At 60.3% G+C, this 57,671-nt stretch carries 51 protein-coding genes (1 of these 51 running past the window's edge); 29 read left to right on the forward strand and 22 right to left on the reverse strand.

Annotated features, from left to right (window positions below; all coding sequences use genetic code 11):
• Positions 1–315 precede the first annotated feature (315 nt).
• The 3 genes from QRN50_RS16530 to QRN50_RS16540 all read right to left on the reverse strand — a co-directional run bounded on the left by QRN50_RS16530 (position 316) and on the right by QRN50_RS16540 (position 2,902).
• Positions 316–660 (reverse strand): DUF7693 family protein, encoded by a 345-nt coding sequence (locus tag QRN50_RS16530; RefSeq protein WP_024641751.1) that lies wholly within the window; start codon positions 658–660, stop codon positions 316–318.
• Positions 661–743: 83 nt separating this feature from the next.
• Positions 744–1,676 carry a hypothetical protein gene (locus tag QRN50_RS16535; protein WP_096126608.1) on the reverse strand — a complete coding sequence of 311 codons (933 nt, stop codon included), beginning with the start codon at positions 1,674–1,676 and terminating at the stop codon, positions 744–746.
• 65 nt (positions 1,677–1,741) lie between these two features.
• Positions 1,742–2,902: a TDT family transporter gene (locus tag QRN50_RS16540; protein WP_054091471.1), complete on the reverse strand. Its 1,161-nt coding sequence runs from the start codon at positions 2,900–2,902 to the stop codon at positions 1,742–1,744.
• Positions 2,903–3,031: 129 nt separating this feature from the next.
• Between QRN50_RS16540 and QRN50_RS16545 the strand changes: the two genes are divergently transcribed.
• Complete coding sequence (locus QRN50_RS16545; RefSeq protein ID WP_024641748.1) at positions 3,032–3,985, forward strand: LysR family transcriptional regulator; 954 nt, start codon at positions 3,032–3,034, stop codon at positions 3,983–3,985.
• Here QRN50_RS16545 and QRN50_RS16550 read toward each other — a convergent pair.
• From QRN50_RS16550 to QRN50_RS16600, 11 genes are all read right to left on the reverse strand, one after another.
• A complete protein-coding gene (locus QRN50_RS16550) occupies positions 3,919–5,334 on the reverse strand; it encodes a lipid II flippase MurJ (protein WP_024641747.1) in 1,416 nt (471 codons plus the stop codon). The genes QRN50_RS16545 and QRN50_RS16550 overlap by 67 nt on opposite strands.
• 15 nt (positions 5,335–5,349) lie before the next feature.
• Positions 5,350–6,171: an acyltransferase gene (locus QRN50_RS16555; RefSeq protein WP_011268350.1), complete on the reverse strand. Its 822-nt coding sequence runs from the start codon at positions 6,169–6,171 to the stop codon at positions 5,350–5,352.
• Positions 6,168–7,583: an O-antigen ligase family protein gene (locus QRN50_RS16560; protein WP_024641746.1), complete on the reverse strand. Its 1,416-nt coding sequence runs from the start codon at positions 7,581–7,583 to the stop codon at positions 6,168–6,170. Before QRN50_RS16560 ends, QRN50_RS16555 begins: the two co-directional genes overlap by 4 nt.
• Complete coding sequence (locus tag QRN50_RS16565; RefSeq protein ID WP_003403737.1) at positions 7,583–8,683, reverse strand: glycosyltransferase family 4 protein; 1,101 nt, start codon at positions 8,681–8,683, stop codon at positions 7,583–7,585. Before QRN50_RS16565 ends, QRN50_RS16560 begins: the two co-directional genes overlap by 1 nt.
• Positions 8,674–9,891: a glycosyltransferase family 4 protein gene (locus tag QRN50_RS16570; protein WP_057457449.1), complete on the reverse strand. Its 1,218-nt coding sequence runs from the start codon at positions 9,889–9,891 to the stop codon at positions 8,674–8,676. Before QRN50_RS16570 ends, QRN50_RS16565 begins: the two co-directional genes overlap by 10 nt.
• Before the next feature lie 3 nt (positions 9,892–9,894).
• Complete coding sequence (locus tag QRN50_RS16575) at positions 9,895–11,208, reverse strand: cellulase family glycosylhydrolase (RefSeq protein WP_011268347.1); 1,314 nt, start codon at positions 11,206–11,208, stop codon at positions 9,895–9,897.
• A gap of 1 nt (position 11,209) precedes the next feature.
• Complete coding sequence (locus QRN50_RS16580) at positions 11,210–12,388, reverse strand: glycosyltransferase (protein ID WP_011268346.1); 1,179 nt, start codon at positions 12,386–12,388, stop codon at positions 11,210–11,212.
• Positions 12,388–14,379: a GumC family protein gene (locus QRN50_RS16585; protein WP_058822202.1), complete on the reverse strand. Its 1,992-nt coding sequence runs from the start codon at positions 14,377–14,379 to the stop codon at positions 12,388–12,390. The genes QRN50_RS16580 and QRN50_RS16585 overlap by 1 nt, the downstream gene beginning before the upstream one ends.
• A 17-nt stretch (positions 14,380–14,396) precedes the next feature.
• A complete protein-coding gene (locus QRN50_RS16590; protein WP_003403729.1) occupies positions 14,397–15,176 on the reverse strand; it encodes a polysaccharide biosynthesis/export family protein in 780 nt (259 codons plus the stop codon).
• Positions 15,177–15,308: 132 nt separating this feature from the next.
• Complete coding sequence (locus tag QRN50_RS16595) at positions 15,309–16,766, reverse strand: mannose-1-phosphate guanylyltransferase/mannose-6-phosphate isomerase (RefSeq protein WP_024641795.1); 1,458 nt, start codon at positions 16,764–16,766, stop codon at positions 15,309–15,311.
• On the reverse strand, positions 16,766–18,202 hold the full coding sequence (locus tag QRN50_RS16600; RefSeq protein WP_024641794.1) for an undecaprenyl-phosphate glucose phosphotransferase: 1,437 nt from the start codon (positions 18,200–18,202) through the stop codon (positions 16,766–16,768). The genes QRN50_RS16595 and QRN50_RS16600 overlap by 1 nt, the downstream gene beginning before the upstream one ends.
• A gap of 522 nt (positions 18,203–18,724) precedes the next feature.
• Between QRN50_RS16600 and yegS the strand changes: the two genes are divergently transcribed.
• Positions 18,725–19,642, forward strand: coding sequence for a lipid kinase YegS (gene yegS / locus QRN50_RS16605; RefSeq protein WP_011268343.1), 918 nt, complete (start codon positions 18,725–18,727; stop codon positions 19,640–19,642).
• Here the strand turns inward: yegS and QRN50_RS16610 are convergent.
• A complete protein-coding gene (locus QRN50_RS16610; protein ID WP_003403720.1) occupies positions 19,626–20,288 on the reverse strand; it encodes a response regulator in 663 nt (220 codons plus the stop codon). The genes yegS and QRN50_RS16610 overlap by 17 nt on opposite strands.
• Before the next feature lie 166 nt (positions 20,289–20,454).
• Positions 20,455–20,886, reverse strand: a complete 432-nt coding sequence (locus QRN50_RS16615; RefSeq protein ID WP_003403718.1) for a hypothetical protein — start codon at positions 20,884–20,886, stop codon at positions 20,455–20,457.
• Positions 20,887–21,335: 449 nt separating this feature from the next.
• Here QRN50_RS16615 and QRN50_RS16620 point away from each other — a divergent pair, with 449 nt between their 5' ends.
• Both QRN50_RS16620 and QRN50_RS16625 read left to right on the forward strand, forming a co-directional pair.
• Positions 21,336–22,262: a chemotaxis protein CheV gene (locus QRN50_RS16620; RefSeq protein WP_058822200.1), complete on the forward strand. Its 927-nt coding sequence runs from the start codon at positions 21,336–21,338 to the stop codon at positions 22,260–22,262.
• 102 nt (positions 22,263–22,364) lie between these two features.
• Complete coding sequence (locus QRN50_RS16625) at positions 22,365–23,174, forward strand: MOSC domain-containing protein (RefSeq protein ID WP_024641793.1); 810 nt, start codon at positions 22,365–22,367, stop codon at positions 23,172–23,174.
• Between the two features lie 57 nt (positions 23,175–23,231).
• Here the strand turns inward: QRN50_RS16625 and QRN50_RS16630 are convergent, their stop codons facing one another.
• Positions 23,232–25,160 carry a transglycosylase SLT domain-containing protein gene (locus QRN50_RS16630; protein WP_024638383.1) on the reverse strand — a complete coding sequence of 643 codons (1,929 nt, stop codon included), beginning with the start codon at positions 25,158–25,160 and terminating at the stop codon, positions 23,232–23,234.
• A 204-nt stretch (positions 25,161–25,364) separates the two neighbouring features.
• On the opposite strand from QRN50_RS16630, the gene QRN50_RS16635 reads away from it, so the two are divergent.
• On the forward strand, positions 25,365–27,275 hold the full coding sequence (locus QRN50_RS16635) for an ATP-binding cassette domain-containing protein (protein ID WP_024638384.1): 1,911 nt from the start codon (positions 25,365–25,367) through the stop codon (positions 27,273–27,275).
• Between the two features lie 69 nt (positions 27,276–27,344).
• Here the strand turns inward: QRN50_RS16635 and QRN50_RS16640 are convergent, their stop codons facing one another.
• Entirely contained in the window at positions 27,345–27,785 is a 441-nt protein-coding gene (locus tag QRN50_RS16640) for a universal stress protein (RefSeq protein WP_011268338.1), read from the reverse strand.
• Between the two features lie 130 nt (positions 27,786–27,915).
• Between QRN50_RS16640 and QRN50_RS16645 the strand changes: the two genes are divergently transcribed.
• The 7 genes from QRN50_RS16645 (at position 27,916) to QRN50_RS16675 (ending at position 36,398) form a co-directional block, all read left to right on the forward strand.
• Positions 27,916–28,353 (forward strand): hypothetical protein, encoded by a 438-nt coding sequence (locus tag QRN50_RS16645; protein ID WP_003403705.1) that lies wholly within the window; start codon positions 27,916–27,918, stop codon positions 28,351–28,353.
• Positions 28,354–29,044: 691 nt separating this feature from the next.
• Positions 29,045–31,210, forward strand: coding sequence for a fatty acid oxidation complex subunit alpha FadB (gene fadB, locus QRN50_RS16650; RefSeq protein WP_096126609.1), 2,166 nt, complete (start codon positions 29,045–29,047; stop codon positions 31,208–31,210).
• A gap of 4 nt (positions 31,211–31,214) precedes the next feature.
• Positions 31,215–32,390 carry an acetyl-CoA C-acyltransferase FadA gene (gene fadA / locus QRN50_RS16655; RefSeq protein ID WP_003370497.1) on the forward strand — a complete coding sequence of 392 codons (1,176 nt, stop codon included), beginning with the start codon at positions 31,215–31,217 and terminating at the stop codon, positions 32,388–32,390.
• A 102-nt stretch (positions 32,391–32,492) separates the two neighbouring features.
• The gene (locus QRN50_RS16660) at positions 32,493–32,729 is read left to right on the forward strand and encodes a DUF1653 domain-containing protein (RefSeq protein WP_011268333.1); all 237 of its coding nucleotides are present in this window, start codon (positions 32,493–32,495) and stop codon (positions 32,727–32,729) included.
• 113 nt (positions 32,730–32,842) lie between these two features.
• A complete protein-coding gene (gene topA / locus QRN50_RS16665; RefSeq protein WP_011268332.1) occupies positions 32,843–35,455 on the forward strand; it encodes a type I DNA topoisomerase in 2,613 nt (870 codons plus the stop codon).
• 123 nt (positions 35,456–35,578) lie between these two features.
• Complete coding sequence (locus QRN50_RS16670) at positions 35,579–36,100, forward strand: DUF6586 family protein (protein WP_003403699.1); 522 nt, start codon at positions 35,579–35,581, stop codon at positions 36,098–36,100.
• A 64-nt stretch (positions 36,101–36,164) separates the two neighbouring features.
• Positions 36,165–36,398: a hypothetical protein gene (locus QRN50_RS16675; RefSeq protein ID WP_003315798.1), complete on the forward strand. Its 234-nt coding sequence runs from the start codon at positions 36,165–36,167 to the stop codon at positions 36,396–36,398.
• A gap of 14 nt (positions 36,399–36,412) precedes the next feature.
• On the opposite strand, the gene sulA is transcribed toward QRN50_RS16675, so the two are convergent.
• Both sulA and lexA read right to left on the reverse strand, forming a co-directional pair.
• Positions 36,413–36,883 (reverse strand): SOS-induced cell division inhibitor SulA, encoded by a 471-nt coding sequence (gene sulA, locus QRN50_RS16680; RefSeq protein ID WP_003403697.1) that lies wholly within the window; start codon positions 36,881–36,883, stop codon positions 36,413–36,415.
• A gap of 9 nt (positions 36,884–36,892) precedes the next feature.
• A complete protein-coding gene (gene lexA, locus QRN50_RS16685) occupies positions 36,893–37,501 on the reverse strand; it encodes a transcriptional repressor LexA (protein WP_003403693.1) in 609 nt (202 codons plus the stop codon).
• A 256-nt stretch (positions 37,502–37,757) separates the two neighbouring features.
• Between lexA and psrA the strand changes: the two genes are divergently transcribed.
• The 3 genes from psrA to QRN50_RS16700 all read left to right on the forward strand — a co-directional run bounded on the left by psrA (position 37,758) and on the right by QRN50_RS16700 (position 40,360).
• Positions 37,758–38,474, forward strand: a complete 717-nt coding sequence (gene psrA, locus QRN50_RS16690) for a transcriptional regulator PsrA (RefSeq protein WP_096126610.1) — start codon at positions 37,758–37,760, stop codon at positions 38,472–38,474.
• A gap of 125 nt (positions 38,475–38,599) precedes the next feature.
• Positions 38,600–39,610, forward strand: a complete 1,011-nt coding sequence (nagZ, locus tag QRN50_RS16695) for a beta-N-acetylhexosaminidase (protein ID WP_096126611.1) — start codon at positions 38,600–38,602, stop codon at positions 39,608–39,610.
• Between the two features lie 9 nt (positions 39,611–39,619).
• The gene (locus QRN50_RS16700) at positions 39,620–40,360 is read left to right on the forward strand and encodes an S-methyl-5'-thioinosine phosphorylase (RefSeq protein WP_096126612.1); all 741 of its coding nucleotides are present in this window, start codon (positions 39,620–39,622) and stop codon (positions 40,358–40,360) included.
• 1 nt (position 40,361) lies between these two features.
• On the opposite strand, the gene QRN50_RS16705 is transcribed toward QRN50_RS16700, so the two are convergent.
• Positions 40,362–40,901, reverse strand: a complete 540-nt coding sequence (locus tag QRN50_RS16705) for a cytochrome b (RefSeq protein WP_096126613.1) — start codon at positions 40,899–40,901, stop codon at positions 40,362–40,364.
• A 204-nt stretch (positions 40,902–41,105) separates the two neighbouring features.
• Here QRN50_RS16705 and QRN50_RS16710 point away from each other — a divergent pair, with 204 nt between their 5' ends.
• The 3 genes from QRN50_RS16710 to QRN50_RS16720 are packed head-to-tail and all read left to right on the forward strand — an operon-like array spanning position 41,106 to position 44,133.
• Positions 41,106–41,891 (forward strand): endonuclease/exonuclease/phosphatase family protein, encoded by a 786-nt coding sequence (locus tag QRN50_RS16710; protein ID WP_011268327.1) that lies wholly within the window; start codon positions 41,106–41,108, stop codon positions 41,889–41,891.
• A complete protein-coding gene (gene clsB / locus QRN50_RS16715; protein WP_003403681.1) occupies positions 41,888–43,138 on the forward strand; it encodes a cardiolipin synthase ClsB in 1,251 nt (416 codons plus the stop codon). Before QRN50_RS16710 ends, clsB begins: the two co-directional genes overlap by 4 nt.
• The gene (locus QRN50_RS16720) at positions 43,135–44,133 is read left to right on the forward strand and encodes a lysylphosphatidylglycerol synthase domain-containing protein (protein WP_024650939.1); all 999 of its coding nucleotides are present in this window, start codon (positions 43,135–43,137) and stop codon (positions 44,131–44,133) included. The genes clsB and QRN50_RS16720 overlap by 4 nt, the downstream gene beginning before the upstream one ends.
• Before the next feature lie 11 nt (positions 44,134–44,144).
• Here QRN50_RS16720 and QRN50_RS16725 read toward each other — a convergent pair whose 3' ends face one another.
• Complete coding sequence (locus tag QRN50_RS16725) at positions 44,145–45,053, reverse strand: MurR/RpiR family transcriptional regulator (RefSeq protein ID WP_003315787.1); 909 nt, start codon at positions 45,051–45,053, stop codon at positions 44,145–44,147.
• Positions 45,054–45,336: 283 nt separating this feature from the next.
• Between QRN50_RS16725 and QRN50_RS16730 the strand changes: the two genes are divergently transcribed.
• The 11 genes from QRN50_RS16730 to QRN50_RS16780 form a co-directional block, all read left to right on the forward strand.
• On the forward strand, positions 45,337–47,274 hold the full coding sequence (locus QRN50_RS16730; protein ID WP_058822195.1) for a bifunctional 5-dehydro-2-deoxygluconokinase/5-dehydro-2-deoxyphosphogluconate aldolase: 1,938 nt from the start codon (positions 45,337–45,339) through the stop codon (positions 47,272–47,274).
• A gap of 58 nt (positions 47,275–47,332) precedes the next feature.
• On the forward strand, positions 47,333–48,238 hold the full coding sequence (iolE, locus tag QRN50_RS16735; RefSeq protein ID WP_011268323.1) for a myo-inosose-2 dehydratase: 906 nt from the start codon (positions 47,333–47,335) through the stop codon (positions 48,236–48,238).
• A gap of 13 nt (positions 48,239–48,251) precedes the next feature.
• The gene (gene iolB / locus QRN50_RS16740; RefSeq protein ID WP_058822194.1) at positions 48,252–49,061 is read left to right on the forward strand and encodes a 5-deoxy-glucuronate isomerase; all 810 of its coding nucleotides are present in this window, start codon (positions 48,252–48,254) and stop codon (positions 49,059–49,061) included.
• Between the two features lie 28 nt (positions 49,062–49,089).
• A complete protein-coding gene (locus tag QRN50_RS16745) occupies positions 49,090–50,592 on the forward strand; it encodes a CoA-acylating methylmalonate-semialdehyde dehydrogenase (RefSeq protein ID WP_024641783.1) in 1,503 nt (500 codons plus the stop codon).
• Positions 50,593–50,627: 35 nt separating this feature from the next.
• On the forward strand, positions 50,628–51,458 hold the full coding sequence (locus tag QRN50_RS16750) for a TIM barrel protein (RefSeq protein ID WP_060406685.1): 831 nt from the start codon (positions 50,628–50,630) through the stop codon (positions 51,456–51,458).
• Between the two features lie 58 nt (positions 51,459–51,516).
• A complete protein-coding gene (gene iolD, locus QRN50_RS16755; protein WP_024641781.1) occupies positions 51,517–53,454 on the forward strand; it encodes a 3D-(3,5/4)-trihydroxycyclohexane-1,2-dione acylhydrolase (decyclizing) in 1,938 nt (645 codons plus the stop codon).
• Positions 53,455–53,522: 68 nt separating this feature from the next.
• Positions 53,523–54,533, forward strand: a complete 1,011-nt coding sequence (gene iolG, locus QRN50_RS16760) for a bifunctional inositol 2-dehydrogenase/D-chiro-inositol 1-dehydrogenase (RefSeq protein ID WP_024650943.1) — start codon at positions 53,523–53,525, stop codon at positions 54,531–54,533.
• Between the two features lie 52 nt (positions 54,534–54,585).
• On the forward strand, positions 54,586–55,446 hold the full coding sequence (locus QRN50_RS16765; protein ID WP_024641779.1) for a sugar phosphate isomerase/epimerase family protein: 861 nt from the start codon (positions 54,586–54,588) through the stop codon (positions 55,444–55,446).
• 66 nt (positions 55,447–55,512) lie between these two features.
• Entirely contained in the window at positions 55,513–56,532 is a 1,020-nt protein-coding gene (locus tag QRN50_RS16770; RefSeq protein WP_024641778.1) for a Gfo/Idh/MocA family protein, read from the forward strand.
• A 250-nt stretch (positions 56,533–56,782) separates the two neighbouring features.
• On the forward strand, positions 56,783–56,953 hold the full coding sequence (locus tag QRN50_RS16775; RefSeq protein WP_003403653.1) for a hypothetical protein: 171 nt from the start codon (positions 56,783–56,785) through the stop codon (positions 56,951–56,953).
• A gap of 44 nt (positions 56,954–56,997) precedes the next feature.
• Positions 56,998–57,671: the 5' portion of a sugar ABC transporter substrate-binding protein gene (locus QRN50_RS16780; protein ID WP_004417204.1), read on the forward strand. Its footprint extends 262 nt past the window's final position; 674 of the gene's 936 nt are visible here — the first part of the coding sequence; its start codon is at positions 56,998–57,000; the stop codon falls past the right edge of the window.

Consider the following 57,671-nt stretch of genomic DNA (forward strand, 5'->3'; position numbering starts at 1 on the left):
AAATCCTGGGGAATCATAGCAAAGGTTTACCTTGGGTTTTTACACAGTCTGGGCCATGGATGGCCCGTTGCGGCGACCCCCGGATCAGTGCCAGGGCGAAGGAACCCGACGAAGTCGGGCCGGAAACGGAGCTAAGGACTTTGCTCACTTTGGTCCCTCAAAGTGAGTCGCCGAGGGGCGAAAAGGTGACTTGAGTCGAACTCTAATCTACCTAATGTCACGGAACCGCCGTGTGACGCGGAGCATCACGAAAGGCATTACCATGCGGAACATGAGGTGCCCTGGCCAAACGCAATCTGGAACATTAAGCACCGCTCATTGAGATTCAGGTGACTGCCCCGGAACCTGATCGAGCCCAGGCTGCCCGGCTGCCGCCTCACCCAGCAACCGCTCGATCTGCGCGTGCTCCCAGCCACTGAGCAAACTCACCGGATCAGTGCGCAGCCAGCTTTCGAACGAGCCCTCCCGACCCAACGGACAGCGACATGCCCGACAGCGGGTCGGGCTGCCTTCAGTGATTTCCAGCGACATTAGCCAGCCATCGATCTCGACCTGTTGCAGCCCGGAACCGGAGGGTGTACCGATAAGTTTCAGCGACCGTGTACCCATCGCAGCATCCCGCAGTTGCTGATACACCTCACGAGTCGTCAGAGCTTTCACAGGCGTCACCCAAATCCATTTTGCTGAGTAAAGCACGATTCCGAATCGTGCCGGTTAAAGCAGACGTGCGGGTCACATGTGTTTCAAAAAGTCGATGGCGCACCAAACAGGCTTTCGATCTCGGACCGGGTCTGGTTGATCGCGCCCAACTGACGGATCAGCTCGGCCTGCCTGCTGCCACGCACGCCCGCGGTGGTCATCAGCGCATCGCGCACATAGGTGTAGACACCGCTGACACCGAACGGCGTGATGTAGCGGACATGCTCGCTGAGGCCTTGGGTGATCGCCTTGAAGTGTTCACTGGCGTAATAGGTCCTGCGCGTCCAGGCCGATTCGAACACCAACTCCATCATGACGATATTCAAGCGCGACTCTTCGACCTCATGATTAACATCCGGCGCAGGCGGTGCAGGCTTGGCGTTATCGTAAGGTTGCGCGAGGTGCAGGCGCAGTTTCAGCACCGCATCGGAAGCGGCCATGTCACGGGCGAGCTGCTCAATGGCCTTGCGGGCCGCAGGCAGGTTATCACTGGCCAGATGAAAGTGCAGATGCATCTTGTCCTGTGTGGCGGTTTCGTTGGGAATCGGGTCAGGCAGACGATCCACCAGTGTGCTGGAGCCATCCGGCACGTCATAGGCGATGGTTTCTTCGAACATGTTCTGCTCGTCGGAGAACAGCAGGGCGCTGGCATCCTTGAATTGTTTCTGCGCTTCGGCGGACAGAAAACCGATCTCCACGCCACCGTCCAGCACGTAGCCCGGCAATGCCGTAACGCCTTCGATGACCGGCCACAGGTGGCCGTCCTTTTCCCGCGTCAGGTGATGCTGAACATACCAGCCCAGGCCTTCAAGCCTGGCGCACAGCGGGCCATGAACGTCGCGCCAGTAGGTCGCGAACAGATCATGGGGAACGCCCGTCCTGCGCAGCACGGTGGTGTAGGAGTTGATGACGATGTTTTCGTCGCGAGCTGCGTGGTTGCCGGAAAAGTTACTGGCGGAAAATGCTGAGGTGGGCATGAAGGCTCTCTGTCATGAAGATATTCTTCTCAGGCGCCGTGTCGCAGAGGTAAGTTCAAGGGAACTTACCGGCGGACACATCCTTGTGCTGCGATGCAGGGCGAGACGAACAGGTAACCCCGATAGGCGCCGGCCAGCGTACGTACTGACACGACCGACCACATCAGTGCCAGCAGCGCGACGAGCCACGTGCCAAAGACATCGAAGAAGCCCAGATGCAGGGTAGCACCGAGTTTGAGCGTCGCCAGCGCATACACCCCGAGCGGGAAGGTGAATGCCCACCAGCCCAGATTGAAGCCGATACCCTGTTTCACGTAGCGCAGCGTAATCAGCACGGCCAGCGCCATCCACCACAGACCCAGCCCCCAGAACAGCATACCGACCACCACACCGATGCCGGCGGCCACCGTGCCGATGGATGCCAGGCCGTGGGCGGCAAAGATCGCCGGGGCGTCGCTGCCCATCACCAGCATGCCCAGCGCGCCCGTACCGATGGGACCGAGTGCCAGCCAGCTGGACGCCGCCATGCTTTCGTGGGGCAGTTTGTGCAGCGCCAGGCGCAACAGCAGAATCACCAGAATGCTCAGCGCCACAGGCACCGAATAGGCCCACAGTACGTAGCTGGTGATCAGCACCGTGAACTGCGAGTCAGCGGCTGCAAGATGCGTCGTCAGCGATCCCCCGCAGGCCGCTGCAACTTCTGCCGCCACCACCGGTAACAACCAGACAGCGGTCATCTTCTCGATGCTGTGCTCCTGACGGGTGAACATCATGAAAGGGATCAGCACCCCACACGCCATGGCCATCGCCACGTCCAGCCACCACAAGGCTTCGGCAACCGGGACAATGGTACTGCCCCAGCGTGCCGGCCCGAACACCAGCAAACCGTTGATGATGGTCGCCAGGCCCATGGGGATGGTGCCGAAGAACATCGAGACGGTGGAGTGCCCGAAGACCTGACGTGCCTCATCGAAAAACAGCAACCAGCGGCTGGCGTACATCACGCTGAACAGCGTGAACAGGGCGATATTCAGGAACCACAACGCTTCGCCCACCGCGCGCAACGGAGCAGGGCCACCCGGCAGTTGAGCCAGCGCCAGCGACAGAATCCCGGTGCCCATGGTCACGGCGAACCAGTTGGGGGTGAATTGTCGAATCGCCTCCAGCGGGCTGGTCAGTGCGGCGAGGGGGGCGTTGCCCTTGATGAGGATTGCGAGCCTGCTCATGACAGTCTCCTGCTGGTGATTTCGGGACGTGCCATCAGTCTACGGATCGACAGTCAATCTTCTAAACGGGTAATCTCTCTCATCGCTACCTGTTTATCAGGTAGATTTATTCGGCGAGAGAAGGCGCTCTTGAGAATCAACCTGCGGCAATTACAGATTTTTTGCGCGATCACCCGTTGTGGCAGCACTACCAGCGCAGGCAGCGCTCTGGCGCTGTCCCAGTCAGCCACCAGCGCGGCATTGAACGAGCTGGAAAGCGCGTTGGGTACGCGTTTGTTCGACCGTGTGGGCAAGCGGCTGGTGCTCAATGACAGTGGGCAGGCACTGCTGCCGCGTGCCATGAAGATGCTGGAAAACGCCCAGCAGATCGAGGACAGCTTTCTGTTGCCCGACGCGGCGTTGAATGCTCGCCTGCGTATCGGCAGTAGCAGCACCATCGGCAATTACGTTGTGCCACAGATCGTCGGGGCACTGCGCGGCTCGACGCCTCAATTGCGCATCGATGTGGACATCGGCAACAGCGCGCTGATTGCTCGCAAGGTCGCGCAGTTTGAAATCGACATGGGGCTGATCGAGGCACCCTGTCATCTGCCGGAATTGATCGCCGAGCCATGGCTGGTGGATGAAATGGTCATCGTTGCCGGTTGCGCCCATCCGCTGGCCGGGCAGGAACACGTGTCACTGGGCGAACTGCAGAGCGCGGAGTGGCTGCTGCGTGAGCAGGGTTCGGGAACGCGCGAAGAGGTCGAACACTTGCTGCTCAGGCATTTGCATGACCTGCAGGACATGCGTCAGGTAGGCAGCTCGGAAGCAATCATGCGCACCCTCGCGCAAGGCATCGGCATCAGTTGCCTGTCCCGTCGTGTGGTCGCCGACCTGCTGGCCAGCGGGCAGTTGCGCACGCTCGCCAGCCCGCTGCCGCCGCTCAATCGCCGGTTCTTCATGATCAGGCACCGCGACAAGTTCATCTCGCCGAGCCTGGAACGCTTCAGGGAAGCCTGCCGCCAGGCGGCCGATCAGGCCGATACGTTGCGCCACGGTTTGAGCCATAACGCCAGCCCGACCAGCAGCAGCGCGCCGTAAACGCAGCTCAAGCCCAGTTGCAGCCAGGTGTCGTGCAATGGATGCAGCGACAGGGCGGCGATAGCCATCAGCAGGCTGGCCAGCAACCAGTGGCTGCGCCACGGCAAGACATCCAGCAACGACTGGCGGCGCATCAGCAGCACGCCAGTGACCAGTGCGCCGCCCAGCGCGGCGAGGGCGATGCCGGTCAGGCCGAAGGCAAAAGGCAGCGCGCCGAGCAGCAGCGCATTGCACAGGCTGCCGATCAGCTCACAGTTGAGCGGCAGGCGTGTGTCACCGGCGGCGTAGGCATAGCGCGCCAGCAAGGCATTCCAGGCACCGAACATCAGCGGTGCGGCAAACCAGGCCAGCAGTTCCGGCAGCGGCCCGCCCTGGGTCTGATTGGGCAGCAACAGTGTCACCAGAGCGCCAGCCGCGCCGATCAGACCGGCCACCGCCGGCAAGGTCAGCAAGGTCGCGCTGCCCAGTCCGCGCTTGAGCAGCGACAGGCGCTGATCGCCGGCACTGCCGCTCATCAGCCCGAGCAGCACCTGATTCAGGCTCATCAAGGCAATCAGCGGCAGGTTGATCAGTTTGCGCGCCAGGTTGACCCAGGTCACCGCGCCTTCGCCGAGTAGCGAAGCCACCATGCGCTCCAGCAGGGCGAGACCCTGGCTGGCCAGGTTGCTGCTCAGCAGCGGGCCGATGCGCTGCAACAGCTCACGCATTGCGCCGGCTTCCGATTGCCACTGCCAGGGCCGCCAGCCAGAACGATACAGGGCTGGCAGCAATACACCCGGCATCAGCACGCTACCCAGTACGCACGCGCTGGCCAGCCCGATCGACGTCGAGGCATGGCCGAACGTGGCGAGGTAGATGACCGGCGGCAGGTTGAACAGCAGCGAGCCGAGCCCGGCCAGCACGAAGCGCGAGCGAGCCTGCAGCGGTACGCAAAACAGCGCATGCAGCATGAAGCCCGGTGCGCACCAGGCCAGCCAGCGCAGGCCGCTGGCGGCCTGCGCGTAGCCGTCGGCATCCAGCCCTGGACCGATCAGGCGCACCAGCCCACCGGCGCTCAACAGCAGAACGACGCTCACTGCCAGCCCGGTCAGTAACAGACGCGGTGCCATGCCTCCCAGCCAGCGCTGTTGCCGTTCAGCGGTACGCTGCTGATAAAGGGGCAGGGCGGCGGCGCTGAGCAAGCCCGCCGCCAGTGACATGCGCAGCGCCTCGGGCAGGAACATCGAAACCAGAAATGCGTCGCTCTGGCCTCCGGCACCCCAGGCCGCCACCAACAGCCATTCGCGGGCAAATCCGGCAGCCAGACCGGTGAGGGTGGCCAGTGTCAGCCAAAGTGTCGAACCCAGCATCGTCTGTGCTTCTGATCAGTGAAACAAGGTGAACAGGCCTTTGCCGCCCACCTTGTAGTTGAGGCCACGAGCACGCTCGCCCTTGATTTCCGCATTCGGGCCACTGACGATGGCATAGGGCGGAACCGGTTTGGAGACCACGCTGTTACCGCCCACCACTGCACCTTCGCCGATGTCTGCCCCGAACGAAAGCAGCGCGCGGCTGCAGATCCATGCATAGTCGCCGATGAACACCGGCCCGCCTACTGCCCAGAATTCGGGTTCGTTGAGATCGTGGCCGCCGGCGATGATCAGCACATGCGAAGCGATGGTGACGTGATCGCCGATCACCAGCCCGCCGCGCGCGTCAAGCTGGCAATGCCAGCCCACCGTGCTGTCATTGCCGATGCGCAGGCTGTCGACGCCGAGCACCTCGGTGTTGCGCCAGACCGTCGAGCCCTTGCCGATCTTCGCGCCGCCGATGCGCAACCACAGCAGGCGCAGGGTGTGGCTGGGGATCTTGCAGATCAGGATGTTGTAAGCCTGCTCCCAGGTCCGCAACATGCGGTCGCGCAGGGTCGGCCAGTTGATCCCGTACAGCGGGATAAGCGCGCCTTTGGTTTCGATGGCCAGCAGCTTGTAGAAGCGTCGCGCCAGCGGGTGTTCGATTCTGGGCTCGATATTGAGGTAGCAGATGAACGACAGGGTGCGATCCTTGATACGTGTTTCAAAGCACACTTCGTTGTCCAGCATCCACTGGTAGGCGGCTTCCAGCTCGTCGAGCGGCACCGCCATCTTGCGCGCGTAATCGGGCAGTGCCTCTCTGAGATTATGAGAATGCATCATGCGGTGTTTCATGAGGAGGCTCCCGGCTCGGGTGAGGCGTCAAGGTGTCTGGATGGGGTGTCGGTCCTGGCGCGCAGGCGTCTGGTTTCGTGCAGGCTGATGCCGACCAATAGCCAGAACAATGCGACCAGCACACTGGTGAAACTGAAGTAATGGTCGAACAGACCGCTGAACAGCGCAGCCAGCACACCGGTCGTACAGCCCAGCGCAATGGCGTTTTCGCGAGTCAGCACGACCCGCCCGCTTCCGGGGCGCACTTCCTTCCACCAACTGACGGTGATGGCGATGAACAGCAGCATGCCGGGTATGCCAATCTTGTAAATGTAGTTCAGCCACAGGTTGGAAATGCCGAACTCTGTATAGCCCAGTACCGGTGGGTCGGTCTTGAAACCGATGCCGAACGGGAACGTGGCAACTGCATCGGGGAAATGGCTGTATTCCAGAAAGCGAATCGCGGTGCTGGCGTCGTCATCGCTGAACAGCCCCATCAGGCGGTCTTGCAGAGGCGGGTAGAACATCAGCAGAAGAATCCCGGCCACCAATCCGCCCATCAGCAACCGCCCCAAGTGCGGAATGCGTCGCCGCGCCATCAGCAGCATCATCGCGATCAGGCTCAACAGTGCACCGCGTGAGCCGGTCAGCAACAGGCCGACCGCGCCCAGTGCGGCCACCGTCAGGCCCAGCTTGCGAGCCGCGCCGCTGCGCGTCATGCCGAAGCAGAAGGCCAGCGGCAGCAGCATCGCCAGCGCTCCCCCCGCCACGTTGGGGTGCATCCACGGTGAGCCCATGCGGCTGGCGAGCGAAAGCAGGCTCTGGCTCAGGATGTCGGCACCGCTGTAGCCCAGGCTGCCGAGGATTGGGATGATTGCCGTAGCCGAGCCTTTGGTGACGTAAACCCCAATCGACAGCACCAGCAGCAGCAGCGTCCCGCCGAGCAGCGCAATGATCGCGTCTTCCAGCGTCTTGAGGTCGGTCAGCAGGCGCGGCACCAGAAACAGGATCGACAGGTTGAACAGCCAGCGTATCCAGTTGATCGGGCCGTTGCCCTCGGCGACGACGGTTAACTGGCCGACCAGAAACGGGAACGCACTGAACAGCATCAATGCCACCAGCAGCCGTTCGGGGCGCAGCATGCTGGGCAAACGCTGGCGTTCCTGGAAGACTCCATGCAGCAGGTAGCTGGCCCAGGTCAGCATGATCAGTGCTTCGGACACCGTGGTACGAATGCCGATTTGAACCGTCGAGTAGGGCAGGAAGGTTCCGATCAGGCAGAACAGCAGCAGCCCGCGTACCGGCCGACGCATGATCGTGGCAACCGCCACGATACCGATCGCTGCCGCCACCACCAAAGGCGCGGGCAGCATCCAGATCATCACGCCGAATAGCAGGCTGAACAACAGCCCCAGAGGCAAGGCCAGTGGCATCAGCGCAATTCCTCCAGCGCCGCGTGCACACGCTCGCAAAAGGCTTTCAACTGATAGCGCTGCGTCCATTCTGTGGCAATCGCCGGATCTTCTTCGGGGGCCTGCGACAGGGTGCCCATCAACCTGATCAGATTGCCGCTATCGAGCGGTGAAAAGCGCGGGCTGTCGGGCGGGGCGACTTCATCCAGCGACGAGCCCGTGGCCACCGCAACCGGTGTGCCGCTGTTCAGCGCTTCAATCACCGGCAGCCCGAAGCCTTCGCTTGTGGAGGGTTGCCAGAGCCGTTCGGCATTTTTGTAGACGGCGTGCAGTTCGGCGTCGCTCAGGCCGCTGAGCACATGCAGACCCGGTAACTGGCGCTGGGCCTCGGTCAGCGGATCGTCGCCACCGACCAGTACCAGTTCCGGGGTATCGACGAATTGCATGCGCGCGGTCTGCCAGGCATCCACGAACCATTTGATGTTCTTGCGCGGTTCCCGCGTGCCCACGCACAGCCAGTAACGCAGCGGCAGGTGCAGTTGCGCGATGTCGGCCGGCTCACCCTTGAACGCCTCCACCAGCAGCGGTATGACGCGCAGCTTGGCCTTGATCCTGGGGAACATACGAGCAGCTTCGTTTGCCGTGAATTGCGAAGGCACCCAGATCTGGTCGGCAACCTTCAGCGACCAGGCAATCGACAGGTAGTCGGTCATCCGGTAGATCCTGGCTTTGAGTCGCGAACCGTGACTGTTGTGCTGCGTGAGCTGAAACAGATCGTGCAGTTGCAATACGTAGCGTATATCGGCCGGTTTGCGCCCCAGCGGCAGGCCCATGTTGATATTGGCCACGTAGATCTGGATACCGGCGTCGCGCAGTGCTGCAGGCAGGAACTGGCCTTCGAAGCGCAGGCGATCCGGTAGCCGATGCACCGAATTCAAGGGGGCGGCCCAGCGCGGGGCATGCATCACGCGGCGTACCGGATGATCGTAGGGGGCCACGCCGAACAGCTGCAATTGCACATCCGGATGTTCACGAAACGCCTGTTCCAGTGCCAGGTTCTGGCGTCCGATGCCGCTGATGGGGTAACCGGCTGCCGCGCGGTAGTCGAGTCCTATACGCATGAGCGCAATCCTTGCTTGGAGAACGAAAAACGGGTGTAGATCACTTCCAGCTGAGCGGCCGAAACGGACCAGTCGTGCCGGGCACGCACATAAACGCGGCCGGCTTCGCCAATCTGCTCGAGCTGCAGTGGTTTATCGGTGTATTCAGCGATCAGTGCCGCCAGCCCGGCGGCATCCTCGCTGCCCAGGTAATGTTCGCCATGCCGCACCGTCAGCCCGGAAACCCCCTGCGCGGTGGTCACCACCGGCAGGCCGGCAGCCATGGCTTCCAGCGTCTTGAGCTTGGAGCCGCCACCCTGGCGCAGGGGCGCGAAGAACATCGAGGCAGTGGCTTGCAAGGCACGCAGGTCAGGTACGAAACCCAGCCATTCAATGCGTGGGTCAGGCCAGCGCTCGCGCCAGGTCTGAGGCATACCGAAGCCGCCGATGGCAAACCGTACATGGGGTGCCTGAGCCCAGACCTGCGGCATGATCTCGTCCAGCGCCCATTCGATGGCGTCGACATTGGGGCCATATTCATAGTTGCCGATGAACAGCAGGCGATGGCTGTGACGGTCCGCATGGACGCTGGCGTAGTAATCGCAGTCGACACTGTTGACGACATAGGACGTGGCCCTGCCGCTTAGGCGCGAAAGTACCTTGGCATCGTCCTCGGTGACCGCGATCAACTCGCCGGTCTGGCGAAACACGCGGGTTTCCCAGCGCCGGTAGCGCCAGCGGTCATAGACCGCGAAGGCATTGGCCCAGCGCGGCAGACGGTCGTAGCTGGCGGCACCCAGGTCCGATTCGACATTGTGCTCGGTCAGCACAAAGGGCTTGCCAGAGCGCTTGAGCGCGCGCTCGAAGGGCTGAAAGGCATAAGTGTGCTGCAACTGGATAATGTCCCAGTCCTCCTTCAGCAACTGCTCGAAGGCTTTTTCCAGTTGTGGCGCGTAGCCGTTCACGCTGGCCAGCATCGGTGGCGCTGCAAAGGCCACAGCCAGCAGCGTACGCAGGCTGAGCAGCGGGCGGCGTTCGATCACGATCAGGCGTTCCAGCCAAGGCTCCATTGCCGCGCGCGCGTCGTCGTCCAGCGGGTTCTTGGACTGCACCAGCAGCGTGATGCGATGACCGCGCCCAGCCAGGTTGCGCAACAAATGGTATTCCCGGGTCTTGCCACCACTGGTGGTGGGCCAGGGCAGGTAGGGGAGTGTCCACAGGATTCGCATGGCTCAGGGCTTCCATTCCAGAATTTGCAGAGTCGGCTTCAGCAGCAGGGTGACGCCCTGGCTGCCGGACAGCGGGGTACGGCTACCGGTCAAGGGGTCGTGAACCACCGCGTCGGTGATAGCCGGGAAATTCAATGACGTGCCCGCCGCACTCCAGAACATCAGCAAATGCGTGCCGTCTGCACGCGTCCACGGAACGGCATACAGGTCGTCCGGTACGCTGCTCACGGCTGGCGGTTCGGCAGGTTGCAGGCGCGGGCCGGTGATTTTCAGAAAGTTCTGCAGCGCGGTATAGACCGGTTTGGGACTGGCTTGCAGGTCAAGCAGTCCGTAGCCCTGATCGCGGGCCGAGGCGCGCTCGTCCAGATCGCTGAGGTTGAACAGGAAGATGCGCTGGAAATCCATGGCGCTCATCAGCGCCAGACGTCGCAGGGTGTAATCAGCCTGGCCGGAGGTGCCAATCAGGTGCTGCATCTCCACCGGGCCTGCATAGCTCGACCAGCCCCATTCAGTGGCCCACACCTGCTTGACGCCATTGCTGTGCAACAACTGGTTCATGGCATTGGCGCGCACCAGAAAATCGCGATCCGGTGTGGAATCGCCTTCCGGGTACTCGGAATAGGGGTGATAGGCCGCGACGATATTCTGCTGGCCCAGGCCGTTATCGAGCAGGGTCTGCAGCATGTAGCCGGAGGTGCTGTGCATCTGACTGTAATAAGCCATGCCAGCGGTAACGATCGTCTTGTCCGGCAGGGCGGCGCGAATCGCGTTGGCAGTGGTGGTCAACAAGCGGCCATAGGCAGCCGGATCCTCTTTGGGCAGCCAGACGATGTTCGGCTCGTTCCAGATCTGCCAGTTGTTCACTTGCGGATAGCGCTGGGCCAGGGCCGTCATGCGTGCGGCAAACACGTTGAAATCCGTCGGCGGATATTGATCGCGGCCCTTTGCGTCGGCCGGCGCGCTGCTGGCGAAAGGCGCCGACCCGACCAGGTACGCGACAGTGTTGTAATTGTGCGCCTTGATCGCAGTCATGGCGGCGTCCAGTTCGGTCAGGGCGTAGCGATCCTTTTGCGGCTCGATCACTGGCCAGTGAATGGTCAGTCTTACCCAGTTCAGGCCCAGTTCGTCCAGACGGCTCATCTGCTGCTGATAGATGTCCGGAGCAAAATACTGAAACTGTACGTTGACGCCCAGAAAGTCCGCCCAGACCACTTCACGCGGAGCCTTGAGGACCGTTGACGCCTGCGCGGCACAGCTCAGCGTTGCGCCGAGCAGTATGCGGGTGACGAGTTGCCCGAATCTGGATGGACGCTGCATGTCACTTCTCCTGGCAGGCCTGGCGAAATACATCCTGAAAATGTTCTGCGGTATGGCTCCAGACCCTGGCCTTGCCCATCTGCGCGGCGTTGTCGGCCCATAGCCTGACCAGATCCGGTGTTGCGCAGGCACGCGCCAGGGCTCGTGCCAGCCCCTCGACATCGCCTTGCGGGTAGATCGTGCCGTTGCCATGCGAGACCTCTTCGGCAAACGAGCGTGCATCCGAAGTGATTACGCCTCTGCCACAGGCCACCGCCCACGACAGCGCGCCACTGGTGCCGCGCAGCTTGCCGAGAATCTTCAGTTTGCTCGATTCGCGATAGGGCAGAACCATGACGTGGTGGGCCTGGATCACCTGCGGGATCTGCTCGGCAGGCAGGTCCAGTTGCCAGTCGATCAGGTCGACAAGGCCCAGTTGGCGGATGCGCAGTCGCAGTTGTTCCAGATAACTGCCGGATGGGCCGAAGGCCATTTCCGGCTCGCTGCCGCCGGCCAGGGTCAGGCGCACGCTCGAGCGCAGTGCAGGCTGAGCAATGAATACGCTGGACAGCGCATCGAGCAGGTCTTCGATACCCTTGCCGCGATAAATGAAGCCGAAATACAGCAGGCGCAGAGGGTTCAATGGCGGCAACGGCGCGGGGGCGATGTCGAGGTTGCCGTGATTGATGACGGCCATCTGCGCCGCTGTCAGACCCATGCGCTGGCGCAGGCTCTGGCTGCCCGCCTGGGTCAGGGTCACCAGACGGGTCATGTGCCGCGCCAGTTGCCGTTCTTCATGCAGGCACAGCGGATCGGCCAGTACCGTGGCGATCTCCGGCAGCGGCGAGCGCATGCCGCTGACCACCGACAACGGCCAGGGCAGTTTCTCGCGCCGCCAGACCAGCCGCTCGGGATCGTGCACGGTCGCGGTCAATGGCAGCCTCGGGAAGCGCCGACGCAGCGCGCGCAGCGCTTGAAACTCCGCCAGTCGCCCGCCGCCCAGTTCGGCGTGGACCAGATCGATGCCGCTCCAGTCCGTTTCAGCCACGCGCTGTTCTGCAGCGCGTGGATCGTTGCCGACGCCTTGCAGCGGTGTACTGATCTGCAGACCCAGGCCTTCAAGCGCATGCCGCAGATGTCCGGCGTAATCGGCGATGCCGTTCTGTTCGGGTGGCAGCGGCGCAAGCAACGCTATTCGCATCAGCCTCGGCTCCCGATCCGCTTGAGAAAACTCAGGACCTTTTCAGGCACTTCGAAGCGACGACGGTTGATGATGATGCCGTCGACTTTCTTGAACGCTGTGTTGAGGTTGTTCAGCGTGTCTTCCAGCATCGGCACCGTGGTGTCCTGGGCGCGAACCACCAGCACGATCAGGTCAGCCTTGCGCAACAGCACAAAGGCATCCTGATTCGCCGACAGCGCCGAAGCGTTGATCAGCACAATTTCGCCCGGAATGGCCGGACTGCGGCCTTCGGTGCGTACCCGATGGCCCTGTTCGATCAGCAGCGCGCTCAAGCGCGCGATCACGAACGACACGCCGGCCCCGTACTTGACCGAAGTAAAACCGATGGTCAGCCCGCGCTCTTCTACCTGGTCCAGCGGCAGAATGCCGTACACCCGATGCAGGTTCGAGGTGAGGGCTGCACTGCGTTCCTGGGCACGGTCGAGGTCGGGGAGGCTGGTCCAGACCGGAACACCGAAGCTGCTTTCGATCTTGTCGCCGTCATGAATGCGCTGGTCCAGCAGGTAGAAGAAGTACAGTGCCACGGCACCGACCACGACGCTCAGCGGGAACGCCAGAAACAGCATCATCAGGCTTTTCGGGAATACCCGGCTGGGGTTGAAGGTCGCCTCCTCGATGGTCGCGATATTACTGATCTGGCTGTTGTCCAGTTCACGGTCGATACGCGATTTTTCCAGGCTGTTTTTGTACAGCGCATAGCTTTTCTCTGCCGCATCCAGCTCGTTCTGCAGGCGTGACAGTTCCGGCTCCAGATTCAGTGCCTGCTGGCGGTCGCGCTCCAGTTGCGCGATTTGCTCGTTCTGCTGGATGAACTGGGTTTGCAGGCGCGCGTAGCTGGTCTGCTGGTCGGCGTACACGTTCTGCATGCGGTTGTAGATCGGGTTGGGCGTGATGCTTTCGGAACGCTGTACGGTGGCGTCCTGTTCCTTGAGCAGCTTTTTGAGGTTACTGACTTCCGCGTTGATCGCACGAATCGGCGGCGCCTCGTCCTTGAATGAGCGAAGCATTTCCTGACGCTCCACTTCCTTGCCGTTGATGCGGTTCTGCAAGTCCTGGCGGTTGGGGTTGAGGGCCAGTTCGCGGCCTGCCGAGACGGTCTTTGGCTGCTCTGCCAGTTGTTTCTTCAGCAGGTCCAGACCTGCCTTGGTCGAGGCAATCGAGCGGGTGGTGTTGTTGCGCTCGGTGCGCAGATCGTTGAGCGCCTGCGAGGTGTCGGCCAGACGCTGGGAAATACTTACCGCGCTCAACTGGTTCAGGTAGTTCTGGATCTGCTTCTTGTACTCGATGATGTTCGCACCGGTCGTCTTAACTTCCGCTTCGTAGAACGCGTACAGGCTGACCCGGCCCAGTGTCTTGGTGCGCTGCGTCTGGTACTCGGTGATCCAGGTCCTGAGCACGGTCTGCGCGACTTCCGGGTCGCTCCAGGTAAACCTCAGCTCCATCACTGATGAGCCAGGCTCATGGCTGACCTTGAAGTTTTTCTCCAGATCCTCGGCCAGACGTTCGGCCTGGGAGCGGTGTTCCACCAGCCCGATGAATTGCAGAACGCTGCGCACGCCGTTGACGAGCGCTCCGACGACGGTCTTGATGCCGTTCTTTACCGAGGCCAGAACGCCGGTTTCAGGCGGCACCATGGACAGCTCGGCGAGGTATTTCTCGGACACCGCACGCATGATCGGCCGCCCGCTGAGCATGCGCTCCTCGTCGAGCAGCGGATCGCGCAGGCCGCTCGGTATCACGATGGCCTGTCGGTCGGACAACTCGATTGGCACAGTGCTGCTGTCGCGGCCTGGCTTGACCAGCAACAGGGCGGTGGACTCATAGCGGTTAGGGAGCAGAAACGCGCCCAGAAGAATGATGACGAACGTCGCCAGCACGGTAATCCTGACTTCGCGCAGGAAGATGAACAGCAGGCGCAGCAAGTCGCGGAATGAGCGGATGTTGATCATGTCTGTTTCCCTGACAATTAATTGTTGTTGCGCAGCTCGTAGTTCAGGCCCAGGCCGATCGACTTCGCGAAGGGGATCAACTGGTTGAAATACAGGGATACGCCGTCAACCTTGTTGCCGACCGATGATTTGGGAACGAACACGATATCGCCGCGTTTCAACAGGACCGGGGCGGTAGGGCCACCGGCGCCGCCTGCCCAGAGGAATTTGCTGTAATCGAAGAAGTAGGTCTTGTAGAGCCCGTTTTCTTCCTGACGCAGCAGCGCGACCTGACCGGCATCGGCATCGAGCGCCACGCCGCCCGCGCCGACGATGGCCTGGTCGAGGTTGGTGGCGACGTTGACCGGCAAGGTGACCGAGTTGCGTACTGCGCCGCCGACAAACACCGTGTTACCCGGTGACTGGGAAATGTTGATGGTCAGCGCGGTCTCGCGGTAGACGCTCTGCAGTTTGCTTTCCAGCAGGTCGTTCAACTGTTGGAGGGTCAGGCCCGCAGCCTTGACGGTGCCGATATAAGGGTAGGAAAAGGTGCCGTCGTTGAGTACCTGAAACAGGGTCAGTTCATAGATGGAGTTGGCGGTAAACGCTGAAATCGACGGCGCCTCGCCACTGTTGCGCACGATGCGCAGCGTGTCACCGGGGCGGATTCGCTCCGGCGGCAGTGGCTTGCCAGCCAGTGCGCGGCCCGCAGCCTGGCCGGCCTCGATTTGCGCACGGTCATCGGGCAGGCCCACCCTGGAAGGGGTATTGCACGCACTCAACAGCAATAAGCTGGCGATCAGCATCATGCTTTTCATTGTTCCTGAACTCCTGTCATGCACAAATACGGCTCCCTCGCGGGTAATAAATTCATGTTGGCGGGTCATGCCTGTTCCGGGTGCTGTCGATTGCGTGCCGCTTGAATCAAGCGGCGCTTGTTGCTGCGCCGATCAGCTCTTCATGGCCTTATCGGGTACACGTCCATAAATGTCGGTAAAACGCACGATGTCGTCTTCGCCCAGGTACTCGCCGCTTTGCACCTCGATCATCACCAGATCGATGACGCCGGGGTTGACCAGACGGTGTGTGTGGCCCGGTTTGATGAAGGTCGATTCATTGGTATCCAGCATGAACTCGCGCTCGCCGTTGGTGACGCGGGCCATGCCGCTGACCACGATCCAGTGTTCGCTGCGGTGATGGTGCATCTGCAACGACAGTGACGCCTGCGGGCGAACCACGATGCGCTTGATCTTGAAACGCTTGCCTTCTTCGAGGACGGTGTAGGTGCCCCAGGGGCGTGTAACGGTGCGGTGCAGGCGATAGGCATCATGGCCCTGACGCTTGAGCTCCTGAGCGATGATCTTGACGTCCTGGCTGCGGCCGCCGTCGGCGATCAGCAAGGCGTCGGGGGTGTCGATGATGATCAGATTGTCCAGGCCGATCGCGCCCACCAGACGCTTGGGGGAATCGATGTAGCAATTGCTGACGTCGTGCAGCACCGTCTCGCCATTGCAGTAGTTGCCTTGCGCATCGACCGGAGACAGTTCACGCACCGCCTGCCATGAGCCGATATCACTCCAGCCAAGCCGGCAAGGCACCACGGCGACTTTGTCGGAGCGTTCCATCAGCGCGTAGTCGATGGAAATGTCCGGTGTCAGGGCAAACGACTCACTGTCCAGCTCGACCTGCAGCTCACGGTTGCCTTCCTTGCGCGGGCTCGATTCCAGGCACGCGCTGACGGCGCTCAGGACGTCCGGCGCATGCGTGCGCAACTCGCGAAGCACGGCGTCGGCGCGCATGCAGAACATGCCGGCATTCCAGAAATGCTGACCACTGTCCAGATAGCCCTGGGCAGTGATCGCGTCCGGTTTTTCGACAAAACGGGCGACCTGACAGGCGTCGGCATTGAGTGCCGGGCCTTTCTCGATGTAGCCAAAACCGGTTTCCGGCGCGGTCGGCAGGATGCCGAACGTCACCAGCCAGCCCTCTGCGGCCAGCTTCTGTGCAGCCGTCACTGCTCTGGAGAATTCCGCCACGTCGGTAATCAGGTGATCGGCAGGCAACACCAGCAGTTGCGCCTCATCGCCATACAGCTGGCTGACATGCAGTGCCGCAGCGGCAACCGCAGCTGCCGTATTACGGCCGAAAGGCTCAAGGATGAAATCCAGGCGTGCATTGCCCTTGTTCAACTGGCGGTAGTCGTCCACCGTGCGGAAATACACTTCCCGGTTGGTCACCGTCAGCAGACGCTCGACGCCGGGCAGGCCGACTGCACGCAGAAAGGTCTTCTGCAGCAGGCTCTGGCCATCTGGCAGGCGCATGAACGGCTTGGGCATGGCTTCACGCGAAACCGGCCACAGGCGTGTGCCGGAGCCGCCGGCAATGATGCAGGGAATGAGCGTGCTCATCAGTAAGCCTCACGGGTGAATAGCACTGCAGGCACAGTGCGCATAAGGATGTAGAGGTCGAACCAGACGGACCAGTTTTCTATGTACTCAAGGTCGAACTCGACGCGTTTTTCGATTTTTTCAACGGTGTCGGTTTCACCCCGATAGCCGTTGATCTGCGCAAGCCCGGTAATGCCTGGTTTGACGCGATGCCGCGAGGTGTATTCCTTCACTGCCTGCTCGAACAGAATCCCGGCAGCCTTGGTCGCCGTGGCATGCGGGCGCGGCCCGACCATCGACATGCTGCCCGCCACCACGTTGAACAGCTGTGGCAGTTCATCCAGGCTGGTCTTGCGAATGAAGCGTCCGACCCGGGTGATTCTGGCGTCGCCGCGGGTGGTTTGCCGCTCGGCCGTCGCATCGGCCTGGTGCTGATGCATGGAGCGGAACTTGAACACTTCGATCAGGCGATTGTTGTACCCATAGCGCTTCTGACGGAAAAACACCGGGCCTGGCGAATCGAGCTTGATCGCCAGTGCGACCAGCAGCATCAAGGGGGACAGCGCCAGCAATGCCAGCGATGACAGCACGATGTCTTCAGCGCGTTTGATGAACGGCGACCAGCCACTGAGCGGCAGGTCCGAGGCATTGAACATCGGCAGCCGGGCGACTTCGGTGATGCGGTTGTGAGTGTGTCGAAAAGCGATCATGTCCGGCACCAGCAACACATTGACCGGTAGCCTGCGCAATTCGCGGATGATGTAGTCCATGCGGTTTTCTGCCGTCCAGGGCAGGGCGACCAGCACCTGAGTCACTTTCTCTTCACGGATCAGCCGTTCCAGGTCGTTGGTATTGCCCAGCAGTGGCAGGTTGGCGACGGTCTTTGGCATGCGCCCGATACGGTCGTCGATAAAGCCGGTCACCCCCGAACGAATGTCCTGATGTTCAAGCAGGTATTCGGCCAGACGCTGGCCGTTTTCCGTCGCGCCGAGGATCACGGCATGCTGCAGGAAGACGCCCTTGCGCATCTGATGTTTGAACAGCATCAGCAACAGCAGGCGAATGATGCCGAACAGCGCAAGGCTGGTCAGGTACCAGATCAGCAGTTCTTCGGGGGGAAGGTAGCCGAACAGGCCCATCGCCTGCTGCATGAACAGCAACAGTCCGAAGGCGGCAGTCCAGGCCAGCGCCATTGCGCCCATGCGCAGGTCGTTGCTGAACAGTGCTTCGGAATAGACGCCCATGGCCTGAAACACCAGCAGCCCGACAAAGCCGAAAAACAGCAGCATGGCCATGTAGCTCTTCTGTGTTTCCGGGCTGCCATCCTTGATCAGCAGCATGATCAGGAGGCCCGGCAAAATGCAGGCGATACCGTGAGCCAGGCGGATGCCAAAAAGAAAGTATTCGACCAGGCTGGTGCGGGTCAGCGAAAGACTGTCAACGGGCTGCAACCTCATAGAAATCCCTTACTCCCTGTATGCATCTGAATTCTGCTGATCCTGGATGTCTTTCTATTGTCTGCCTGCAACACCCGAAAGGCGTTTCTACGTGGACAGTGTCCAAGCGTAGCCAGTTACGCGTCGTGCGTATGAGGAATTCGGATCGTCTTTTGTAGATATCACTTTATATATGTCGTCCCTTAGCGGATTTTATTTAAGCCTTTTCAATCATTTGTGAAGGAAATTTCCCTCAAGTGAGGGTAATGCTGTCAGTAAAGCTCATGAAACGAATAGCGACAGGGCAAAAGTGCTTCAGCCTTGATGCAGGCGTTGATCCTGACAGCCCGTTGCGTGGTTTTCCCCAGTGCCGGCAGGGGTAGACGAGCTGTTGCGGGGGTGAAAAATTTTTCCGAAATGGATGGGCTTTTTCCGACTGCCCGGGGTCACAGTCATGCGTCGTGCGAAATGTAGGCGGGCGCCGATTACACAAAGAGCATCGCTCGCAGGCTTCAATTCGTAGGGTTCGGCAGAGGAGGTGTCATGACACAACGCAGGGCAATGCTCATTCTTCACGGTAAACAGGCGCTCAATGAAGACGTGCGTGACGCGGTGGCAGACAAGCGCAAGCAGGGCTGGGAACTGGACGTGCGACTCACCTGGGAAGCTGGCGATGCCCAGCGCCTGGTCAGCGAAGCCCTGGCGGCCGGCCATCGGCACATCGTCGCAGGTGGTGGCGACGGCACCTTGCGCGATATCGCCGAAGCCCTGGCACTGGCCGAAACCAGTGCCAGCCTGACTATTCTGCCGCTGGGGACTGCCAACGATTTTGCCCGTGCGGCCGGCGTGCCGCTGGAGGTCTCCAAAGCCCTGCAACTGATGGACGTGGCCCCGCGTGCCGTCGATCTAGGTGAGGTCGGCGGCAAGCTGTTCCTCAACATGGCGACCGGCGGGTTTGGCAGCCAGGTCACGGCGAACACGTCCGAGGACCTGAAGAAGGTGCTGGGGGGGGCCGCCTATCTGTTTACCGGCCTGACCCGATTCAGCGAGCTGCATTCGGCGCATGGCGAGCTCACCGGGCCGGACTTCCACTGGCGCGGCGATCTGCTTGCCCTGGGTATCGGCAATGGTCGGCAGGCGGGCGGTGGACACGAGCTGTGCCCGACCGCACTGGCCGACGATGGTCTGCTCGACATCAGTATCCTGCCGGCGCCTCAGGAAGTGGTCGGCACGCTGAGGAGCCTTCTGGAGGGTGGGCTGGGTATCGACAATATGTTCATTCGTGCGCGTTTGCCGTGGGTAGAACTCAAGTCCACCCAGGGTCTGGATATCAATCTGGACGGTGAGCCGCTGTCGGGCGAGGACCTGCGTTTCGAGGCCCGGCCAGGCGCGCTTCACGTGCACCTGCCAGCGGACTCGCCGTTACTGGGCGGCGCACCGAAGCTCAATCGTCCAGACTGATAATCCGTTCGCGAACGCAGAACAGCACCAACCCGGCCACGTCAAATATCTGCAGGCGCTTCATGACCTGGGCGCGGTGAGTCTCGATGGTCTTGACGCTCAGTCCCAGGCCATCGGCGATCTCGCGTGTGGACTTGCCGCGCACGATCAGGCGCAGGATTTCAAGTTGCCGAGCGGTCAGGTGATACCGTTCCTTTGCCGACCGGGCCCTGTCAGATCGCTTGCCACGCAGGGCGCGCTCGATGACGGTGTGGGCAATGGCCGGGCTCAGGTAGCGCTCGTTGCCACGCAGCGCCCCCAGTGCCTGTTCGAGTTCCGCAGCCGTAGTGTCCTTGAGCAGGTAGCCCTGCGCGCCAATGTCGAGCGCACGCATGATCATGTCCGGATCGTTCTGCATCGACAGGATCAACACCTTGCAGTGCGGTTGCACCTTCAACAGCTGCTCGAGTGCATCCAGGCCGTCGACACTTTTCATGCAGATGTCGAACAGGATGATGTCGGGCTTGAGCTGCTGCGCAAGACCCGCCAGCTGCGCGCCGTCAGCCGTTTCGCCCAGGATGGTGTATCCAGGCATGTCTGCAACCAGCGCTCGCACGCCGGCTCTGATAAGGGAGTGGTCGTCGACCAGTAACAGATTGCAGGTCATTGTGATTTCTTGTGCAAATGGGGCCGCTCAAGCGCGTGTGCAGTCTCCGGTCATGCTTGAAGACGATGTTAGCGGCAGTGAAGACAATGAACGGAAAATGCTGACGTGACAACGCTGCCTCAATGACATCGCGATGCGATGCTCAACGGCCGGGCGTTATCGAGTGTTATTGGCGGGTCGCATCTTTCGGCGAGGCCGATTGCGCGGAGACGCTGGCCAGTTTTTCCAGCAGCTCGAGCTGTTCGTGGTCGTCCATCGTCAACTCGCCGGTGTGCGGATCGAGAAGTTCGACTTGCCAGTACATCAGTGTCAGGCAGTTCTTGACTGCCAGCACGGCTTCCTGGGAAAGCTCGCTGGCCTGGCTGCCGGTTTTCAACAGTTGACACAACTGGCGGGAAAAATCGGCAATGCACGGCACAGGAACGGCTTCTGCCTCCTGCGCCAGCTTGCGCAGGGTTGTCAGCAGGCAGCCGGTAGCGTCCTCATCGTTGGGGATCAGCTCCAGATGCGAAAGACATTCTTCCGACTTGTGCAAAAGTGCCTGAGACAGGTTCAGGAACTCGTCGTGCTTGTGCTGCCAATCGTTGTGGCTCAGCATCCTTTGTCTCCACTGATCATGGATAGCGAACTTCCGCCCGCGGCGAATGGCTGACAGTTAATGTCGATTTCAAACAAAAGTATGTAGGGCGTTTCTGAATGTTGCCAGCGTCGCTCGATTGCAAGGATTGGGACGCGGACACAAATCGGATGCCATTCATGTAGTGAGAATGCCGTCACAATAGTGGCAATTAGATGTCGATCATATCAGGTTATCCCTGATTGACTTTTTGCAGGTCTTTGATTCGGCTTTGGCCCAAAGGGCTACCGAGGCATTTCCGGTGCTGGTTTGTGGCTGGATTTACGTGTCTTGAAAGCGACACCAGTAAAGCATGATGCTAAAATGACATCAATGCTTGAGAGTGGCCGTTCATCGCCATTAAGGTCCGGCTGATTTCAGCCGATACAGGCTCAACAGAATCAACGCGACCATCGCTTCAGGAGCTAATAATGGCAGGCATTCTCGACACAGTAGATCAGCGCACACAACTGGTGGGCGAGAATCGCCTGGAAATCCTCATGTTTCGCCTTGCCGGTCGGCAGTTGTTTGCGATCAACGTGTTCAAGGTCCAGGAAGTATTGCAGCTACCCAAGCTGACCCTCATGCCGCAACGTCACTCGTTTGTGTGTGGCGTGGTCAACCTGCGCGGCCAGACCCTTCCGGTCATCGACCTCTCCCAGGCCATCGGCATGCGTCCGCTGGTGCCGGGTCCAGGCAGCACGATCATCGTCACCGAATACAACCGATCGGTTCAGGCGTTCCTGGTTGGCGGCGTCGACCGCATCGTCAACATGAACTGGGATGCCATCATGCCGCCGCCGGTCAGCGCCGGTCGTCAGCATTACCTGACCGCGATCAGCAAGGTCGATGATCAACTGGTAGAAATCATCGACGTTGAAAAAGTACTCGCCGAGATCGTGCCTTACAACGCCAAGGTGTCCCGCGAGAAGCTTGAAGACCCGGTGCTGGAAAATGCCCTTGGCCGCGAAGTGTTGCTGGTCGACGACTCCAAGGTCGCGCTGGCGCAGCTGCGCGACACGCTGTCTCAGTTGGGCCTCAAGCTGCACGTCGCCAGCGATGGCCTCAAGGCGCTGAACATGCTCAAGGCCTGGGCGGATGCAGGCGAGAACGTGCATGAGAAGCTGCTGATGGTGTTCACCGATGCGGAAATGCCGGAAATGGACGGCTATCGTCTGACCACCGAGATTCGTAACGATGCACGCCTGCGCGGTTTGTACATCGTCCTGCATACCTCGTTGTCCGGCAGCTTCAACGAATCGATGGTCAAGAAGGTCGGCTGTGACAACTTCCTTTCCAAATTCCAGCCCGACAAGCTGGTCGAGGTTGTGCGCGAACGTCTTCTGATGATTGTCTGACACCGCGCTCGATTCTACATCGCGAGTGCCGCCGGCTCCGGCATCGGATAAGCTTTGCTGTCTGCAGCAAAGCTTATCCAGCCCTCAAAGGAATCGGCGCCCATGTTACGTCTCAGCTCGCTCTATCGTTTCCCGCTCAAATCCTGCAAGGCCGAGTTGATGCAGCGCGCATCGTTCGATGCGTTGGGGTTGGCGGGTGATCGACGCTGGATGCTGGTCGACGCCGGCAATGGCAGGTTCTTCACTCAGCGCGCGCTGCCGCACATGTCCCAACTGTCGGTGTTGTGGAACGCCAGCGGCGGTGTAACGCTTTCGGCACCCGGCTTCGAGCCTCTGGATGTCGCGGTTCCGCCGGATATCGACTTGAACCTGCGGGGTGTGACCGTCTGGCGTGACTCGTTGCAGGTGCCGGACGCGGGCGATGAGGCAGCCGAATGGGTCAGCCGGTTTATCGGCAAGCCCACGCGTATGGTCTATCTGCCGGCAGAGCGTGCACGCTGGATCCCTGGCGGCTATCAGACGGTCAACGACCGGGTGAGCTTTGCCGATGGTTTTCCATTGCTGCTGATCGGCCAGGGCTCGCTCGATGACCTGTCAGCGCGCATGGGCAGGCCGATGGAAATGCTGCGCTTCAGACCCAATCTGGTGATCGAAGGGGCCGAGGCCTTTGCCGAGGATGGCTGGAAACGTATCCGCATCGGCGACATCGAGTTCCAGCTGCTCACGCCTTGTGCGCGCTGCATCCTCACCACCGTCGACCCGGCAACCGGCGAGCGCAGTGCAGATCGCGAACCGTTCGCTACGCTCAAGACTTATCGGGAAGTGGAAGGCAGCGTGCTGTTCGGTCAGAACGTGGTCAACGAGGGTTTGGGCGAGCTTGAAGTGGGGATGTCAGTCGAAGTGCTGGAGTAGGGGCAGGCGCCGCCGTTGTCTGGCAGGAGTGCTTAACGCAGCACTCCTGCCGACCGGTCACTGGTCGTCGAAAAACCGCTCGTGCCAGTCCACCAGAGGCTGCGGCGAGTTGAGTTTCTGGCCGTAGATCACCGAGTACGACAACACGTTCTGCACGTACTGACGGGTCTCATCGAATGGAATGCTCTCTACCCAGACATCGAAGGCCAGATGGTTGGCACCTTTGAGCCATTGGCGCACGCGCCCGGGACCTGCGTTGTAGGCCGCTGAAGCGAGCACCCGATTACCGTTGAACTGCGCATGCACCGAGCTCAGGTAGGCGGCGCCCAGCTGGATGTTGGTGTCCGGATCCAGCACCTGCTGAGGCGAGGCCAGCGGGATGCTGTACTTGCGCGCAGTCTCCTTGGCGGTGGCAGGCATTAGTTGCATCAGCCCGCTGGCGCCGACGCCCGAGCGGGCATCGTCCATGAAGGCGCTTTCCTGGCGCGTGATGGCGAACACCCAGCTCGAATGCAGGCCGCGCACCTTGGCTTCGCGTACCAGCGTGTCGCGGTGCGCCATCGGGAAGCGAATATCCAGATCGTCCCAGTATTGCGCCTGGCTGATGGTACGGATTGCCGGGAAATACCATTGCATGTCATAGGCCAGCTTGGCCTGGGCAACCATCTCGTCACGATTGAACAGGCGGCTCACGTGATACCACTCGCGTCGGCCGTTGACGATCTCGCCGCGATCGTGAAACTCCAGTGCGCGACGCACGCCTGGCGTGTTGCGTACCTTGTTGATCAGTGCCTGGCTCAGCACCAGCGGCTTGTTGTTGAGCTGGTAGGGGCTTTGAGTGCGGTCGGCAGCCAGAAACCCGTAGAAATCACGCTCCTTGGCGACATCCTTGTACAGCGCGGCAATCAGCGGGCTGTTGGGTTGTGCCAGTTCCAGAGAGCGGGCTTCCCAGTAACGCCAGCGATTGGTCGCTGCCAGATCCTTGGGCAGTCGGCGCGCCAGCTCGTAGGCGTCTTCCCAGCGACCCAGGCGCAGCAGCAGGCGCAGGCGCCATTCGGTCACGGTGTCGTCACGCAATTCAGGGTCGTATCTGGTCATGACCTCCAGTGCGCGGTCGTCATAACGACGTGCCAGGGTCAGGCCGATTTCCTTGGCGATCTCGACCTGCTCTTCGCGGGAGAAATGCATGGTCGCGGCATAGCCATCGAGCATCGACAGGGCTTTCTGCGGGTCCTGCTTGGCGAGCCGGCGCAGGCCGAGACCGACCACATCGGACATCGCCTCGTCTACCGGGGCAAATTGCGACGGGTTGCTGACCATCTCCGGTTTCTGCGCGACCGCCAGCAGCAGACGGCCTTGCGGTGCCAGCGAGTTGAGGCTGTCCACCAGCGTGCTGGCCAGACTGTAATTGCGCGTCTGTGCCGCCAGCTTGGCGCGCTGCCAGCGCTTCTGTTCGGTCAACTGGCCGGCGGCCGCCCACTGGGCAAAGAAACCGTCACAGGCCGCGGGTAATGTCTTGCCGGTCATCCACAGCTTTTCGGCACTGGCAAAGCCTTCGGCGCGCTTGTTGCTGTTCAGCTGATACTGCCCGTACAGGCAATCCAGCTCGACGAACTTCATCTTCGGGTCGTAATACTTGACGAAGGTTTGCCAGTCGCCACGCTCGGCCAGCCAGCGCAACCAGCGCAGCTTCATCCAGTTGGCTTGCGGCAGGTCGCCGTGCTCGGCAAGAAACTTCTCGATTTCGGGATTGCTTGCCGTTTTCAGGCGTGTCGTCAGTTCGTCGTATTCGAGGTAAGGCTCCAGCGGATAGTCGGCCAGGGCCGTGGCGTACATCTGGTAGGGGCCGGAATCGCCTTTGGCCAGTGCGCGCTTTGCTTCGTCGTAATACTTGCGTTGTTGGTTGAGGTCTACCGCATGAGCAGTCTGGACGGCGGTGGCGGAGAGGAGCAGGCACGATAAAAGGCTGAACAAACGACTGCGCATGAGACTTCCGAGCAGATGAGTCGGTGAAAAGTATTGCTAGCTTAGCCTTTTGCCAGCTCTTGGTGAAAGCATTGCCGACGAGCTTGTCTCATATGGAAATAATTGGCGCTCATAAAGTCTTGTCGAGGCGCGCGGCGGTGCCACGAATGCCGACATCTGCCTGCTATCTCAGGTAGAATGCGCGCCCGGTTTTTGGAGAAGCTCATGACCCTGCTCAAATTCAGCGATGTGTCCCTTGCTTTCGGCGCCATGCCGTTATTGGACAAGGTGTCCTGGCAGATCGCCCGTGGCGAGCGGGTGTGCATCATCGGCCGTAACGGCACAGGCAAATCCAGCATGTTGAAGCTGGTAAAAGGCGTTCAGAAGCCTGATGAAGGGGCTGTCTGGCGTGCGCCCGGCCTCAAGATCGGTGAATTGCCGCAGGAATTGCCGGTAGCCGACGGACGGACGGTGTTCGACGTGGTTGCCGAAGGTCTGGATGGCGTCGGTGCCTTGCTGGCCGAGTACCACCACCTGGCGCAGAACTGCGTCACCGAGGAAGACCTGAACAAGCTGATGCATGTTCAGCAGGACCTCGAAGCCCGTGATGGCTGGCGCCTGCAGCAACTGGTCGAGAGCACCCTCAGCCGCTTGCAGCTGCCTGCCGACAAAACCCTGGCCGAACTGTCCGGTGGCTGGCGTCGCCGTGTTCTGCTGGCTCAGGCTCTGGTGTCCGAGCCGGACCTGCTGTTGCTCGACGAGCCGACCAACCACCTGGATATCGGCGCCATCGCCTGGCTTGAAGAAGCCCTCAAGGATTTCCAGGGTGCAGTGCTGTTCATCACGCACGACCGGGCATTCCTGCAAAACCTTGCGACCCGCATCCTTGAGCTGGACCGCGGCGGCCTGATCGACTGGGACGGCGACTACGCCAGTTTCCTGGTCCACAAGGAAGCCGCGCTGGCCGCCGAAGAGACCGCCAACGCACTGTTCGACAAGCGTCTGGCCCAGGAAGAAGTCTGGATCCGTCAGGGCATCAAGGCGCGTCGTACCCGTAACGAAGGTCGCGTGCGTGCGCTCAAGGAGCTGCGTGTAGAACGCAGCGAGCGTCGGGAGCGTACCGGCAAGGCCAACATTCAGCTCGACACTGCCGAGAAATCCGGCAAGCAGGTCATGGTCCTCGATAACGTCAGCTTCGCCCACCCTGGCGGGCCGACCCTGATCAAGGATTTCTCCATGGTCCTGCAGCGCGAGGACCGTATCGGTCTGCTCGGCGCCAACGGTACCGGCAAGACCACGCTGCTCAAGCTGATGCTCGACAACCTGCAGCCGACCGGCGGCAAGGTTGAAGTCGGTACGCGTCTGGACGTCGCCTATTTTGACCAGTTGCGTCACCAGCTCGATCTGGAAAAGACCGTGATCGACAACGTTGCCGAGGGACGTGATTTCATCGATATCGACGGCCAGAGCCGTCATGTGCTGAGCTACCTCGGCGACTTCCTGTTCAGCCCGCAACGTGCCCGCACGCCGGTCAAGGCGCTGTCCGGTGGCGAGCGTGCCCGTCTGTTGCTGGCCAAGCTGTTCAGCAAGCCAGCCAACCTGCTGGTGCTCGACGAACCCACCAACGACCTGGACGTCGAAACCCTGGAGCTGCTCGAAGAGGTTCTGCTGACCTTCAAGGGCACCGTGCTGATGGTCAGTCACGACCGGGCATTCCTCGACAACGTCGTCACCAGTACCTTGGTGTTCGAAGGTGAGGGCAAGGTTCGCGAGTACGTGGGTGGTTATCAGGACTGGCTGCGTCAGGGCGGTTCGCCGCGTCTGCTGGGCGTCGCCGACACCAAGTCGGGCAAGGCCGAACTGGCCAGCGCTGTGGTGCAGGCCGCACCGGTCGCTGCGCAGGACATGCCGGTGGCGAAGAAGAAGCTCAGCTACAAGCTTCAGCGCGAACTGGAAGCGTTGCCTGCGCAGATCGATGAAGTCGAAGGCAAGATGGCCGCGCTGAACGCGGAAATGGCCGAGCCGGGCTTCTACCAGCGCTCGTCCGAGCAGACTGCAGCGGTGCTGGCGCAGCTGGAAAGCCTGCAGGCCGAGCTGGACAAGCTGCTGGAGCGTTGGGCCGAACTGGACGAGTGATCGTCCGGCGCGTTCCTGAGATGCAAAAAAAGCCCGGGTTAACCGGGCTTTTCGCTGTAGCGGGTCAGCTCACTCGGGCTTCTTGAGGCTCACTGCCAGTACATCACAGGGTGCGCCGTGCAGAACGTCGTTGGCAGTCGAGCCGAGCAGCAGAGCCAGGCCGTGGCGGCCATGGCTGCCGACAACGATCAGATCGCATGCTTCGCTCTTGGCCAGCTTGTGGATTTCCTGGCGTGGCTGACCGAACACCATGTGGCTTTCGCTGTGTTCCAGTTGCGGATACTTGAGCTTCAGCTTGCCGAGCTTCTCCCTGGCCTGATCGATCTGTTGCTGTTGCAGCTGTGAAAGGTCCATCGGCACGTCGCCGCCGAACGCCATCGCGATCGGTTCGACGATGTGCACGACCGACAATTTTGCCTCGCTGGCCTTGGCCAGCAGGCTGGCGCGACGGATGACCGGGTCACACTCATCGGTGAGGTCGATGGCAACCAGAATGTGTTTGTATGGCATGAGGGTGTCCTCCGGGAGAATTGCAGTGATGGGAGTATGGCTCTTTCGTTGGCATCTGGGCAGGCCCATGTGCAAGTCATTGTTTTCAAGAGTGTTGTAAAGAGCCTGAAATCGGCTGGGGGCAAGAAATATGACGGTCTGGATAGTCCTGTCAATCATTGGTGTAATGCTGAGTCCGCTGGTGTGGTTACGCCCCTCGCGCCAGCAGAGCGGCAGGATGGCGTTGCGCATGCAGGCGCGGCGTCTGGGTATGGGCATGCAACTGACACCGCAGGAGTGGCCGCACTGGTTGAGCAAGGAGCCGCCCAGCCCTTGTGCGCAGTACCATCGTCCGCGTCGGGGCTCGCATGCAGATGCCTGGGTGTACTGGCAAAGCGAGCCGGGCGAGTGGCGCAATCGCTGGCGCGAACCTTGCGAAGACGCGAAGCTGCTGCCTTACCTGCAAACATTGCCCGTGGATGCCTACAAGGTCGAGGCTGACGGGCAGCTGGTTGCGGTGTACTGGGCGGAGCGGGGCGAGGCAGAAGTGTTACAGCGTATTGATGCGCTGCTCAAGGCGCTGGCCTGACCCTGAATCGCAGGCATTAAAAAGCCCGATAACAACATCGGGCCGGGGTTGGCCAGGCAGGCCGATAATTCGTCGCGTGCCGACAGGCTTTCGCCGCCATGTCGGCTTTCGCTGTTGCGCACCCGCAAATCAGCTGCATTGCGAGCCTCTTGTGGCGCAGTGCTGCGACTCTAGACCTTTTGCTCCTTTTTGTCGCGATTCCTGCAAATATTTTTTGCGCGTGCCCTCGTGCGGTGCGTTCCTGGCTGATTTTTCCCTGTACCTATCGAATGTCACGCGGCGTGGCTATCGTCATGCATAGCCCGGCATCCCTGGCGTTGCGGCGTATCATTGCGTGCCAGATGCGGCAGCTGCAGGGCATTCGAATGGCCACTATCATTACTGCGAATGATGGAGGATCGCAGGTCTTCGTGGGCATTATGGCCTTGGGCATGCTCCTGTTAAAACGTGGATTTTCAGGCGTTTTGTCGAATTGACAATCCTGTGGTTATGCCTGATGGTGTGCGTACCCAAATCAAACGGGCGTATGAAATGAGCGTTTGGTCGTCAGAGGGCTCTGACAGAATCCCGACTACCACGTCGCGGCGGTAAGCGTGTGATTTGGCGTGTTCATCGACGGCGACGTCGTAGCCCCGTCGGACATTGAGGTTCGGCGGGTATTGTTCAGCTTCCATATTGTGGAGATCAGTTGATGATTTACGAAGGTAAAGCCATCACGGTTAAGGCTCTTGAAAGTGGCATCGTCGAATTGAATTTCGACCTCAAGGGTGAGTCCGTCAACAAGTTCAACCGTCTCACCCTCAATGAGTTCCGCCAGGCAGTCGATGCGGTCAAGGCCGACGCATCGGTCAAGGGCGTGATTGTCACCAGTGGCAAAGATTCATTCATTGTCGGCGCCGATATCACCGAATTCGTCGACAACTTCAAGTTGCCGGAAGCTGAGCTGGTCGCCGGCAATCTGGAAGCGAACAGGATTTTCAGTGATTTCGAAGACCTGAACGTGCCGACTGTCGTGGCAATCAACGGTATCGCGCTGGGCGGCGGTCTGGAAATGTGCCTGGCCGCAGACTATCGAGTCATCGCCAGCAGCGCTCGCGTCGGTCTGCCCGAGGTCAAGCTGGGCCTGTACCCGGGTTTCGGCGGCACCGTGCGTCTGCCACGCATCATCGGTGCCGACAACGCGATCGAGTGGATTGCCTCGGGCAAGGAAAACGCCGCGGAAGACGCTCTCAAGGTGGGTGCCGTGGACGCAGTGGTAGCGCCCGACAAGCTGCAGGCCGCCGCCCTTGATTTGATCCAGCGCGCCATTTCCGGCGAGTTCGATTACAAGGCCAAGCGTCAGCCGAAGCTGGACAAGCTCAAGCTCAATGCCATCGAACAGATGATGGCATTCGAAACCGCCAAGGGCTTCGTTGCAGGTCAGGCCGGCCCGAACTATCCGGCCCCGGTCGAAGCCATCAAGACCATCCAGAAAGCCGCCAACTTCGGTCGTGACAAGGCGCTGGAGATCGAAGCCGCCGGTTTCGTGAAAATGGCCAAGACCCCTGCTGCGCAGAGTCTGATCGGCCTGTTCCTGAACGATCAGGAGCTGAAAAAGAAAGCCAGGGGCTACGACAAGATTGCCAAGGACGTGAAGCAGGCGGCCGTACTGGGCGCCGGGATCATGGGCGGCGGCATTGCCTATCAGTCGGCAGTCAAAGGTACGCCGATCCTGATGAAGGATATTCGCGAAGAAGCCATTCAACTGGGTCTGAACGAAGCGTCCAAACTGCTGGGTGGTCGCCTGGAGAAAGGTCGTCTGACCGCGGCGAAGATGGCCGAAGCGCTTAACGCCATTCGTCCTACGCTGTCCTACGGCGATTTCGGCAATGTCGATCTGGTCGTCGAAGCTGTCGTCGAGAACCCCAAGGTCAAGCAGGCGGTACTGGCCGAAGTCGAAGCCAACGTGGGTGAAAACACCATTCTGGCGTCCAACACCTCGACCATCTCGATCAGCCTGCTGGCCCAGGCCCTCAAGCGCCCGGAAAACTTCGTCGGCATGCACTTCTTCAACCCGGTACACATGATGCCGCTGGTGGAAGTGATCCGTGGCGAGAAATCCAGTGAAGAAGCGGTCGCGACGACCGTTGCCTACGCCAAGAAAATGGGCAAGAACCCGATCGTGGTCAACGACTGCCCGGGCTTTCTGGTCAACCGTGTGCTGTTCCCGTATTTCGGTGGTTTCGCCAGACTGGTCAGTGCGGGCGTGGATTTCGTGCGCATCGACAAGGTCATGGAAAAATTCGGCTGGCCGATGGGCCCTGCCTACCTGATGGACGTGGTCGGTATCGACACCGGCCACCATGGTCGTGATGTCATGGCCGAAGGTTTCCCTGATCGCATGAAAGATGATCGCCGCTCTGCGATCGATGCCCTGTACGACGCCAAGCGCCTCGGGCAGAAGAACGGCAAGGGTTTCTACGCCTACGAAACGGACAAGAAGGGCAAGCCCAAAAAGGTCAATGACCCGGCCGTGCTGGACGTGCTCAAGCCGATTGTCTACGAGCAGCGCGAAGTCAGCGATGAAGACATCGTCAACTGGATGATGATCCCGCTGTGCCTGGAAACGGTCCGCTGCCTGGAAGACGGCATTGTCGAAACCGCTGCCGAGGCTGACATGGGCCTGATCTACGGTATCGGTTTCCCTCCGTTCCGTGGCGGCGCGCTGCGCTACATCGATTCCATCGGTGTTGCCGAATTCGTTGCCCTGGCTGACCAATACGCCGAGCTGGGTGCCCTGTATCAACCGACCGCGAAGCTGCGTGACATGGCCGCCAATGGCCAGAGCTTCTTCGGTCAAGCGTCTTCCGAGGAATGAACCAATGAGCCTTAATCCAAGAGACGTCGTGATTGTCGACTTCGGTCGCACCCCGATGGGCCGCTCCAAGGGCGGCATGCACCGCAACACCCGCGCCGAAGATATGTCCGCGCACCTGATCAGCAAATTGCTCGAGCGCAACAACAAGGTCGACCCGGCTGAAGTCGAGGACGTGATCTGGGGCTGCGTCAACCAGACCCTGGAACAGGGCTGGAACATCGCGCGCATGGCGTCATTGCTGACCCAGATCCCGCACACCTCGGCTGCCCAGACGGTCAGTCGTCTTTGTGGATCGTCCATGAGCGCACTGCACACGGCTGCTCAGGCAATCATGACCAATAACGGTGATGTGTTCGTCATCGGCGGTGTCGAGCACATGGGCCATGTCAGCATGATGCATGGCGTTGACCCGAACCCGCACATGTCCCTGCACGCCGCCAAGGCCTCCGGCATGATGGGCCTGACCGCCGAAATGCTCGGCAAAATGCACGGCATCACCCGCGAGCAGCAGGACGCTTTCGGTCTGCGCTCCCACCAGTTGGCGCACAAGGCAACGCTGGAAGGCAAGTTCAAGGACGAGATCATCCCGATGCAGGGCTATGACGAGAACGGTTTCCTCAAGGTCTTCGACTACGATGAAACCATCCGTCCGGACACCACCCTGGAAAGTCTGGCGGCACTCAAGCCTGCCTTCAATCCCAAAGGTGGTACCGTGACTGCCGGTACGTCCTCGCAGATCACTGACGGTGCGTCGTGCATGATCGTCATGTCGGCCCAGCGTGCCCAGGACCTCGGCATCCAGCCGATGGCGGTGATCCGTTCGATGGCGGTGGCCGGTGTCGACCCCGCAATCATGGGCTATGGTCCGGTTCCGGCGACCCAGAAAGCGCTCAAGCGCGCCGGCCTGAGTATTGCCGATATCGACTTCTTCGAGCTCAACGAAGCGTTCGCTGCACAGGCCTTGCCGGTGTTGAAAGATTTGAAAGTGCTCGACAAGATGAACGAGAAGGTTAACCTGCACGGCGGCGCCATCGCTCTGGGGCATCCTTTCGGGTGTTCCGGTGCACGCATCTCCGGCACTTTGCTCAACGTCATGAAGCAAAATGGCGGCACCTTCGGCGTGTCGACCATGTGTATTGGTCTGGGTCAGGGCATCGCGACCGTTTTCGAACGCGTCTGATTCCCGAGTGTGATGCGAGCCGGGGCTTGGTGCCCCGGCTTTTGTTTTTTGAAAAAATGGTTTCAGGCAAATTTTTTGGACGTGTTACAAGGGGACCGCAACATGCAACTGCAACCAGGGCTCTATCGCCATTACAAGGGCCCGCACTACCGGGTTTTCAGCGTTGCAAAACATTCCGAAACCGAAGAGGAAGTCGTGTTTTATCAGGCTTTGTACGGCGATTTCGGCATGTGGGTACGTCCCTTGGGCATGTTTCTGGAGTCGGTCGAGGTTGACGGCGAGCACGTCCCGCGCTTTGCTCTGATAGAGGCTGAACCCAGTCTGTTTTCCCGAACGTGAGAGGCGATTGCACAACAGGCTGTGCTTGACCTCACCTTGTAGCCACTATATATAGCGTGGCCTTTACAAGCTCCTCACTGTCTTTCATCTAGTATTCAGGAATTTTCTGATCCATGGGCAAATCGCTGGTCATCGTGGAATCCCCGGCTAAGGCCAAGACCATCAACAAGTATTTGGGCAACCAGTACGTGGTGAAGTCGAGTATCGGCCATATCCGAGACCTGCCCACCAGCGGTTCGGCGAGTGCCGCCAAAGATCCTGCCGCCAAGCGTGGCAAGGCTGCTGCGGGCGAAGGCCCGGTGCTGACGCCGAAAGAAAAGGCGCAACGCCAGCTGGTCTCGCGCATGGGAGTCGATCCGGAACACGGCTGGAAAGCCAAGTACGAGATCCTCCCCGGCAAGGAAAAGGTCATCGAAGAGCTGCGCAAGCTCGCCAAGGATGCCGACATCATCTATCTCGCGACGGACTTGGACCGCGAAGGGGAAGCCATTGCCTGGCACCTGCGCGAAGCCATCGGGGGGGATGACAGCCGCTACAAGCGCGTGGTGTTCAACGAGATCACCAAGAAAGCCATTCAGGAAGCGTTTTCCAAGCCAGGCGAACTGGATATTGCCCGGGTCAACGCCCAGCAGGCGCGTCGCTTCCTCGACCGCGTCGTCGGCTACATGGTCTCGCCGCTGCTCTGGCAGAAAGTCGCCCGTGGCTTGTCCGCCGGGCGTGTGCAGTCGGTCGCAGTAAAACTGGTGGTCGAGCGCGAACGTGAAATCCGTGCGTTCAACCCAGAAGAGTATTGGGAGATCCACGCCGATCTGGGCACCGCCAAGGGCGCCAATGTGCGTTTCGAAGTGGCGCGTGAAAACGGCGAAGCATTCAAGCCGCTGAATGAAACCCAGGCCATGGCCGCCCTTGAAAAGCTCAAGGCGTCCAGCTACAGCATCGTCAAGCGTGAAGACAAGCCGACCAGCAGCAAGCCATCGGCGCCGTTCATTACCTCGACCCTGCAGCAGGCAGCGAGCAACCGCCTGGGCTTCGGCGTGAAGAAGACCATGATGATGGCTCAGCGCTTGTACGAAGCGGGCTACATCACCTACATGCGTACCGACTCGACCAACCTGTCGGCTGACGCAGTGAGCATGGCGCGTGACTACATCGGAACCGAATTCGGCAAAAAGTACCTGCCGGAGTCGCCCAACGTCTACAGCAGCAAGGAAGGCGCGCAAGAGGCGCACGAAGCGATTCGTCCTTCCGACGTCAACACTCACCCGAGCAAACTGACCGGGATGGAGCGTGACGCCGAGCGTCTTTACGAGTTGATCTGGCGCCAGTTCGTGGCCTGCCAGATGCTGCCTGCGCAATACCTGTCGACCACCGTCACGGTCGCCGCGAGCGATTTCGAGCTGCGCGCCAAGGGCCGCATCCTCAAGTTCGACGGTTACACCCGTGCACTGCCGCAGATGGCCAAGCCGGGCGATGACGATGTTCTGCCGGACATGGCGCAGGGCGAAACGCTGAAACTGAACAAGCTCGACCCAAGCCAGCACTTCACCAAGCCGCCTGCGCGTTACTCGGAAGCGAGCCTGGTCAAGGAGATGGAAAAGCGTGGCATCGGCCGCCCGTCGACCTACGCTGCGATCATCTCGACCATTCAGGACCGTGGCTACGTGGCGTTGCATAACCGCCGCTTCTACTCGGAAAAGATGGGCGACATCGTCACTGGACGTCTGTCCGAAAGCTTTTCCAACCTGATGGACTATGGCTTTACCGCCGGGATGGAAGAGAACCTCGACGACGTGGCGCAGGGTGAGCGCGACTGGAAAAACGTGCTGGACGAGTTCTACGGCGATTTCCGTAAAAAACTCGAGGTGGCCGAGGCCGCTGATGGTGGCATGCGCGCCAACCAGCCGGTGATGACCGATATCCCGTGCAAGGTGTGCGGCCGTCCAATGCAGATCCGTACTGCCTCGACGGGCGTTTTCCTGGGTTGCTCCGGCTACAGCCTGCCACCCAAGGAACGCTGCAAGGCGACCGTCAATCTGACCCCCGGCGACGAAATTGCCGACGATGATGAGGGTGAGTCCGAGTCGCGGGTTCTGCGCGGCAAGCATCGCTGCCCGATCTGCAGCACGGCGATGGACGCCTACCTGCTGGACGAGAAGCACAAGCTGCATATCTGCGGCAACAACCCCGATTGCACCGGTTACGAGATCGAGGAAGGCACTTATCGCATCAAAGGTTATGAAGGTCCGAGCCTGGAATGTGACAAGTGCGGCAGCGAGATGCAGCTCAAGACCGGCCGTTTCGGCAAGTTTTTCGGCTGCACCAATCCGGACTGCAAGAACACCCGTAAACTGCTGAAAAGCGGCGACGCGGCGCCGCCGAAGATGGACCCGGTGAAAATGCCGGAGCTCAAGTGCGACAAGGTTGACGATACTTACATCCTGCGTGACGGGGCTTCGGGTCTGTTCCTGGCCGCCAGCCAGTTCCCGAAGAATCGCGAAACCCGCGCGCCGCTGGTCATCGAAATCGCCCCGCACAAGGACGAAATCGATCCTAAGTATCACTTCCTTTGCGAAGCGCCGAAGAAGGATCCGGACGGTCGTCCAGCCGTGATCCGCTACAGTCGCAAGACCAAAGAGCAATACGTCCAGACCGAAGTAGAAGGCAAGCCTACCGGCTGGCGTGCGTTCTACGACGGCAGCGCCTGGAAGGTTGAAGACAAGCGTTGATCGCAAATGCCCGGCTCAAGGGAGTCGGACGCTGTTTTCGACAGGCATCCGCCTGTTTCGCCGGACTGTCCAGGCGTCACAGGCTATGCTGTTTTCTATCCCATCGTTGTGGAGAGTGTCGCCATGGCTCATGAGCTCTATACCCGTACCAACCAGAAAATCTATTTCGCAGGGCTCTCGCTCGAAGCGTTGGGCAGGGCGGAGAAGGGGCAGGCGGTGAACTCTCCTGCGTTGTTGCAGGCAGAGCGTGAGTCCGCGCTGTTTCATCTGTATGGTGCGCTGCTGGGCCTGTGCCACGAGATCGCTGGCTACTACCGTTTGCCGCAGGCCGGCGCGCGTCGTGCGGAAGAATTGTTGACGCAGGAAGTGCTGAACGCCATCGCCATTCCCGAAATGGCCGAGCTGTTAGAACTCGCCCAGAATCGCCAGACATGGCTTGCGCAACTAATGGCGGCCTACAACGCATTGTATGAGCCACCGCGTGCGCCGAAAAAGCTCAAGGGTGATGTCACGCAGCCGATGATACAGGCAGTGAACCTGGACGCCGAGCCGGAGTCTGAACTCTCACGTGAAGAGCTCGAAAATTGGCGTCAACAACTCAAAGGGTTGGCCATCCGTTTTCGTGAAGGCCTGAGCGAGTGCTGAAAACCAATGAAGTAAGGGCTGGCAGGCTGTTACAATGCCGGCTTATCGCGGAGTAACTGTACCAATGCCTACCTCTTTCCTGGAAATTGTCGAACTGCCTGACGGACGTATCGAGCTGCGTCGTGCCGATGACGAGGGTTCTCTGGTAACGCTTGATTTCTCTGCGGATGCCAAAGCGTTCATGCAAGGTCAGCATGTCGAAGTCGCCAAAGCCATGTTGAGTGTGGGTGTGCAGATGGCAGGCCGCCTGGCTGAAGGCGAAATCGAAAAGGACGATGTACCCCACGTTCTGCACTGATCGACGACCGGGCCTCAGCCCAGCCGGATGTTCAGGCTCTGTGCTTCCCCGATTTTTGCTGCACTGATCAATTGCTGACGCGCTATGGCGCCCAGCGGGTTGATCCAGCTCACCACCGTATGACTACGGCCCAGTCGAAGTGCTTCGCGCGTCAGCTCCAGTACGCTTTGTATGCCGCGTGGCTGCAGCAGCAGAATCCGCTCCCTGTTGAGTCCCGCGTCGCGCAGCCATGTCTGCGTCAGGCTGGATGGCGGTGCGATCAGTGTCAGCCAGCGCGCATCCAGTTCCTCGCTCAGCTCCCGAAGGATGGGTGCCAGCAGGTTGAGGCAGTTCCCGGCGGCGCCGCGCAATGACAGCTCACTGAAGGGCTCTGGCTCATCGCCCCAAGGCGTTTCGACTGCATTTGTGAGCAGCGGGGCGATGGGCTGGGCCAGAAACGCCTCGAACAGCGGCAATTGCGAATGCGGTGCTTGATGGAACTGCATAACGTCTCCTTAGCGGCGAATGACGCCGACGCTCAAACCTTCGATCACCAGTTCCTGATCCTTGAGATCGACCTCGATGGGTGCGAAATCAGGATTTTCCGCCAGCAGCCAGACCTTGCTGCCTTCACGCTTGAAACGCTTGACGGTCACTTCATCGCCTATCCGGGCAACCACGATCTGGCCGTTGCGAGCCTCACGCGTGGTGTGCACGGCGAGCAGATCACCGTCCAGAATGCCGACGTCCTTCATGCTCATGCCATGAACGCGCAACAGGTAGTTGGCGCTGGGGTGGAAGAAGGAAGGATTGATGTTGCAGGACTCCTCGATGTGTTGCTGCGCCAGGATCGGTGCACCTGCTGCAACGCGGCCGATGACGGGCAGGCTGCTGTCGTCCTGCCGCGCTTCGAAGCCGGGGATGCGAATGCCGCGTGAAGCACCCGGAGTCATTTCGATAGCGCCTTTGCGGGCCAGGGCCTTGAGGTGCTCTTCCGCCGCGTTGGGCGATTTGAAGCCCAGCTCCTGAGCGATCTCCGCACGTGTCGGCGGGAACCCGTTGTCTTCCAGGCAGCGTTTGATGAAACCCAGGATTTCAGCCTGGCGTGGCGTCAGTTTGATCATGAGGGGCGCTCTGGCTTTTTATACAGTGACTGGGATTATATACAGTGAAGGCGCGTTGGCAATCATCCATTTCATTTTCGCCGCCAGGCGGTGTTTAACCCGGGCGGAGCCTCTGGTCAAAAACCTCGGCAATGCCTGTCTTTTGTCATTTAACATCCTTTACCGTGACTGTTCGGCCACAAAATGAACGGTCCGGCTTGACAATCGAGGCGTTTGATACGTATGTTTCAAACGTTCGTTTGTTAGGCAGAGAGCCATGGCCCAGTCGGAAACCGTTGAACGCATTCTTGATGCTGCAGAGCAGTTGTTCGCAGAGAAAGGCTTTGCCGAAACGTCCTTGCGTCTTATCACCAGCAAGGCGTCGGTCAATCTGGCTGCGGTGAATTATCACTTCGGCTCGAAGAAGGCGTTGATTCAGGCCGTGTTCTCGCGTTTTCTGGGACCGTTCTGCATCAGTCTCGATCGCGAACTGGAACGCCGCCAGGCGAAACCCGAACACAAGCCAAGCCTTGAGGAACTGCTGGAGATTCTCGTCGAGCAGGCGCTTGTGGTGCAGCCGCGCAGCGGTAACGACCTGTCGATCTTCATGCGCCTGCTGGGGCTTGCCTTCAGTCAGAGCCAGGGCCACCTGCGGCGCTACCTCGAAGACATGTATGGCAAGGTGTTCCGTCGCTACATGACGCTGGTCAACGAAGCCGCGCCGCGCATTCCGCCCATCGAGCTGTTCTGGCGCGTGCACTTCATGCTCGGCGCTGCGGCGTTCAGCATGTCCGGGATCAAGGCCCTGCGCGCCATTGCCGAGACCGATTTCGGCGTCAATACCTCCATCGAGCAGGTCATGCGCCTGATGGTGCCTTTTCTGGCCGCAGGCATGCGCGCCGACACCGGCGTCAGCGATCCTGCGATGATCGCCACCCAGCTCAGGCCGCGGACCAAGAGCAGCACCAGCACACCTGCGGTCGCCAAGGCCTGAAGCCTCTGCCTTGAATCAACCTCTGCCCTGAATCAGGCTGCACCGGCGTGTCGCATTGCGTCGGGCTTCAGGATCAAGCACCATGCCCGGATTGTGAACGAGCACTGGTGTGTAAGGGTTTTTCTATGAGTTCTGGCCTGCAAGGCTCCCTGATGGTCGATGTCGCCGGCACCTGGCTGACCAGCGAAGACCGTCAGTTTTTGCGTCAGCCCGAAGTGGGCGGTTTGATCATCTTTGCCCGAAACATCGAGCATCCCCGTCAGGTTCGTGAATTGAGCGCCGCGATTCGTGCCGTGCGCCCGGACCTGCTGCTCGCTGTCGATCAGGAGGGCGGCAGGGTACAGCGCCTGCGTGAGGGCTTCGTACGCCTGCCGCCGATGCGCGCCATCGCCGACAAGCCTGACGCCGAGCATCTGGCTGAGCATTGTGGCTGGCTGATGGCGACCGAAGTGCTGGCGGTCGGACTGGACCTGAGCTTCGCCCCGGTGCTGGACCTCGACTACCAGCGCAGCGCTGTGGTCGGCACGCGTTCGTTCGAAGGCGATCCGCAGCGCGCGGCGTTGCTGGCAGGGGCGTTCATTCGTGGGATGAACGCCGCCGGCATGGCTGCCACCGGCAAGCATTTTCCCGGTCACGGCTGGGCTGAAGCCGATTCTCATGTGGCTATCCCGAATGACGAGCGCAGCCTGGAAGAGATCCGCGCCAATGATCTGGTGCCGTTTGCACGCCTGAGTCAGCAGCTGGCTGCAGTGATGCCGGCGCATGTCATCTACCCGAAAGTCGATTCGCAGCCCGCTGGCTTTTCAAGGCACTGGCTGCAGGACATTCTGCGCGACGAACTGCAATTTGACGGTGTTATTTTCAGTGACGACCTGTCGATGGCCGGCGCTCATGTCGTCGGGGATGCGGCCAGCCGTATCGAGGCAGCGCTGACAGCCGGATGCGACATGGGTCTGGTGTGCAACGACCGCGCGGCCGCAGAGCTTGCGCTGGGCGCTGCGCAGCGCCTGAAGGTCAAGCCTTCGCCACGTATCGCCCGTATGCGCGGTCTGGCGTCGGCCAGTACCGACTATCGGCAACACCCGCGCTGGCAGGCCGCGCTCCAGGCTCTGCGCGCTGCTCAACTGATCGATTAAGGATTTGCGATGACTGTTTACGCGATTATTGGTGGTACTGGCCTGACCCAGCTCGAAGGCCTGAACATTCGGCAATCCCTGCCGATGAACACGCCTTATGGCGCACCTTCCGGCGAAATCCAGATCGGCGACTATGCCGGTCGCGAAGTGATGTTTCTGGCGCGCCACGGCCACCCGCACCGCTTGCCGCCGCATCAGGTCAACTACCGGGCCAATATCTGGGCGCTCAAGCAGGCAGGTGCCGAAGCGATTCTTGCGGTCAACGCAGTTGGTGGCATTCATCCGGCCATGGGCACCGGGCATTTCTGCGTGCCGCATGATCTGGTCGACTACACCAGCGGTCGCCAGCACACATTTTTTGCCGATGACCTGGAAGAGGTCACGCACATCGACTTCAGCTATCCGTACAGCGAGCCACTGCGTGCCCGGCTGATTGCGGCGTTGGCGGCTGAGGGATGCGCGTTCTCCGATCGGGGCGTCTATGCCTGTACCCAGGGACCGCGTCTGGAGACCGTTGCCGAAATCATCCGCCTGGAGCGTGATGGTTGCGACATCGTCGGCATGACTGGCATGCCCGAAGCCGCGCTGGCGCGTGAGCTGGAGCTTGAATACGCCTGCCTGGCGCTGGTGGTCAATCCGGCAGCGGGCAAGTCGACCACCGTCATTACCATGGCGGAAATCGAACAGGCCCTGCGCGACGGAATGGGCAAGGTGAAAGCCACGCTTGCCCGGGTTCTGTCAGCGTCCTGAATTACAGCATGCGCTTGAGGGTATTGTCCTTGCGCACCAGATGGTGCCAGAGCGCAGCGATCACATGCAGACCGATGACATAGTAGAAGATCGAGCCCAGCAACTTGTGCAGGTCTTCGAACGTCTCGGCCAGGTGGTCCGAGGTGGCCAGCGGCCAGGGAATCTGCAGGTCGGTGAGGGGGATGGGCAGCGCGCCTTTTTCCACCATCACCGTCAGCAGTCCCAGTAAAGGCTGGGCAAGCAGAAACCCATACAGCGCGTAATGGGTCAGGGTCGCGACAATGCGCAACGCCCCCTCAAGTGGCGGTGTGATGCCGGGCGGACGATGGCGTCGACGCTCGGCGACACGGAAAAACGCCATGATCAGAATCAGAATGCCGACCCAGTAGTGACTCTGCACAACCAGCAAGCGGTATTCAGAGCCCTTGCCGAACTGAGTGCGGCTCAGAATCAGGGTGTAGGCCAGCACGATCAGAATGGCCATGACCCAGTGCAGCCATCTGGCCCGGGCGGTGTAGCGTTGAGAAGTCGATACATCCACGGTTTGATTCCTTGTCTCTTTTTTTTGCAGGTCTGGTAGACAGCTTAGGCTGTCGATCGGGCGCCTGCGTTTCATGTTGGCCTGAGTTTTTCGCGTGCATCTCCGGCCATTGAATATGGCAAATACACAGCACGTGAGAGACGCGACGGAACCTGTGCCCACGGGTGGCTTCATATGCCGTGAATATTCACCCGGGAGCAAGTCTTGACCAGTGCCAATCCGCCTGTCGGCCCAGCAACACCTGTGTCCGCCAGTGTTTCATTGAATGTACTGACCATGAACATGCACATGGGCTTTGGCATTTTCAATCGCCGCTTCATTCTGCCGGAGTTGCGTGAAGCTGTGCGCACTGTATCGGCCGATATTGTGTTTCTTCAGGAAGTGCACGGCGAACAGCAGAGCCACGCGCGCAGGGTCAAGGACTGGCCGACGATTTCGCAGTACGAGTTTCTGGCCGACAGCATGTGGAATGATTTTGCCTACGGCCGCAATGCGGTGTATCCGGATGGCGATCATGGCAACGCGTTGCTGTCCAAATACCCGATCATCCAGCATGAAAACCTCGACATTTCCATTCATGGCACCGAGCAGCGCGGGTTGTTGCACTGCATTCTCGACGTGCCACATGCGGGCCGGGTACATGCGATCTGTGTGCATCTGGGGTTGCGTGAAAGCCATCGGCGTCAACAGCTCAAACTGCTTAACGAGCTGATGGCACGTATTCCCGAGGGCGAGCCGGTCATCGTTGCCGGTGACTTCAATGACTGGCGCCAGCGCGCCGATGCATCACTGCAGGGCAGCGGGCTGCATGAGGTTTTCGTCGAGCGCTTCGGGGCGCCAGCCAAAAGCTTTCCGGCCCGTTGGCCCTTGCTCTGCCTGGACCGGATCTATGTCCGCAATGCGACGTCGCACCGGCCGAAAGTGTTGTCCAGCCGACCGTGGTCGCACCTTTCCGATCATGCACCGCTGGCGGTGGAGTTGACCTTATGAGCAATACGACAGGGCAGTGGCGCGACGGCAACTCGGTAGAGTTGCTGATCAATGGCGAGGATTTCTACGCCCGCGTATTCGAATGCATACGTGCCGCGCGCAAAGAAGTGCTGATCGAGACCTTCATTATTTTTGAAGACCGGATCGGCGAGAGCCTGCAACAGGCGTTGCTCGAAGCCGCCGCGAATGGCGCGAAGGTGGTCGTCACGGTGGATGACTATGGCACCTCGGACCTGAGTTCGACGTTTGTCAAAACCATGATCGACGCCGGTATCCAGATTCAGCTGTTCGATCCGCGCCCGCGGTTCATGGGCATGCGCACCAATCTGTTTCGCCGTCTGCACCGCAAGGTGGTGGTGATCGATGGCGAACTGGGCTTTATCGGCGGCATCAACTACAGCGTTGATCATATGACCGACACCGGTCTGACGGCCAAACAGGACTACGCCGTTCTGGTGCGCGGGCCGATTGTTGGCGACATTCACCACAGCGCGTTGAATATGCTCAGCAAGGTCGTTCGTGACAAATTGCCGCCCATTGCACTCAAGCTGGACCGCGCCGGTGACGCCAGCATGCTGCTCGCCGAGCGCGACAATGACGAGCACAGCACCGACATCGAAGAGCAGTACCTGGAGGCGATTCGCGCTGCTAAGCAACGCATCACCCTGGCCAATGCGTATTTTTACCCCAGCTACCGCTTTCTGCGTGAGCTGCGCAACGCCTCACGGCGGGGCGTCAAGGTCACCCTGATCCTGCAAGGCCAGCCCGACATGCCGTTCGTGCGGGTCTGCTCGCGACTGACCTACACCTACCTGCTGCGCGATGGCGTGGCCATTCACGAATACAAGCAACGTGCATTGCACGGCAAGGTCGCGCTGATCGACCAGGACTGGTCCACCGTGGGTTCCAGCAATCTCGACCCGCTGAGCCTGGCGCTGAACCTGGAAGCCAACCTGTTCATTCGTGATCGCACCCTCAATGAGCATCTGCAAAATCATCTGATGGAGCTTGCCGCGGCGCACAGCAAACAGATGAGCCTCAAGGGGGCGGCGCGTGGTCAGTGGTGGCGTGCGCCGATGATCGTATTGAGTTTCTTTTTCCTGCGCCGTTTCCCGGCCATTGCCGGTTTGTTTCCGGTTCACGGTGTGCGCCTCAAGCCTTTGCGTGCCGGTGATGTAGTGCCTGAAGCGAAGGTGATCGAACAGCAACAGAACAACCATCCGATGGATCAGGAGAAAACCCTATGACCCAAGCCACGCAGGCAGCGCCGCACAGTGCGCAGGGAACCAGGTGGAAGTGGGCAAAGCGGGCGTTCAATCTGTTTTTCTTCATCGCCGTCCCGGTTCTGCTGTTTATGCTGGTCAAGAAGCTTGACTGGCAAGAGGTGAAACAGGCGTTGGCCTCCTACAAGGCCAGCACCCTGGCTATCGCGGCGGTGGTGGCCTTTGCCAGCTACGCCACCTACTGCGGCTTTGACGTGTTGGCGCGTTATTACACCCGGCACACATTGGCGATCAAGCAGATCGTGCCGGTAACGTTTGTCTGCTACGCGTTCAACCTCAATCTCAGTTCCTGGGTGGGCGGCATTGCCTTGCGTTACCGCTTGTATTCGCGACTGGGGCTGGACGTTTCGACCATCACGCGCATTCTCAGCCTGAGCCTGATCACCAACTGGCTGGGCTATATGCTGCTGGCCGGTTTTGTGTTTTCGATGCGCTTTCTGGAGTTGCCTGAGGAGTGGTCGATCGGCACCACAACCCTGCAACTGATCGGCTTCGGACTGTTGGCGGTGTGTTTTGCCTATCTGTTGGCCTGCCGGTTTTCGAAGAAACGCTCATGGACCATCCGTGATCAGGAATTCAATCTGCCGTCGATGAAGCAGGCCCTGATGCAGGCCAGTCTGGGCGCACTGAACTGGTCGTTGATGGCGGCGGTGATTTACACCCTGCTGCCGGACAAGGCGTTTTATCCGGCGATTCTCGGCGTGTTGCTGATCAGCAGCATCGCCGGAGTGATCACTCATATTCCAGCGGGCCTCGGCGTGCTCGAGACAGTGTTCATCACCTTGCTGGCGCACCAGTTCTCCAAGGGCAGCCTGCTCGCGGCGCTGATCGGCTACCGCGCAATCTACTTCCTGTTGCCGCTGCTGCTGGCACTGGTGGTGTATCTGGTGCTGGAAAAACGCGCGAAGAAGATGGGCGAGAAGAACCAGCAGCGCATGGGCGAGGAAGCCAAGTCCTGAGGGCTCAGCCCTCAATCATCAAAGCCGACCTGCTCGTGTATTTCGTCGACCTTGAGTTCCAGGCGATAGGCCACGGCGATGAACAGTGCCTGGCACAGGCATAGCGTGGCGCTCAGCGAGCGGAAGGCGAACGAGCTGCCCTCGTTGACCAGCAACACCGAGTTGGCGCGCTTGGCCAGCGGCGACAGGTTGCTGTCAGTGATGATCAGCGTCTTGGCCTGATGGTGCTGGGCGATGCGCAGGCAGTGCTGGGTCTCCTTGCCATAGGGCGTGAAGCTGATGGCAATCACCAGATCATTGGCGCGCACACTGCGCATTTGCTCGCGATAGCTGCCGCCCAGGCCGGAGATCAGGTGAATGCGCTTGTTGGTGTGTTGCAGGTTGTAGACCAGATAATCAGCCACCGCGAATGAACGGCGCACACCCACCACATAGATGTTGTCGGCGTTGACCACCAGGTCCACGGCCTTTTCGAATTCATCGTCATCCAGCTCGACACTCAGGCGTTCCAGGCCGGAGAGGGTGGCGCTGACGCATTCGCGTGCCAGATCGCCTGCGTTGGCTTTCTGTGACTTATTGGCGATCAGGCTGCGGATACGCTGCTGGTAATTCTGCACCGGCGTGGTCTTGTGCGTATAAGCCTCGCGAAACAGCGCCTGCATCTCGCTGAAGCCACTGAACCCGAAGCGCTGGGAAAATCGCACGATGGCCGAGGGGTGGACTTCGCACTCGCGGGCGATGTCGCTGATCCGGTCAACCATGATCCGGTCGCTCTGCTGGCTCATATAGCTGGCAATCCGTTTGAGCTGGCGTGGCAGGCCTTCGTATTCATCAGTGATCAGCCGCAACAAGCCTTCGGCACTGTTCGGCGGCATATCGACGCTCGTCCCGGGCAGAGTGGGCTGATCGGCGCTGGTCATATTCACATCCTTTCTGCTTGTTCTTTTTCAGGGCAACGGCGTGCAGGGCAATGCCGTTGCGGGCCTGACGGTGGAGGCTGCCTTGCGGCAGGAACGACGACTATATCCTACCCGCGTGCGCAGTGTGCCAGCACTTGAGTGGTGGTATGGAAAAAATATTCCACTAAAAATAATTATAGAAAAAATATTGATTGATGTGCCTTGACGTTTTACGCTGCATTCACAAAGCAGCGTGTACACATGATGCAAGCGCTGCAGGCTGATAAAAATAACAGGAGCCACCATGGGCCAGACACGCTTTGCCACTGGGCGTCAGTTGGATCTGATTTGCCTCGGACGCCTGGGCGTCGACCTTTATGCGCAGCAAGTGGGGGCGCGGCTGGAAGACGTTTCCAGTTTCGCCAAGTACCTGGGCGGCTCGTCGGCCAATATTGCCTTCGGCACCGCCAGGCTCGGGCTCAGGTCGGCCATGCTGAGCAGGGTCGGCGATGATCATATGGGCCGCTTTCTGGTCGAATCCCTGGCCCGCGAAGGCTGTGATGTCAGTGCGATCAAGCGCGACCCCGAGCGCCTGACGGCGATGGTGCTGCTGGGGCTGAAGGATCGTGAAACCTTCCCCTTGGTGTTCTACCGTGAAAACTGCGCTGACATGGCCCTGCGCGCCGAGGATATCGACGAACAGCAGATTGCATCCAGCAAGGCGCTGCTGATCACCGGCACGCATTTCTCCACTGATCAGGTGTTCAAGGCCAGCAGCCAGGCGCTCGACTATGCCGAGAAGCATGACGTCAAACGCGTGCTGGACATCGACTACCGCCCGGTGCTCTGGGGGCTGGCAGGCAAGGCCGATGGCGAGACCCGGTTCGTGGCCGATCAGAAGGTCAGCCAGCATGTACAGCGCATCCTGCCGCGTTTCGACCTGATCGTCGGCACCGAAGAAGAATTCCAGATTGCCGGCGGTGCCACCGATTTGCTCGCGGCCCTGCGCAGGGTGCGTGAACTGACGGCCGCAACGCTGGTGGTCAAACTCGGCCCGCAAGGCTGCACGGTGATTCACGGGGCCATTCCTGCGCGGCTGGAAGAGGGCGCTATCTACCCCGGCGTGCAGGTCGAAGTGCTCAACGTGCTCGGTGCGGGCGATGCGTTCATGTCCGGTTTTCTCAGCGGCTGGCTCAAGGAGGCCAGTGACGAACGCTGCTGCCAGCTGGCCAATGCCTGTGGCGGGCTGGTGGTGTCGCGTCACGCCTGCGCGCCTGCGATGCCGACCCCGGCCGAACTCGATTACCTGTTCAACAGCCCGCAACCCATCACCCGCCCTGATCAGGATGTCGCCCTGCAACGGCTGCATCAGGTCAGCGTGCCGCGCAAGCAGTGGCGGCAGTTGTTCATCTTCGCCTTCGATCATCGCGGCCAGTTGGTCGAACTGGCGCAACAGGCCGGGCGTGATCTGGGCAGCATCAGCCAGCTCAAGCAGTTGTTCGTGCAAGCGGTCGAGCGGGTCGAAGCCGACCTGCGCAAGCGCGGTATCGAGGCCGATGTCGGTCTGCTTGCCGACCAGCGCTTCGGTCAGGATTCTCTCAACGCCGCAACCGGTCGCGGCTGGTGGGTAGCGCGTCCGGTGGAAGTACAGGGCTCAAGGCCGCTGGCCTTCGAGCACGGTCGCTCCATCGGTAGCAATCTGCTCGCCTGGCCGCAAGAGCAGATCATCAAGTGCCTGGTGCAATATCACCCCGATGACGAGCCGATGCTGCGCCTGGAGCAGGAAGCGCAGATCAAGGCGCTCTACGACGCTTCGAAAGTCAGCGGCCATGAGTTGCTGCTGGAAATCATTCCGCCCAAGGATCACCCGTCGCCTCATCCGGACGTGATGCTTCGCTCGCTGAAGCGTTTGTACAACCTGGGCATCTACCCGGCGTGGTGGAAGATCGAGGCGCAGAGCGCGCAGGTCTGGCAGCAACTGGACGAACTGATCCAGCAACGCGATCCGTATTGCCGCGGTGTGGTACTGCTCGGGCTCAATGCGCCTGTCGAAGACCTCGCCGCCGGCTTTGCCGAAGCACGCCACAGCCGCGTCTGCCAGGGCTTTGCCGTCGGCCGGACAATATTCCGTGAGCCAAGCCGGGCCTGGATGGCCGGAGAAATAGACGATGCGACGCTGATCAGTCGGGTGCAGAGCACCTTCAACTGGTTGATCGAGTCCTGGCGCGAAAGCCGCGCCTGATTCGTTTCGGATTTCGACGCCACAAGAACGTCGCGATAACAACAAAAAAGGTGCAGCCATGCCCGTTTCGACTTCCACACCCAGAATCCGCATCGGCATCAATCCGATCTCCTGGAGCAACGATGATTTGCCGGCCCTTGGCGGAGAAACCCCGTTGAGCACGGCGCTCAGCGAAGGCAAAGCCATTGGTTACGAGGGCTTCGAGCTCAACGGCAAGTTTCCGAAAGATGCCAAGGGCGTCGGCGATGTATTGCGGCCCCATGATCTGGCGTTGGTGTCCGGCTGGTACTCCAGCCGCCTGGCGCGGCGTTCGGTGGCCGAGGAAATCGAAGCCATCACCCCACATGTGCAGCTGCTCGCCGAAAATGGCGCTTCGGTGCTGGTGTATGGCGAAGTGGCCGACTCGATTCAGGGGCAGCGTATCCCGCTGGTCGAACGACCGCGTTTTCACACCGATGCCGCCTGGCATGAGTACGCCGAAAAACTCACCGAGCTGGCACGTTTTACCCTGTCCCGCGGCGTGCGTCTCGCGTATCACCACCACATGGGCGCTTATGTCGAGTCGCCGCAGGATATCGACCGGCTGATGGCGCTGACCGGTGAGGAAGTCGGCCTGCTGTTCGATTCCGGGCATTGCTACATGGGCGGTGGCGAACCTCTGCAGGTGTTGAGCAAGCACATCCAGCGTATCTGTCATGTGCATTTCAAGGACGTGCGCAAGCCGGTGGTGCAACTGGCGCGCAACAATCTGTGGAGCTTTCCCGACTGCATCATCAACGGCACCTTCACGGTGCCGGGCGATGGCGACATCGACTTCTCGGCGCTGCTCAAGGTGCTGCTGCAGGCCGATTACCGCGGCTGGCTGGTGGTCGAGGCCGAACAGGACCCAGCGGTAGCGCCGAGCTATGTGTACGCCAAAAAGGGCTATGACACGTTGCGCCAACTGCTGGCCGATGCACGCTAAGGAGGACTGAAACATGAATCTGCTGACCAAGAGCAAATCCACTGGCCGCGACGTCGTAGCGCTGGCCCCCGGTTCGCTGGAATACGTGAACTTCGCCGCCTACCGCCTGGAGTCCGGAGAAAGCCTGCCGTTGAGCGCAGAAGAAAACGAGCTGTGCGTGGTCCTGCTGACCGGGCACGCCAGCGTCAGTGGTGAAGCGCCGGGGCAGGGCGTTTTCAACTGGGAAAACATCGGCGACCGGCAATCGGTGTTCGAAGAGAAATCGCCATTCGCGGTCTACCTGCCGCCGCATAGCCAGGCGCAGTTTGTCGCGCGCGGCGCGGTGCAGCTTGCCGTATGCACGGCGCCGGGCGATGCCGGCAAACGTTTTCCGGCACGCCTGATCATGCCGGGCAGCATGAAGCGCAGCGTACGCGGCAAGGGCGCCAATACCCGCTATGTGTGCGACATATTGCCGGACAGCGAAGCGGCGCATTCGCTGCTGGTGGTCGAGGTGCGTACACCTTCGGGGCATTCCTCCAGTTACCCGCCGCACAAGCACGACCGGGACAACCTGCCGCACGAGAGCTTCCTCGAAGAAACCTACTACCACCAGGTCAACCCGCCGCAGGGTTTCGTTTTCCAGCGGGTGTACACCGACGACCGCAGCATCGATCAGGCCATGGCCGTGGAAAACAACGACCTGGTGACCGTGCCCAAGGGCTACCACCCGGTCTCCGTCCCCTATGGCTACGAATCCTGGTACCTGAACGTAATGGCTGGCCCGACGCGCGCCTGGCAGTTCCACAACGATCCGCAGCACAGCTGGCTGCTGGATCTCTGATTTCCCATTTTTGTTCTGGAGGCATGAGATGAACGAGTCACCGGTGATCGGCCACTACATCAACGGACACCTGAACAATGGCGAGGGCGAGCGTTACAGTGATGTCTTCAATCCGGCAGTCGGCACGGTCCAGGCGCGTGTTGCGCTGGCCAGCGTGAAGACCGTGGATGAAGCGGTTGCGGCGGCCAAAGCTGCGTTTCCGGCCTGGGCCGAGCAGTCCTCGTTGCGCCGGGCGCGGGTGATGTTCAAGTTCAAGGAGCTGCTGGACCAGCACCACGATGAACTGGCGCAGATCATTTGCCGCGAGCACGGCAAGGTGTTGTCCGACGCACGCGGCGAGGTGGTGCGCGGTATCGAGATCGTCGAATTTGCCTGCGGTGCGCCCAGCCTGTTGAAGAGCGATTTCAGCGACAACATCGGCGGCGGTATCGATAACTGGAACCTGCGTCAGCCACTGGGCGTCTGCGCCGGGGTCACGCCGTTCAACTTTCCGGTCATGGTGCCCTTGTGGATGATTCCCATGGCGCTGGTGACCGGCAACTGCTTCATCCTCAAACCCTCGGAACGCGATCCGTCGGCCAGCCTGCTGATGGCGCGCCTGCTCAAGGAAGCCGGCCTGCCCGATGGCGTCTTCAATGTGGTGCAGGGCGACAAGGTGGCGGTCGATGCGTTGCTGCAGCACCCTGACATCGAGGCCATTTCCTTCGTCGGCTCGACCCCGATCGCTGAATACATCCATCAGCAAGGCACGGCCCACGGCAAGCGCGTGCAGGCGCTGGGTGGGGCCAAGAACCATATGATCGTGATGCCCGACGCTGATCTGGATCAGGCCGCCGACGCCTTGATCGGGGCGGCCTATGGCTCGGCAGGGGAGCGCTGCATGGCGATTTCGATTGCCGTGGTGGTCGGCGATGTCGGCCAGCGCCTCGTCGACAAGCTGCTACCGCGCATCGACCAGCTCAAGGTCGGCAACGGCATGCAGGCCGATTCGGACATGGGACCGCTGGTCACCGCCGTGCACAAGGCCAAGGTCGAGGGTTTCATCGATCAGGGCGTCAAAGAGGGCGCCAGGCTGCTCGTTGATGGTCGCAACTTCAAGGTGCCGGGTGCCGAGCAGGGCTTTTTCGTTGGCGCGACGCTGTTCGACCACGTCACGCCGCAGATGCAGATCTACAAGGAGGAAATCTTCGGCCCGGTGCTGGGCATTGTGCACGTTGCGGATTTTGCCAGTGCCGTGGCGCTGATCAATGCCCACGAGTTCGGCAATGGCGTGTCGTGCTTCACCAGCGATGGCGGCGTGGCGCGTGCATTCGCTCGCAGCATCAAGGTCGGCATGGTCGGCATCAACGTGCCGATCCCGGTGCCCATGGCCTGGCATTCGTTTGGTGGCTGGAAGCGTTCGCTGTTCGGTGATCATCACGCCTACGGCGAAGAAGGCCTGCGTTTTTACAGCCGCTACAAAAGCGTCATGCAGCGCTGGCCGGACAGCATCGCCAAAGGGCCCGAGTTCAGTATGCCGACCGCCAAATAGTCTTCATCAATGGAATGTTGCGGAGAACAAAAACAATGAACCAACCTCTGCGTTTTGCCCTTAATCGAATGGTTGCGCCGCGCCTGTCTCTGGAAAGTTTCGTCGACCTGGCGGTGAAGCTGGGGGCCGATGCCATCGAGATTCGTAACGACCTCAAGGGCGTCGAGATCGAAAACGGCACTGCCCCCGGGGTCGTTCGTGATCTTTGTGCTGCCAGGGGGGTACAGGTGCTGTCCATCAACGCGCTGTACCCGTTCGATGTCTGGAATGAAGAGCGCGCTGCCCAGGCGACGAAGCTGGCGCAGTACGCCCGCGACTGCGGTGCCCGCGGTCTGGTGCTGTGCCCGCTCAATGACCGCGCCGACCCGCGCAACGGCGCGCAGCGCGCCTCGGGGCTGCGTACCGCATTGACCGCATTGGCCCCCATCCTTCGCGAGCACGGAATTCTCGGCTTGGTCGAACCGCTCGGCTTTGAGGAGTGCTCGCTGCGACTCAAGCGTCAAGCGGTGGATGCGATCAAAGCTGTGGGCGGGCTGGATGTCTACCGGCTGGTTCACGACACCTTTCATCACCATCTGGCCGGCGAGGTCGAGCTGTTCCCGGAACTGACCGGGCTGGTGCATATCTCCGGCGTCGAGGATGCACAGGCGCCGCTGAACAGCATTCGCGATGGTCATCGCGTGCTGGTCGGCGAAGGCGACATTCTGGGCAATGCGTCGCAGATCGAGCGCTTGCTGGACAGTGGCTATCAGGGGCATCTGTCGTTCGAGCCGTTTGCCGAAAGCGTTCATGCGCTGGACGATATCCCTCAGGCAATAGCGGCAAGCATGACGCATTTGTCACGAGCCGTTTCGCCGCGCCACTGACTTCAGCCTTCAGGCCACCTCAAACCCTGGCCACTTCAAACAAGAACAAGGTGCGAACATGAGTACAACCCGACTGACCATGGCCCAGGCCCTGGTGAAGTTTCTCGATAACCAGTACGTCGAAGTCGATGGCGTACAGAGCAAATTCGTCGCTGGCATCTTCACCATTTTCGGGCATGGCAACGTGCTTGGGATTGGGCAGGCGCTGGAGCAGGACTGCGGCGACCTGGTGGTCCATCAAGGACGTAACGAGCAGGGCATGTGCCATGCCGCTGTCGGTTTTGCCAAACAGCACCTGCGTCGCAAAATCTACGCGTGCAGCTCGTCGGTCGGTCCAGGCGCGGCGAACATGATCACCGCCGCTGCAACGGCCTCGGCCAACCGCATTCCGCTGCTGCTGTTGCCGGGTGATGTCTATGCCAGTCGCCAGCCCGATCCGGTGTTGCAGCAGATCGAGCAGTTTCACGACCTGAGCATCAGCACCAACGATGCGTTCAAGGCGGTGAGCAAATACTGGGACCGTATCAACCGTCCCGAGCAGTTGATGAGCGCTGCGCTCAATGCCATGCGCGTACTGACCGATCCGGCCGATACGGGCGCCGTTACCCTGGCGCTGCCTCAGGATGTGCAGGCTGAAGCCTACGACTACCCGGACAGCTTTCTGCAAAAACGCGTGCACCGTATCGACCGTCGCCCGCCGAGCCAGGCCATGCTCGAAGACGCGTTGCAGCTGCTGACGGGCAAGCGCAAGCCGCTGCTGATCTGTGGCGGCGGGGTGCGTTACTCAGGTGCAGCCGATGCCTTGCAAGCCTTTGCCGAGCGCTTCGATATCCCGTTCGCCGAAACCCAGGCCGGCAAGAGTGCCATCGTTTCGGCGCACCCGTTGAACATGGGCGGCATCGGCGAAACCGGCACGCTGGCAGCCAATCGGCTGGCCAAAGAGGCTGACCTGATCATCGGCGTCGGCACCCGTTACAGCGATTTCACCACCGCGTCGAAATGGCTGTTCCAGAACCCGGATGTGCAGTTTCTCAACCTCAATGTCGGTGCCTTCGATGTGCAGAAACTGGACGGTGTGCAGGTGCTGGCTGATGCGCAGACGGCATTGCAGGCGCTGACCGAAAGCCTCCAGGCCTGCGGTTATCGTGCGGCCTGGGGCGATGCACCGCAATCGGCACGTGCCGAGCTGCATGCCGAGGTGGATCGCCTGTACGCGGTCGAGTACCAGAACGAGGATTTTGTCCCGGAAATCAACGATCACCTGGACCCTGCGGTGCTGCGCGAGTTTATCGAGCTGACCGATTCGTGCCTGACTCAGAGTGGTGTGTTGGGCATCCTCAACCAGAGCCTGCCTGCCGATGCGGTGATCGTTGCAGCAGCGGGCAGCTTGCCGGGTGATCTGCAGCGCGCCTGGCGCAGTACCGGAGTAGATACCTATCACGTCGAATACGGTTATTCGTGCATGGGTTATGAGGTCAACGCCGCACTGGGCGTGAAGCTTGCGGCGCCGCATCGGGAAGTGTTTGCACTGGTGGGTGACGGCTCTTACATGATGCTTCATTCCGAGCTGGCGACCTCCATCCAGGAGCGGCGCAAGATCAACGTTGTGTTGCTGGACAATATGACCTTCGGCTGCATCAACAACCTGCAGATGGAGCACGGCATGAACAGCTTCGGCACTGAGTTCCGTTTCCGCAATCCGGAAACCGGCAGGCTCGACGGTGACTTCGTGCCGGTGGATTTCGCCATGAGTGCTGCTGCCTATGGCTGCAAGACCTACAAGGTGAGTACGGCCGACCAACTGCGCAACGCACTGGCCGATGCGCAACGTCAGACGGTGTCGACGCTGATCGACATCAAGGTCCTGCCCAAGACCATGATCCACAAATACCTGTCGTGGTGGCGTGTAGGGGTTGCCGAAGTGTCGACCACCGGCACCACCGCTCAGGTGTACGAGAAGCTCAACCGCGAGCTGGCCAAGGCTCGCCAGTACTGATCACTTTTATCGTTCAGCGCTCGTGAACCGTTCACGGGTATATCCAATAACAAAAAAGGAACATGAAAATGGCATTGAAACTCGGCGTGATCGGTACAGGCGCAATTGGTCAGGATCATATCCGGCGCTGCAGCAAGACGCTGGTCGGCAGTCAGGTGGTGGCCGTCACCGACATCAATCTCGAACAAGCAGCGAAGGTGGTGCGCGATCTGGACCTGAGCGCCGAAGTGTATGCCGACGGGCACGCATTGATCGCCGCGCCGGACGTCGAGGCGGTACTGGTCTGTTCCTGGGGCCCCAGTCATGAAGCGTTCGTGCTGGCGGCAATTGCCGCAGGTAAGCCGGTGTTCTGCGAAAAGCCGCTGGCAGTCACTGCCGAAGGCTGCCGGCACATTGTCGAAGCCGAGATCGCCAGTGGCAGGCGTCTGGTTCAGGTGGGGTTCATGCGCCCTTATGATCAGGGCTATCGCGCGCTCAAGGCAGTGATCGACAGTGGCCAGATCGGCGAGCCGCTGATGCTCCACTGCGCGCACCGCAACCCGCGTGTTGGCGAGAATTACAAGACCGACATGGCCATCACCGATACGCTCATTCACGAACTCAACGTGCTGCGCTGGCTGCTCAACGATGACTATGTGTCGGTGCAAGTGGTATTCCCGCGCAAGACCAGCAAGGCCCTGGCGCACATGAAGGACCCGCAGATCGTGATGCTGGAAACGGCCAGAGGCACACGCATCGACGTCGAAGTATTCGTCAACTGCCAGTATGGCTACGACATCCAGTGTGAAGTGGTCGGCGAGAGCGGTATTGCCAAACTGCCGGAGCCCTCTCAGGTCCAGTTGCGCAGCGAAGCGAAGTTGTCCAACGCGATTCTGATGGACTGGAAGGACCGCTTCATTGCTGCCTACGACGTCGAGTTGCAGGACTTCATCGACGGCGTCAAAGCGGGGACCCTCTACGGCCCTTCGGCCTGGGACGGCTATGCCGCTGCCGTGGCCGCCGATGCCTGTGTGCTGGCGCAGAACACGGGAGCAGTCGTGCCGATCACCCTCGCCATGCGTCCGGTGTTCTATAGCTGAGCATCTTGCGGTTAACCAGGACATCTCTTGAACGGAACAAAAGGGAGGCATCATGCGTATTGCACTGGACCCTTACATGTATCGCCATCTGTCACTGGGGGCGATGGTCGATAAAACCGCGGAGCTGGGTTACGACTACATCGAGTTGTCGCCGCGTGAAGATTTCATGCCGTTTTACAAATACCCACGGGTGGATCGGGCGCGGATCAGGGAGTTTCGCAAGGCCTTGAGCGATGCCGGGGTGAAACTCTCCTCGCTGCTGCCGCTGTACCACTGGGCTGCGCCGGATGAAGACCTGCGTATTGCAGCGGTTCGCAACTGGAAACGCGCCATTCAGGTCGCCGTTGAAATGGACTGCGACCTGATGAATACCGAGTTCAGCGGGCAATCCGACCATGCGCTGGTCTGTGAAAACCAGTTCATGAAATCCATGGATGAATTGATGCCGCATTTCGAGCGCGAAGGTATAAAGCTCGATATTCAGGCGCATCCCTATGATTTCTGCGAGCGCAACAATGAGTCGGTGGATATCATTCGCGGGCTCGATCGCGACTGGATCAACTACCTGTACGCCGCGCCGCACACTTTTTTCTACGATGATGGCGTTGGCGATGTTGCCTCGATGCTCCGCTACGCTGGCGAAAAACTCACGCATCTGATCATTGCCGACACCTATAATCATCGGGCTTCTTCCAACCTGCGCTACATCGTCAACCCGCCCGGCGTGACGGCGACGGTGCATCAGCACCTGGACATCGGCCAGGGCGAGGTGAACTGGGAAGCATTTTTCTCAACGTTGCGGGATATCAATTTCGACGGTATTGCCACAGTGGCTGTCTTTGCCTGGGAGGAGCGCGCAGATGAATCGAGCCGATTCATGCTGGAGCGGGTCAAAAGCGAGCTGCTTCGTTGATACGGCGGCATCAAATACACGACCGATGGCTGCGGCCATGAGGTTCATGGACTACAGGAGATATCCATGCGTGCAGGGCTGGTGGGCTATGGCAAAGGAGGGCGTTACTTTCATGCGACGCTGATTTCAAGTTTGCCGGGCGCTACGTTTGTGGGGGTGGTGACCCGTTCACCCGAGCGCAAGCAGGAAGTGGCCACAGACCATCCCGGCGTGGCGACCTTCGACACACTGGCCGAGCTGGTTGCGGCCGGGGTTGATGTGGTGGTGATTTCCACACCGCTGGCCTCGCGGCGAGCGTTGATCCTCGAAGCGATAGAACTGGGTGTCGGGGTGGTCAGCGACAAGCCTTTCGCCAGTGATGCAGCGCAGGCGCGCGAGCTGGTGGACGCGGCCGAGCGACGTGGCGTATTGCTTAGCGTTTATCAGAACCGCCGCTGGGATTCGGACTTCCTCACCGTGCGCAAGTTGCTGGACAGTGAGGCGCTGGGCGCGGTCAGCCGGTTCGAGTCCAGCATCGAGCGTTATTCGCCACGTTCTGTCGGCAAGGCCAGCGGTGGTGGCATGCTGCGTGACCTGGGCAGTCATCTGGTGGATCAGGCGCTGGTGCTGTTCGGCCCGGTCGAACGGGTGTATGCCGAGCTGCAATACGCTGCGCCGCAAGACGAACTGGATCACACGTTCTTCGTTTCCCTGAGGCATGCCAGCGGCGTGACTTCACACCTGTCCGGCGGTTGCCTGCAAAACAGTGCAAGGCCGCGTTTCAGGGTCAGTGGAGCGAAGGGCTGTTACAGCGTCGACGGGCTGGACGGCCAGGAAGAGGCCGCCTTTGCCGGGCTGACGCCAAGGTCCGAGGGCGAGCGCTGGGGCGTCGAGGAGCATCGGCGCTGGGGCTGGTTCGAGCAGGGCGAACATCGCGAGCGTGTGCCGTCGGAGCGCGGTTGCTGGCTTGAGTTCTACCGCCAGTTGCAAAGCGCCGTTGACGAACAGGGCGGCAATCCGGTTAATCCACACGATGCGATAGCCGCGGCGCAGGTCATGGATGCCGCGCGCCTGAGCGCTAGAGAAGGGCGCGTTGTGGTGCTGTAGCCATTACGCGCTGCTGCGCACCCAGCCCCCGTTAGCGAAGAGAGCCTGACGCCTGCCGTGCGTCGGGCTTTTTCGCATCTGCGCCTGAACAAAATGAAATGGAATAAAATTCTAAAATCAGTTGAATTGGAAAATATTTTCCAATAGAGTCGTTTTCAGGTTACCGACTATCGAATCACTCGCGTTTTGAAGGTTTTTCAGATCACGAGAAGCAAGCCAACAAAAACAAAACAAAAGATAGGTACTGTCGATGAAAACCCCTACCTCTGGCGTCACCGCCAAGCGTTCTGCCACCTCGTCATTCTGGATCCGGACCCTGGAGCGATTTCTCACCGTCGTCGCCCGGGGCCTGTGCGTGCGCCACAAGGACGCGCAACTGTTCTGCATCCCCGGCGCCACCGGGATCCGCCTGTCACGCTGATTCGCTGCATCCACACAACAACAAGAATTTGGAGACAGATCCTCATGAAGACCAAGATTGCTTTGACCTCGTTGGCGATGGCGCTGATGCTGGGCAGCGGTGCAGCGTTGGCCGATATCAAGATCGGTGTGGCCATGTCGCAGTTCGATGACACCTGGCTGACCTACCTGCGTGACGACATGAATGCCAAGGCCAAAGTCATGTCCACGACCGAGAAAGTGGACCTGCAGTTCGTCGATGCCCGCGCGGACGTCAACAAACAGCTCGATCAGGTCAAGGACCTGATCAACAAGAAAGTCGACGCGCTGATCGTCAATCCGGTCGATACCGCTGCTACCGCGCGGATCACCAAGGAAGCGGTCGCCGCCGGTATCCCGCTGGTCTACGTCAATCGCCGCCCGGACGATCCGAAACTGCCTGCAGGCGTCGCCACCGTGACGTCGGATGACATGGAGGCCGGTCGACTTCAGGCGCAATACATCGCTGACAAGATGGACCACAAGGGCAGCGTCATGATTCTGCTGGGTGATCTGGCCAACAACTCCACGCAAAACCGCACCAAGGGCATCAAGGAGGTGTTGGCCAAGTACCCGGACATCAAGATAGACCAGGAGCAGACTGGTACCTGGCTGCGTCAGAAGGGCATGGACCTGACCAACGACTGGCTCACTCAAGGGCGAAAATTCAATGCGGTGCTGGCCAATAACGATGAAATGGC

It is taken from the genome of Pseudomonas sp. MEJ108, from assembly GCF_030208985.1.
Classification (GTDB): domain Bacteria; phylum Pseudomonadota; class Gammaproteobacteria; order Pseudomonadales; family Pseudomonadaceae; genus Aquipseudomonas; species Aquipseudomonas fragariae.

Coding starts and splice junctions, on each gene's coding strand:
- QRN50_RS16580 (WP_011268346.1), bottom strand. CDS start 12,388: ATGCGAATAGCGTTGCTTGCGCCGCTGCCACCCGAACAGAACGGCATC.
- QRN50_RS16645 (WP_003403705.1), top strand. CDS start 27,916: ATGACGGTCTGGATAGTCCTGTCAATCATTGGTGTAATGCTGAGTCCG.
- clsB (WP_003403681.1), top strand. CDS start 41,888: ATGAGCAATACGACAGGGCAGTGGCGCGACGGCAACTCGGTAGAGTTG.
- QRN50_RS16585 (WP_058822202.1), bottom strand. CDS start 14,379: ATGATCAACATCCGCTCATTCCGCGACTTGCTGCGCCTGCTGTTCATC.
- QRN50_RS16595 (WP_024641795.1), bottom strand. CDS start 16,766: ATGAGCACGCTCATTCCCTGCATCATTGCCGGCGGCTCCGGCACACGC.
- yegS (WP_011268343.1), top strand. CDS start 18,725: ATGACACAACGCAGGGCAATGCTCATTCTTCACGGTAAACAGGCGCTC.
- QRN50_RS16660 (WP_011268333.1), top strand. CDS start 32,493: ATGCAACTGCAACCAGGGCTCTATCGCCATTACAAGGGCCCGCACTAC.
- iolE (WP_011268323.1), top strand. CDS start 47,333: ATGCCCGTTTCGACTTCCACACCCAGAATCCGCATCGGCATCAATCCG.
- QRN50_RS16615 (WP_003403718.1), bottom strand. CDS start 20,886: ATGCTGAGCCACAACGATTGGCAGCACAAGCACGACGAGTTCCTGAAC.
- QRN50_RS16600 (WP_024641794.1), bottom strand. CDS start 18,202: ATGAGGTTGCAGCCCGTTGACAGTCTTTCGCTGACCCGCACCAGCCTG.
- QRN50_RS16565 (WP_003403737.1), bottom strand. CDS start 8,683: ATGCGTATAGGACTCGACTACCGCGCGGCAGCCGGTTACCCCATCAGC.
- QRN50_RS16555 (WP_011268350.1), bottom strand. CDS start 6,171: ATGAAACACCGCATGATGCATTCTCATAATCTCAGAGAGGCACTGCCC.
- QRN50_RS16745 (WP_024641783.1), top strand. CDS start 49,090: ATGAACGAGTCACCGGTGATCGGCCACTACATCAACGGACACCTGAAC.
- QRN50_RS16550 (WP_024641747.1), bottom strand. CDS start 5,334: ATGCTGGGTTCGACACTTTGGCTGACACTGGCCACCCTCACCGGTCTG.
- QRN50_RS16725 (WP_003315787.1), bottom strand. CDS start 45,053: ATGACCAGCGCCGATCAGCCCACTCTGCCCGGGACGAGCGTCGATATG.
- QRN50_RS16570 (WP_057457449.1), bottom strand. CDS start 9,891: ATGCGAATCCTGTGGACACTCCCCTACCTGCCCTGGCCCACCACCAGT.
- psrA (WP_096126610.1), top strand. CDS start 37,758: ATGGCCCAGTCGGAAACCGTTGAACGCATTCTTGATGCTGCAGAGCAG.
- QRN50_RS16640 (WP_011268338.1), bottom strand. CDS start 27,785: ATGCCATACAAACACATTCTGGTTGCCATCGACCTCACCGATGAGTGT.
- nagZ (WP_096126611.1), top strand. CDS start 38,600: ATGAGTTCTGGCCTGCAAGGCTCCCTGATGGTCGATGTCGCCGGCACC.
- QRN50_RS16610 (WP_003403720.1), bottom strand. CDS start 20,288: ATGACCTGCAATCTGTTACTGGTCGACGACCACTCCCTTATCAGAGCC.
- sulA (WP_003403697.1), bottom strand. CDS start 36,883: ATGCAGTTCCATCAAGCACCGCATTCGCAATTGCCGCTGTTCGAGGCG.
- lexA (WP_003403693.1), bottom strand. CDS start 37,501: ATGATCAAACTGACGCCACGCCAGGCTGAAATCCTGGGTTTCATCAAA.
- QRN50_RS16670 (WP_003403699.1), top strand. CDS start 35,579: ATGGCTCATGAGCTCTATACCCGTACCAACCAGAAAATCTATTTCGCA.
- QRN50_RS16700 (WP_096126612.1), top strand. CDS start 39,620: ATGACTGTTTACGCGATTATTGGTGGTACTGGCCTGACCCAGCTCGAA.
- fadA (WP_003370497.1), top strand. CDS start 31,215: ATGAGCCTTAATCCAAGAGACGTCGTGATTGTCGACTTCGGTCGCACC.
- QRN50_RS16560 (WP_024641746.1), bottom strand. CDS start 7,583: ATGCCACTGGCCTTGCCTCTGGGGCTGTTGTTCAGCCTGCTATTCGGC.
- iolD (WP_024641781.1), top strand. CDS start 51,517: ATGAGTACAACCCGACTGACCATGGCCCAGGCCCTGGTGAAGTTTCTC.
- QRN50_RS16765 (WP_024641779.1), top strand. CDS start 54,586: ATGCGTATTGCACTGGACCCTTACATGTATCGCCATCTGTCACTGGGG.
- QRN50_RS16535 (WP_096126608.1), bottom strand. CDS start 1,676: ATGCCCACCTCAGCATTTTCCGCCAGTAACTTTTCCGGCAACCACGCA.
- QRN50_RS16675 (WP_003315798.1), top strand. CDS start 36,165: ATGCCTACCTCTTTCCTGGAAATTGTCGAACTGCCTGACGGACGTATC.
- QRN50_RS16575 (WP_011268347.1), bottom strand. CDS start 11,208: ATGCAGCGTCCATCCAGATTCGGGCAACTCGTCACCCGCATACTGCTC.
- QRN50_RS16730 (WP_058822195.1), top strand. CDS start 45,337: ATGGGCCAGACACGCTTTGCCACTGGGCGTCAGTTGGATCTGATTTGC.
- QRN50_RS16775 (WP_003403653.1), top strand. CDS start 56,783: ATGAAAACCCCTACCTCTGGCGTCACCGCCAAGCGTTCTGCCACCTCG.
- QRN50_RS16620 (WP_058822200.1), top strand. CDS start 21,336: ATGGCAGGCATTCTCGACACAGTAGATCAGCGCACACAACTGGTGGGC.
- QRN50_RS16625 (WP_024641793.1), top strand. CDS start 22,365: ATGTTACGTCTCAGCTCGCTCTATCGTTTCCCGCTCAAATCCTGCAAG.
- QRN50_RS16750 (WP_060406685.1), top strand. CDS start 50,628: ATGAACCAACCTCTGCGTTTTGCCCTTAATCGAATGGTTGCGCCGCGC.
- QRN50_RS16720 (WP_024650939.1), top strand. CDS start 43,135: ATGACCCAAGCCACGCAGGCAGCGCCGCACAGTGCGCAGGGAACCAGG.
- topA (WP_011268332.1), top strand. CDS start 32,843: ATGGGCAAATCGCTGGTCATCGTGGAATCCCCGGCTAAGGCCAAGACC.
- QRN50_RS16770 (WP_024641778.1), top strand. CDS start 55,513: ATGCGTGCAGGGCTGGTGGGCTATGGCAAAGGAGGGCGTTACTTTCAT.
- iolG (WP_024650943.1), top strand. CDS start 53,523: ATGGCATTGAAACTCGGCGTGATCGGTACAGGCGCAATTGGTCAGGAT.
- QRN50_RS16635 (WP_024638384.1), top strand. CDS start 25,365: ATGACCCTGCTCAAATTCAGCGATGTGTCCCTTGCTTTCGGCGCCATG.
- QRN50_RS16540 (WP_054091471.1), bottom strand. CDS start 2,902: ATGAGCAGGCTCGCAATCCTCATCAAGGGCAACGCCCCCCTCGCCGCA.
- QRN50_RS16590 (WP_003403729.1), bottom strand. CDS start 15,176: ATGAAAAGCATGATGCTGATCGCCAGCTTATTGCTGTTGAGTGCGTGC.
- QRN50_RS16630 (WP_024638383.1), bottom strand. CDS start 25,160: ATGCGCAGTCGTTTGTTCAGCCTTTTATCGTGCCTGCTCCTCTCCGCC.
- iolB (WP_058822194.1), top strand. CDS start 48,252: ATGAATCTGCTGACCAAGAGCAAATCCACTGGCCGCGACGTCGTAGCG.
- fadB (WP_096126609.1), top strand. CDS start 29,045: ATGATTTACGAAGGTAAAGCCATCACGGTTAAGGCTCTTGAAAGTGGC.